This is a genomic window from Bacillus sp. AR13-1, assembly GCF_008042285.1.
In the GTDB taxonomy this organism is placed as follows: Bacteria; Bacillota; Bacilli; order Bacillales; family Bacillaceae_G; genus Bacillus_A; species Bacillus_A mycoides.
In genome coordinates, this window is the sequence record NZ_QNUA01000025.1 from 1 (window position 1) to 57,671 (window position 57,671).

The 57,671-nt window shown below is 35.7% G+C and carries 57 protein-coding genes (1 of these 57 running past the window's edge); 11 read left to right on the forward strand and 46 right to left on the reverse strand.

The genetic code is table 11. From position 1 onward, the window contains the following. Nucleotides 1–11: 11 nt before the first annotated feature. From DN408_RS18815 to DN408_RS18825, 3 genes are all read right to left on the reverse strand, one after another. Entirely contained in the window at nt 12–446 is a 435-nt protein-coding gene (locus DN408_RS18815) for a hypothetical protein (protein ID WP_002125294.1), read from the reverse strand. 4 nt (nt 447–450) lie between these two features. Next, the gene (locus DN408_RS18820) at nt 451–651 is read right to left on the reverse strand and encodes a helix-turn-helix transcriptional regulator (RefSeq protein ID WP_000301182.1); all 201 of its coding nucleotides are present in this window, start codon (nt 649–651) and stop codon (nt 451–453) included. Nucleotides 652–790: 139 nt separating this feature from the next. Beyond that, entirely contained in the window at nt 791–2,083 is a 1,293-nt protein-coding gene (locus DN408_RS18825; RefSeq protein ID WP_078178014.1) for an NCS2 family permease, read from the reverse strand. A gap of 265 nt (nt 2,084–2,348) precedes the next feature. Between DN408_RS18825 and DN408_RS18830 the strand changes: the two genes are divergently transcribed. Continuing rightward, nucleotides 2,349–3,740, forward strand: coding sequence for an amino acid permease (locus DN408_RS18830; RefSeq protein WP_002125290.1), 1,392 nt, complete (start codon nt 2,349–2,351; stop codon nt 3,738–3,740). A 181-nt stretch (nt 3,741–3,921) separates the two neighbouring features. Then, nucleotides 3,922–5,469, forward strand: coding sequence for a DNA-binding protein (locus DN408_RS18835; RefSeq protein ID WP_033731021.1), 1,548 nt, complete (start codon nt 3,922–3,924; stop codon nt 5,467–5,469). Nucleotides 5,470–5,504: 35 nt separating this feature from the next. Here DN408_RS18835 and DN408_RS18840 read toward each other — a convergent pair whose 3' ends face one another. After that, a complete protein-coding gene (locus tag DN408_RS18840; protein ID WP_078178015.1) occupies nt 5,505–7,226 on the reverse strand; it encodes a DUF2339 domain-containing protein in 1,722 nt (573 codons plus the stop codon). 134 nt (nt 7,227–7,360) lie between these two features. Continuing rightward, nucleotides 7,361–8,662, reverse strand: coding sequence for a branched-chain amino acid transport system II carrier protein BrnQ1 (brnQ1, locus tag DN408_RS18845; RefSeq protein ID WP_407707277.1), 1,302 nt, complete (start codon nt 8,660–8,662; stop codon nt 7,361–7,363). 253 nt (nt 8,663–8,915) lie between these two features. On the opposite strand from brnQ1, the gene DN408_RS18850 reads away from it, so the two are divergent. After that, nucleotides 8,916–10,301, forward strand: a complete 1,386-nt coding sequence (locus tag DN408_RS18850; protein WP_003187245.1) for a peptide MFS transporter — start codon at nt 8,916–8,918, stop codon at nt 10,299–10,301. 30 nt (nt 10,302–10,331) lie between these two features. Here the strand turns inward: DN408_RS18850 and DN408_RS18855 are convergent, their stop codons facing one another. The 5 genes from DN408_RS18855 to DN408_RS18875 all read right to left on the reverse strand — a co-directional run bounded on the left by DN408_RS18855 (nt 10,332) and on the right by DN408_RS18875 (nt 14,415). Next, on the reverse strand, nt 10,332–11,453 hold the full coding sequence (locus tag DN408_RS18855; protein WP_078178016.1) for a YHYH domain-containing protein: 1,122 nt from the start codon (nt 11,451–11,453) through the stop codon (nt 10,332–10,334). A 145-nt stretch (nt 11,454–11,598) separates the two neighbouring features. Further along, nucleotides 11,599–12,231: a class A sortase gene (locus DN408_RS18860; RefSeq protein WP_002186970.1), complete on the reverse strand. Its 633-nt coding sequence runs from the start codon at nt 12,229–12,231 to the stop codon at nt 11,599–11,601. 115 nt (nt 12,232–12,346) lie between these two features. Then, entirely contained in the window at nt 12,347–12,820 is a 474-nt protein-coding gene (locus DN408_RS18865) for a DUF2178 domain-containing protein (protein WP_002090909.1), read from the reverse strand. Then, on the reverse strand, nt 12,813–13,031 hold the full coding sequence (locus DN408_RS18870; RefSeq protein ID WP_002167109.1) for a helix-turn-helix transcriptional regulator: 219 nt from the start codon (nt 13,029–13,031) through the stop codon (nt 12,813–12,815). The genes DN408_RS18865 and DN408_RS18870 overlap by 8 nt, the downstream gene beginning before the upstream one ends. Nucleotides 13,032–13,143: 112 nt before the next feature. Beyond that, nucleotides 13,144–14,415 (reverse strand): 3D domain-containing protein, encoded by a 1,272-nt coding sequence (locus tag DN408_RS18875; RefSeq protein WP_033731016.1) that lies wholly within the window; start codon nt 14,413–14,415, stop codon nt 13,144–13,146. 483 nt (nt 14,416–14,898) lie between these two features. Here DN408_RS18875 and DN408_RS32525 point away from each other — a divergent pair, with 483 nt between their 5' ends. Together DN408_RS32525 and DN408_RS18885 are read left to right on the forward strand one after the other, a co-directional pair. After that, nucleotides 14,899–15,579 (forward strand): methyl-accepting chemotaxis protein, encoded by a 681-nt coding sequence (locus DN408_RS32525; RefSeq protein WP_438263248.1) that lies wholly within the window; start codon nt 14,899–14,901, stop codon nt 15,577–15,579. A gap of 132 nt (nt 15,580–15,711) precedes the next feature. Beyond that, nucleotides 15,712–16,524 carry an undecaprenyl-diphosphate phosphatase gene (locus DN408_RS18885; RefSeq protein WP_002010553.1) on the forward strand — a complete coding sequence of 271 codons (813 nt, stop codon included), beginning with the start codon at nt 15,712–15,714 and terminating at the stop codon, nt 16,522–16,524. A gap of 45 nt (nt 16,525–16,569) precedes the next feature. Here the strand turns inward: DN408_RS18885 and DN408_RS32105 are convergent, their stop codons facing one another. Further along, nucleotides 16,570–16,698, reverse strand: coding sequence for a hypothetical protein (locus DN408_RS32105; protein WP_002186962.1), 129 nt, complete (start codon nt 16,696–16,698; stop codon nt 16,570–16,572). Between the two features lie 18 nt (nt 16,699–16,716). After that, nucleotides 16,717–16,920: a hypothetical protein gene (locus tag DN408_RS18890; RefSeq protein ID WP_002125270.1), complete on the reverse strand. Its 204-nt coding sequence runs from the start codon at nt 16,918–16,920 to the stop codon at nt 16,717–16,719. A 171-nt stretch (nt 16,921–17,091) separates the two neighbouring features. Between DN408_RS18890 and DN408_RS18895 the strand changes: the two genes are divergently transcribed. Continuing rightward, on the forward strand, nt 17,092–18,246 hold the full coding sequence (locus DN408_RS18895) for a VanZ family protein (protein WP_002125268.1): 1,155 nt from the start codon (nt 17,092–17,094) through the stop codon (nt 18,244–18,246). A 4-nt stretch (nt 18,247–18,250) separates the two neighbouring features. Here the strand turns inward: DN408_RS18895 and DN408_RS18900 are convergent, their stop codons facing one another. The 6 genes from DN408_RS18900 to bdhA all read right to left on the reverse strand — a co-directional run bounded on the left by DN408_RS18900 (nt 18,251) and on the right by bdhA (nt 24,547). Beyond that, entirely contained in the window at nt 18,251–19,564 is a 1,314-nt protein-coding gene (locus tag DN408_RS18900; RefSeq protein ID WP_002125266.1) for a D-arabinono-1,4-lactone oxidase, read from the reverse strand. Beyond that, complete coding sequence (locus DN408_RS18905; protein ID WP_033731013.1) at nt 19,552–20,724, reverse strand: amino acid deaminase/aldolase; 1,173 nt, start codon at nt 20,722–20,724, stop codon at nt 19,552–19,554. The genes DN408_RS18900 and DN408_RS18905 overlap by 13 nt, the downstream gene beginning before the upstream one ends. 113 nt (nt 20,725–20,837) lie before the next feature. Continuing rightward, nucleotides 20,838–21,839: a sphingomyelin phosphodiesterase gene (sph, locus tag DN408_RS18910; RefSeq protein WP_078178019.1), complete on the reverse strand. Its 1,002-nt coding sequence runs from the start codon at nt 21,837–21,839 to the stop codon at nt 20,838–20,840. 76 nt (nt 21,840–21,915) lie between these two features. Beyond that, complete coding sequence (gene cerA, locus DN408_RS18915) at nt 21,916–22,767, reverse strand: phospholipase CerA (protein ID WP_002029789.1); 852 nt, start codon at nt 22,765–22,767, stop codon at nt 21,916–21,918. 264 nt (nt 22,768–23,031) lie between these two features. After that, on the reverse strand, nt 23,032–23,376 hold the full coding sequence (locus tag DN408_RS18920) for a potassium channel family protein (RefSeq protein WP_000948238.1): 345 nt from the start codon (nt 23,374–23,376) through the stop codon (nt 23,032–23,034). 118 nt (nt 23,377–23,494) lie between these two features. Beyond that, complete coding sequence (bdhA, locus tag DN408_RS18925) at nt 23,495–24,547, reverse strand: (R,R)-butanediol dehydrogenase (protein ID WP_000645834.1); 1,053 nt, start codon at nt 24,545–24,547, stop codon at nt 23,495–23,497. Between the two features lie 226 nt (nt 24,548–24,773). On the opposite strand from bdhA, the gene DN408_RS18930 reads away from it, so the two are divergent. Continuing rightward, a complete protein-coding gene (locus DN408_RS18930; protein WP_002125260.1) occupies nt 24,774–25,928 on the forward strand; it encodes an MFS transporter in 1,155 nt (384 codons plus the stop codon). Between the two features lie 18 nt (nt 25,929–25,946). Here DN408_RS18930 and DN408_RS18935 read toward each other — a convergent pair whose 3' ends face one another. The 12 genes from DN408_RS18935 to DN408_RS18990 form a co-directional block, all read right to left on the reverse strand. Continuing rightward, nucleotides 25,947–26,276: a hypothetical protein gene (locus DN408_RS18935; RefSeq protein ID WP_002125259.1), complete on the reverse strand. Its 330-nt coding sequence runs from the start codon at nt 26,274–26,276 to the stop codon at nt 25,947–25,949. Nucleotides 26,277–26,292: 16 nt separating this feature from the next. Then, nucleotides 26,293–26,634 (reverse strand): hypothetical protein, encoded by a 342-nt coding sequence (locus tag DN408_RS18940; RefSeq protein WP_078178020.1) that lies wholly within the window; start codon nt 26,632–26,634, stop codon nt 26,293–26,295. A gap of 318 nt (nt 26,635–26,952) precedes the next feature. After that, complete coding sequence (inhA2, locus tag DN408_RS18945) at nt 26,953–29,346, reverse strand: M6 family metalloprotease immune inhibitor InhA2 (protein WP_002125257.1); 2,394 nt, start codon at nt 29,344–29,346, stop codon at nt 26,953–26,955. 299 nt (nt 29,347–29,645) lie between these two features. Then, nucleotides 29,646–30,293, reverse strand: a complete 648-nt coding sequence (fsa, locus tag DN408_RS18950) for a fructose-6-phosphate aldolase (protein ID WP_000667669.1) — start codon at nt 30,291–30,293, stop codon at nt 29,646–29,648. 38 nt (nt 30,294–30,331) lie between these two features. Then, nucleotides 30,332–31,255 carry a ribose ABC transporter substrate-binding protein RbsB gene (rbsB, locus tag DN408_RS18955; RefSeq protein WP_002125255.1) on the reverse strand — a complete coding sequence of 308 codons (924 nt, stop codon included), beginning with the start codon at nt 31,253–31,255 and terminating at the stop codon, nt 30,332–30,334. 14 nt (nt 31,256–31,269) lie between these two features. Further along, complete coding sequence (locus DN408_RS18960; protein ID WP_002029798.1) at nt 31,270–32,205, reverse strand: ABC transporter permease subunit; 936 nt, start codon at nt 32,203–32,205, stop codon at nt 31,270–31,272. A 3-nt stretch (nt 32,206–32,208) separates the two neighbouring features. Further along, entirely contained in the window at nt 32,209–33,693 is a 1,485-nt protein-coding gene (rbsA, locus tag DN408_RS18965) for a ribose ABC transporter ATP-binding protein RbsA (protein ID WP_002125250.1), read from the reverse strand. Between the two features lie 18 nt (nt 33,694–33,711). After that, a complete protein-coding gene (gene rbsD / locus DN408_RS18970) occupies nt 33,712–34,107 on the reverse strand; it encodes a D-ribose pyranase (RefSeq protein ID WP_002125248.1) in 396 nt (131 codons plus the stop codon). After that, complete coding sequence (rbsK, locus tag DN408_RS18975; RefSeq protein WP_078178021.1) at nt 34,104–35,000, reverse strand: ribokinase; 897 nt, start codon at nt 34,998–35,000, stop codon at nt 34,104–34,106. The genes rbsD and rbsK overlap by 4 nt, the downstream gene beginning before the upstream one ends. Before the next feature lie 13 nt (nt 35,001–35,013). Further along, nucleotides 35,014–35,985, reverse strand: a complete 972-nt coding sequence (gene rbsR / locus DN408_RS18980) for a ribose operon transcriptional repressor RbsR (RefSeq protein ID WP_002114118.1) — start codon at nt 35,983–35,985, stop codon at nt 35,014–35,016. A 138-nt stretch (nt 35,986–36,123) separates the two neighbouring features. Then, nucleotides 36,124–37,737 (reverse strand): MDR family MFS transporter, encoded by a 1,614-nt coding sequence (locus DN408_RS18985; protein WP_002125243.1) that lies wholly within the window; start codon nt 37,735–37,737, stop codon nt 36,124–36,126. 19 nt (nt 37,738–37,756) lie between these two features. Then, on the reverse strand, nt 37,757–38,215 hold the full coding sequence (locus DN408_RS18990) for a MarR family winged helix-turn-helix transcriptional regulator (protein ID WP_002125240.1): 459 nt from the start codon (nt 38,213–38,215) through the stop codon (nt 37,757–37,759). A 271-nt stretch (nt 38,216–38,486) separates the two neighbouring features. Between DN408_RS18990 and glpT the strand changes: the two genes are divergently transcribed. Further along, nucleotides 38,487–39,836 (forward strand): glycerol-3-phosphate transporter, encoded by a 1,350-nt coding sequence (gene glpT / locus DN408_RS18995; protein WP_002125238.1) that lies wholly within the window; start codon nt 38,487–38,489, stop codon nt 39,834–39,836. Nucleotides 39,837–39,966: 130 nt separating this feature from the next. On the opposite strand, the gene DN408_RS19000 is transcribed toward glpT, so the two are convergent. The 4 genes from DN408_RS19000 to DN408_RS19015 form a co-directional block, all read right to left on the reverse strand. Next, a complete protein-coding gene (locus DN408_RS19000; protein WP_002125236.1) occupies nt 39,967–40,083 on the reverse strand; it encodes a DUF4027 family protein in 117 nt (38 codons plus the stop codon). 211 nt (nt 40,084–40,294) lie between these two features. Further along, entirely contained in the window at nt 40,295–40,717 is a 423-nt protein-coding gene (locus DN408_RS19005; RefSeq protein WP_002010593.1) for a universal stress protein, read from the reverse strand. Between the two features lie 65 nt (nt 40,718–40,782). Further along, nucleotides 40,783–42,234, reverse strand: a complete 1,452-nt coding sequence (locus DN408_RS19010; protein WP_147740291.1) for a SulP family inorganic anion transporter — start codon at nt 42,232–42,234, stop codon at nt 40,783–40,785. A gap of 156 nt (nt 42,235–42,390) precedes the next feature. Further along, nucleotides 42,391–43,638: a cell wall-binding repeat-containing protein gene (locus DN408_RS19015; protein ID WP_002125231.1), complete on the reverse strand. Its 1,248-nt coding sequence runs from the start codon at nt 43,636–43,638 to the stop codon at nt 42,391–42,393. 174 nt (nt 43,639–43,812) lie between these two features. Here DN408_RS19015 and DN408_RS19020 point away from each other — a divergent pair, with 174 nt between their 5' ends. Continuing rightward, entirely contained in the window at nt 43,813–44,490 is a 678-nt protein-coding gene (locus tag DN408_RS19020; RefSeq protein ID WP_002125228.1) for a response regulator transcription factor, read from the forward strand. 11 nt (nt 44,491–44,501) lie between these two features. Continuing rightward, nucleotides 44,502–45,872 carry a sensor histidine kinase gene (locus DN408_RS19025; RefSeq protein ID WP_050000774.1) on the forward strand — a complete coding sequence of 457 codons (1,371 nt, stop codon included), beginning with the start codon at nt 44,502–44,504 and terminating at the stop codon, nt 45,870–45,872. A gap of 38 nt (nt 45,873–45,910) precedes the next feature. Here DN408_RS19025 and DN408_RS19030 read toward each other — a convergent pair whose 3' ends face one another. After that, nucleotides 45,911–46,435, reverse strand: coding sequence for a dihydrofolate reductase family protein (locus tag DN408_RS19030; protein WP_002125224.1), 525 nt, complete (start codon nt 46,433–46,435; stop codon nt 45,911–45,913). A 107-nt stretch (nt 46,436–46,542) separates the two neighbouring features. On the opposite strand from DN408_RS19030, the gene DN408_RS19035 reads away from it, so the two are divergent. Continuing rightward, nucleotides 46,543–47,484, forward strand: a complete 942-nt coding sequence (locus tag DN408_RS19035) for a helix-turn-helix transcriptional regulator (RefSeq protein WP_002125222.1) — start codon at nt 46,543–46,545, stop codon at nt 47,482–47,484. 58 nt (nt 47,485–47,542) lie between these two features. Here DN408_RS19035 and DN408_RS19040 read toward each other — a convergent pair whose 3' ends face one another. The 11 genes from DN408_RS19040 to DN408_RS19090 all read right to left on the reverse strand — a co-directional run. Continuing rightward, entirely contained in the window at nt 47,543–47,920 is a 378-nt protein-coding gene (locus DN408_RS19040) for an OsmC family protein (RefSeq protein WP_050000773.1), read from the reverse strand. Beyond that, nucleotides 47,895–49,322 carry an amino acid permease gene (locus DN408_RS19045; RefSeq protein WP_050000772.1) on the reverse strand — a complete coding sequence of 476 codons (1,428 nt, stop codon included), beginning with the start codon at nt 49,320–49,322 and terminating at the stop codon, nt 47,895–47,897. Before DN408_RS19045 ends, DN408_RS19040 begins: the two co-directional genes overlap by 26 nt. A gap of 205 nt (nt 49,323–49,527) precedes the next feature. Further along, nucleotides 49,528–50,172, reverse strand: coding sequence for an amino acid ABC transporter permease (locus DN408_RS19050; RefSeq protein WP_078178023.1), 645 nt, complete (start codon nt 50,170–50,172; stop codon nt 49,528–49,530). Further along, nucleotides 50,173–50,829, reverse strand: a complete 657-nt coding sequence (locus DN408_RS19055) for an amino acid ABC transporter permease (protein WP_002090963.1) — start codon at nt 50,827–50,829, stop codon at nt 50,173–50,175. A gap of 87 nt (nt 50,830–50,916) precedes the next feature. Then, nucleotides 50,917–51,747, reverse strand: a complete 831-nt coding sequence (gene glnH / locus DN408_RS19060; RefSeq protein WP_002125212.1) for a glutamine ABC transporter substrate-binding protein GlnH — start codon at nt 51,745–51,747, stop codon at nt 50,917–50,919. 12 nt (nt 51,748–51,759) lie between these two features. Further along, complete coding sequence (locus tag DN408_RS19065; RefSeq protein WP_307838809.1) at nt 51,760–52,614, reverse strand: amino acid ABC transporter ATP-binding protein; 855 nt, start codon at nt 52,612–52,614, stop codon at nt 51,760–51,762. 10 nt (nt 52,615–52,624) lie between these two features. Next, on the reverse strand, nt 52,625–54,085 hold the full coding sequence (locus DN408_RS19070; RefSeq protein ID WP_002125208.1) for an alanine/glycine:cation symporter family protein: 1,461 nt from the start codon (nt 54,083–54,085) through the stop codon (nt 52,625–52,627). A gap of 159 nt (nt 54,086–54,244) precedes the next feature. Next, the gene (locus tag DN408_RS19075) at nt 54,245–55,216 is read right to left on the reverse strand and encodes a phosphotransferase enzyme family protein (protein ID WP_078178024.1); all 972 of its coding nucleotides are present in this window, start codon (nt 55,214–55,216) and stop codon (nt 54,245–54,247) included. A gap of 23 nt (nt 55,217–55,239) precedes the next feature. Next, complete coding sequence (locus DN408_RS19080; protein WP_002125203.1) at nt 55,240–55,926, reverse strand: CPBP family intramembrane glutamic endopeptidase; 687 nt, start codon at nt 55,924–55,926, stop codon at nt 55,240–55,242. A 200-nt stretch (nt 55,927–56,126) separates the two neighbouring features. Beyond that, nucleotides 56,127–56,726: a TasA family protein gene (locus tag DN408_RS19085; RefSeq protein ID WP_000023369.1), complete on the reverse strand. Its 600-nt coding sequence runs from the start codon at nt 56,724–56,726 to the stop codon at nt 56,127–56,129. 258 nt (nt 56,727–56,984) lie between these two features. After that, on the reverse strand, nt 56,985–57,671 hold the 3' portion of the coding sequence (locus tag DN408_RS19090; RefSeq protein WP_147740292.1) for a S8 family serine peptidase. Its footprint extends 3,555 nt past the window's final position; the window shows 687 of its 4,242 coding nt (coding positions 3,556–4,242); its start codon lies beyond the right edge, outside the window — the gene reads right to left on this strand; the stop codon is at nt 56,985–56,987.

A 57,671-nucleotide genomic window follows, 5' to 3' on the forward strand; every position in this document is an offset into this window, starting at 1 on the left:
GAAAGCTTTTCTTATATTTCATTTTCACTTTTTATTTTTTTCATATATATGTATATAAACAAACTAGGAATTAAAAAGCAAACAAAGATAATAAGTCCTGTTATACTAATTTCCTTTATCGAAATACCTGGTGTTACAATGATACAAATAGCTAACAGTCCAATAACAATCCCTACTGGAATTAATAATAGTTTCATGAAATAACTACGCGATACTCCACCTGTATGCTCATACACTTCCACCGAATTTTTTAAGTTTAAAAAGTTAATAACTATTATCCCGCCCATAAATACCATTAATAAATCCGAAACACTTTCATACCCTGCCCCTTGCAAGACGTAACGGTAAAAAACAATGCCTAGTATGACGACATTTTGTAAGATGAAAGCCAATCTAATATGTTTTAATCCCTCAATCATTAAACGTTCATCTTTCACGATTTTCACCCTATCACTCCTTTTCCTCCCAAAACAAATCATTCAATGTTTTATCTACCGCATAACAAATTTTCAAACATAAATCTAAAGACGGGTTGTATTTCCCCTTCTCAATTAAACTAATCGTTTGCCTTGTAACGCCTACTTTTTCTGCTAATTGTTGTTGTGTTAAATCTAACTGAACACGTGCGACTTTTATTTTACTTACAGCCATTCATGTTCCTCCTCTGCCTTTATTGTAACATATATATTCCATTAAGTAATTTATATTTTACGTAATTGATTTGTTTTTTTCACTTTATTATACACAAAAAAGGAGCCTCTCATAAGAAGCCCCCTTTCCTATCTCTATACTATAAGAATAAATGACATCCAAATAAAATTGTAAATAAATATAGTAACGGATGTACTTCCATCCCTTTCCCCTTCACAATTTTTAATACTGGATACACTAAAAATCCAATTGCAATTCCATTTGCAATACTAGACGTTAACGGAATACCAACGAAAATTAAAAATGCTGGTAATGCATCTTCAAATTCATTCCAATTAATATCACGAATGCTTTGTGCCATTAAACTACCTACAATAATTAATGAAGGAGCTGTAATAGCAGCTACACTTGATAAAGACGCGATAACAGGGCTGAAAAATGCCGTTATAATCGTTAGACCAACAACTACAATACCTGTTAATCCAGTTTTACCACCTGCAGCAATACCAGCTGACGATTCAATCGTTGCTGCTGTTGGGCTTGTTCCGAAGATAGAACCTGTCGTTCCGCCAATCGCATCTGCAATAAACGCTTTGCCAAAACGTTTCTCTGTATTATCTGTAATTAAACCAGCTTGTTTAATTAAACCGAGTAATGCACCTGTCGTATCAAATAAAAGTACAAGTAAAAATGAAAATACAACACCATATAATCCATACTGAATTACATCTGAAAAAGCATTGATTGGATTTGAAACGATAATACCCTCTGGTAAATGAGGCATCGCTACAATTTTATCCTCAAACTTCAGTTGCCCCGTAAAGAAGGCGATAATTCCTGTCACAATCATACTAATAAATAATGCACCACTCACACGTAATACCATTAATACTGCCGCTAAAATTAAACCAATTAAAGTTAAAATAACGGCTGGAGAATGAAAATCACCAATCGTAACTAAGTTAGATGAATGATCCACGATAATTCCAGATAGACGTAATCCAATAAAAGCAATAAATAGTCCAATTCCACCTGCAATTGCATGTTTTAAACTGTCAGGAATTGCGATAATTAGCTTTTGCCTAAATGAAGTGAAAGATAATAAAAGAAAAATGATACCTGTTACAAATACTGCCGAAAACGCAATGACATACGTAATCCCCTCTGCCTGTTGAACGACAGAATAAGCAAAATATGCATTCATCCCCATAGCTGGAGCAATAACAATTGGATAATTAGCTAAACACGCCATACATAGCGTCCCAATAACTGTCGCAATAATAGTTGCCGTAAACGCTTGATCAAATGGTACACCTGCATCAGATAATATTTTCGGATTGATGACAAGAATATACGCAAATGTAAAAAAAGTTGTGATGCCCGCTAAAAGCTCTTGCTTCACAGAAGTGTTATATTTTTGTAATTGAAACATGGCTATGTACCCTTCCTACACCTGAATTATTATCACACATTCTTTTCTTACTAGTATGTGAGAAAATATAATACTTAATCTTAACAATCAATAAAAAGAAGAGTCAATATATTCTCTAATAGTGAGAATTTTAAGTTTAAGTCTGACAAGTTCAGATGTAGTACAGTTCATTTTGATTATTTTTGTAGCATAACAGATATAAATGTTTTATAATTTGAAATAGTTAAATATTTAGGCAACTCATTCTACAAGGGGGATTCTTCTTATGCAGCACACAAACAAATCTGGAACTTTAAATCGAGGTTTAAAAGAACGACATATTACTTTAATGTCACTCGGTTCGGCTATTGGCGTTGGGCTATTTTTAGGATCTGCTTCTGCTATTAAACTAGCTGGTCCTTCCATCTTACTAGGTTATATGATCGCTGGACTCGTTATTTTTTTCATTATGCGAGCGCTCGGAGAAATGGCAATTGAACAACCGGTTGCCGGCTCTTTTAGTAAATATGCTAATGATTATATCGGCCCACTTGCTGGTTATATTACTGGTTGGAACTACTGGTTCTTATGGGTTGTTACTTGTATGGCTGAAATTACGGCGGCTGGAATTTACATGCAGTACTGGTTCCCAGATATCCCGCGCTGGACTTGGGCACTACTCGCTCTATTATTAATGAGCGCTTTCAACTTCTTATCAGTAAAAGTATTTGGAGAACTTGAGTTTTGGTTTGCTCTCATTAAAATTGTCACAATTATCTGTATGATAGTGATTGGCTTTGGTATTATTCTATTCGGATTTGGAAATGGCGGCGTTGCAACTGGTATTTCAAATCTTTGGGAACATGGGGGCTGGTTCCCAAATGGCTTCTCTGGATTATTGCTTTCCTTACAAATGGTATTATTCGCTTATCTAGGCGTTGAACTAATTGGTGTTACAGCTGGTGAAGCTCAAAACCCGAAGAAAACACTCGCAAAAGCTATCGATAACGTATTTTGGAGAATCCTAATCTTTTACGTCGGGGCATTATTCGTTATGATGGCAATTTATCCATGGAACGAACTTGGCGAGAAAGGAAGTCCATTCGTATTAACATTCCAACAAATCGGCATTGCAAAAGCAGCAGGTATTATTAACTTTGTTGTATTAACAGCTGCACTTTCTTCTTGTAACGGTGGTTTATTTAGTACAGGGCGTATGCTATTTACACTAGCACAACAAAAGAAAGCACCTGAACGATTTGGACGTTTAAATAAAAATGGCATTCCAAGTCAAGGTATTATAGCAACTGCGATTGTTTTACTCGTTGGCGTTATATTAAACTATCTCGTTCCTGCAAAAGTGTTTACATGGCTAACTAGTATTTCAACTTTCGGGGCAATTTGGACTTGGGGTATAATATTAGTCGCTCAAATTAAATTCCGTAAAGGATTACCAACTGAGAAAAAAGACAAGCTAACGTATAAAATGCCTTTACATCCATTAAGCTCTTACTTCTCACTTGGCTTCCTCGCACTTGTACTAGGTATTATGGCGTATTCAGAAGATACACGAATTGCATTAATCATTGGCCCAATTTGGCTTATCGGCTTAGCTATCGTGTATTACATGAAAGGGTTTCATAAGATCGATGAAACACCTAATTCAAAAATTAGTTAAACAAGCTATCCCTTCCTTATTAATTGGAAGGGATTTTTTATTGCCTATATAAATATTTCTCAACAAAATTCACGGTATTTTTACAATTTTTTAATATTTTTTACGTTTTCTGTCTTTATTTTTTCAGAAAAATAAATTACATTATTAAAGCACATATATTTATTATTAGGGGGATTCTTCTATGAAGAATAAAAAATGGATTACATTTTCTTTAGCAACAGCAATTACACTTAGTATGGGGAGTTCGTTCATACCGTCTACTTATGCCGAAAGCTCTGTAGACCCAGCTCCTGAAATTGCTGCAAAGGTTGTAAATCAAAACAATGGGAAGAAAGTATTATTTGATAATACGCACGGTCAAACTGCCGGGACAGCTGACTGGGTTATTGATGGCGGCTTTTCTGATTTCGGAAACGGCATTGCCCAAAACGGATATCATGTAAAAGAACTTCGTAAATCAACACCTATTACATACGACGACTTAAAAAATTACAACGTGTTTATCGTTCCAGAGGCAAATATTCCTTACAAAAAATCTGAACAAGACGCAATGTTACAATACGTGAAAAATGGCGGCAGTATTTTCTTCATTGCCGATCATTATAATGCAGATCGTAATAAAAACCGCTGGGACTCCTCAGAAGTGTTCAATGGATATAGACGCGGGGCATGGGATAATCCAGCAAAGGGAATGTCTAATGAAGAAACAACTTCACAAGCTATGCAAGGAGTAGAAAGCTCTGATTGGCTATCCAATAATTTCGGTATTCGCTTCCGTTACAATGCACTTGGTGATGTTTCAGCTAAAAATATTGTCTCACCTGCGCAATCATTCGGAATTACAACTGGCGTTTCATCTGTAGCAATGCATGCCGGCTCTACTCTTGCGATTACAAATCCAAAACTAGCGAAAGGCCTTGTATATCTTCCAGAAAATCCATCAAAATGGAATAACGCTGTTGATAGCGGCGTTTATAACGGTGGTGGCGTTGCAGAGGGGCCTTATGCTGCTATTTCGAAAGTTGGCCTTGGAAAAGCAGCCTTTATTGGTGATTCTTCTCCTGTTGAAGATGCTACGCCAAAATATGTTCGCGAAGATTCAGGTCAATCAAAGAAAACTTATGATGGTTATAAAGAAGAAAACGATGCTGTTCTATTAGAAAACATCGTGAATTGGTTAGCGAAGCAAGAAACATTTACAAGCTTAGATCAAGTGAGTGGTTTACAGCTTGATGCACCTACAGCTCTACAAACATTTGAACAACCAAGCTTATCAACAGAACCACAACCAGAACCTTGGAGCGCACCAAGTCAAGGTTACCAGTGGTTCAATACCAATACTTTCAAACCAGGTTCATACGGCTATAACGGCGCAGTGACAACGAGTGATTACGTAATTACTCACCCTAGCATTCTACCAAACAATGAAGTGTTCCAAATGAAGATTCAAGTAAATAACTTATTACCAAATACAACATACAATAATTATTCTTTAGGTATCTTCACAACTGGCGGAACACAGGTGGCAAAAGTTCAAAATACAAATGGCACTTGGCCGTCTTCTTTCGGATATAGCAGTACATTCTCTTTCATAACAAATAACCAAGGATCTGCTGAAAAAATTGTGAACGTACAACTTGATCCAAATACAACTGGACAGGCAACACTTCGTCTACGTCAAAACACAACAGCGAAATATAATGAAACTGTAACGATTAATAAAAAATAATGAAAAAGGCAATCCACATATGGATTGCCTTCTTCTCACTTCTCTTCTTTTGAGAAAAACATTCTTGAAATAACGATACCTATACTACCAACGATTAAGAATAACACCGCCCTAATCATCATCGACACCTCTGGTAAGTCGAGAAGGAATAACTTCCCTACTGTTACTACTAATACGACTAAGCCAGCATATAATATTTCGTTCATCTGTCTATAACGGCCAAACCAAACTGCAAATAACGCATATACCATCCATAATAACGATACAGATACGCTAATTATACTTCCATCTGTAGAAAGAACTTCACCGATTCTAGTAATTGTAATAAATACAATTACCATTAACGAGTAGAGCGCTATAGAGTACACATATTTACCAAAACTCGCTAACACTTCTTTCGCTTGTCTCATGCAATAATAGAACGTTCCTATTAAAATAATATGAGCGACAAACCCTGCTGAAATGAACTCATCAAACGGGCTAAAAATCGTCTGTACCATTCCAATCGCATAAATCGTTGCACCTACATACAACTTAATATTTTGCTTTACTTTAATAGCAGTAACCATACCGAGGAAACCTTGTAACAATAATACGATTGCTGCATTCACCAAACTATACTCGTATAAAATCGCTAAACTAAATGATCCCATTGCAAAGCCAAATATTAGATTTGAAAATACCGAATGTTTATTCTTCCTATATTCAAGTACAAACATAACAGCATGCACAAATGCACTTATAACTAATCCCCACGTTGTAAATTCAGGAATTTGAGAAATGGCTAAAATAAAGAAAACTGCATTCGCACTAAATATCGCCAATCGTGCTTCTTGTATAAACCTTCTCTCCGAAAACATATGCCAAAATAATAGTAAATGAATTGCACCGTATACAACTGTTAACTGTACTTGCACATTCTCTACTAATATTGACATAACAACAAAGAAGACAAATAGGACAATTGCCGCAACAACATAAGAAATCATATACAAGTACTTATAACGGTTTCTCAATGCATACCATAATAGACTAATTGTTAATATCGTCTCATAACTAAAGAAAATATACGTATTAGGAGTCGTACTATTTAACAAGAAAGGAACAAAAAATGCTCCCACCGCCACGAAAATAGCGAGATATTCCGATCTATATCTTTTCGCTAAATAAATCCCTAAAACAACCCATATAATGTTGCAAACAAACGCAATACTTGCAGGAATAAACTCATATAAATAATGTGCCGCAAACGTTGTTAAAACAATTCCCGTAATACTTCCTCCAGCTAATACTAACCCTAACGCTTGCCGCTCTCTTTTAATTTGTATATCTCCTACGTAATACAAACCGGCAGATAGTACTATACCAAACACAACTCGTATCGCTGGTGTTAATAAGCCAGCATCTACCCCTGCTTTAAATAACCAAATAACGCCAAGTAGCATAATACCGACAAATATGCGTGGTAACCACGTTTGACAAAACTTTATAATATTAAATGGTTCTGGTTTAAATGCAGATATATCTACTTGTTTCACCTCTGGCTCTTGCATGGACTTCCTCGTCTTAACTACATCTTCTTGTAACTTTTCATTACTTACCGCTTCAATATATTCTTTCTTTTCCTTATTAACATTTTGTTGAACTTTATCTACTTCTATTTTTCTTTGTTTCGCTTTCAATTCATAAAGTGCCTCTTGCATCGTTTCAATTGCCGTTTCGAGTGCTTCTATTTTCTTATTCAAATCCTCCTTCATATGCTCCCCCCTCATCATTCATGTAAAACCTATATATTACCAATTATCTTTATCATACTCTTAGTCTATTCATTTTCAATACTATTTTTCCAAAAAAAGAAAGGTGTTTTCCGAAATAGGAAAACACCTCTTACTTATTTATTCTTATTTATAGCAATACTAACAATTACACCGAGGCAGACACCTACAAATGCCGGAACAATCCAACCTACACCTTCTGAATAAAACGGAAGCATTTTTAGTAGTGGTGTCCATTTATTCATCAATACACTTTTGTTTAAAATATCAATCGCACTAAATACCGCTACGAGTCCAATCGTTACCGAATATACGTATACATACTTTCCAATATACTTATGGAATAACCCTAAAATAATAAGCGTTAGTGCAACTGGATAAATAAATCCAAGAATCGGTACCGATACTTTTAAAATTTGCGTTAATCCTAAATTAGCTAAAACCATACTAACAAAACTTAATATAAATGCCCAAACTTTATAAGATACTTTCGGAAATACACTTGTGAAAAATTGACTACAAGACGTAACAAGTCCGATGGAAACGCATAGACAAGCGACAGTAAAAATAAGACCTAATAAAACTAACCCACCTTGTCCAAATAATGTAATCATAACTTGTGCTAACACTTTCGCACCGTTATCAAATGTACCCAATGAACCACTAATTGAACCAACATATCCAAGAATGACATAAATAATAGATAATAAAAGCCCTGCTCCAATACCAGCAATACTCATATATTTTGCTAAACCTTTATCATCCGCTACACCTTTTGCACGCAGAGCATTTGCAATAACAATCCCAAATATTAAAGCTGCTAACGCATCCATCGTTAAATATCCATCTAAAAACCCTTGGAACATAGGAGCTTGTCCATAATTTCCTGAAGGCTCTTTCACACCGCCTACTGATGTAAACATACTTTTTATAAATATAATAGCAATCATACATAATAATAAAGGCGTTAACACCTTTCCAAACAAGCCCATTAATTTAGACGGTGATAAACTTAACCAGTAAACAATACTAAAGAAAATAGCCGTGTACAATAACAAAACTACGCTACCCGCTTCTGGGAACAACTGGCCTGGCCCCATTTCAAAAGCTAAACTTCCTGCACGTGGTATACCAAGACCTGGTCCAATAAATAAGTACACAATACACGGAAAAATAATTGCAAATGAAGAATGAACCCTGCCCGCTAACGTTTGAAAACTCCCTGCTTTCGCAATAGCGATAACACCTAATATAGGAAGCCCTGTTGCTGATATAATAAAACCTAACAATGCAATCCATACATGTTCTCCTGCTTCATATCCAAGGAAAGGTGGAAATATAAGATTTCCGGCCCCAAAGAACATAGAGAATAACATAAGACTAATAAGCAAAATTTCTTTTTTCTGTAACAATTTCATTTCTTTCTCCTTCTTCAATTTCACCTTACATGAAATCAATTCCACAAATAAAAAAATGCGGTAATCCGCTTCCTTACAAAGAAAACATAGTCCATAGTCTATCACAAAAGAAACACCCATTCTATAGCTATTTCCCTTTTCAAATTTCTTCTGAAAAATCAACCTTTATTGACTTATAATAGTTAATAAAGTAAAATATTAATCATACAATACTATTAACTTTGTTTTTTGCTTGTGTCAGGAGGAAAATATTATGGAATCAGCGATACAACTAGAAAGAGAACAACAAAGAAAAAAGAAACATCCTCCAGGTTTATACTTACTCTTCTTTACAGAAATGTGGGAAAGATTTAGTTACTATGGATTACGAGGATTATTAACATTATATTTAACAACAGCTTTAGTAAGTGGTGGTCTTGGGTTTAGTCCCGCTTGGGCACTCTCTATTTACGGATTTTATACTGGTGCTTGTTATTTCACACCATTGATCGGTGGATACTTAACGGACCGTTTTCTAGGCAAACGAAAAGCCATCACAATTGGTGGTATAACAATGGCAATCGGTAACCTTACACTATTTGCCTTGCAAAACCAAGTCGGTCTATACCTCGGATTAGCGCTTATTATTATCGGTAATGGATTCTTCAAACCGAATATCTCTACACTTGTTGGAGAATTATACGAAGAGCACGATCCAAAACGTGATAGTGCATTTACAATTTTCTATATGGGTATTAACGTCGGTTCATTTTTAGCTCCACTCGTTTGCGGGTTTTTATCAGAAAATTTATTTAAAACAACAGTGGACGGTGTTGTTCATTTCGGATTCCGTTACGGTTTCTTAGCCGCTTCAATCGGAATGATCATTGGACAAATTTTATTTACAACACTATCAAATCGCTTCCTTGGTGATATCGGTAAAAAACCAACTCGCGATTTGCAAACGGATGCTGGACAACAAACAATAGGAAATACACCGTTAACAAAAAAAGAAAAACAACGTACAACAGTTATCGTCATTTTAACATGCTTTGTTGTCTTCTTCTGGGCTGGATTTGAACAAGCTGGTAGTTCGTTAACATTATATACAAACAAATTTGTAGACCGCTCTGTGTTCGGATGGGAAGTTCCAACATCTTGGTTCCAATCGGTCAATCCGTTATTTATTATTTTACTTGCACCAGCTATTTCAGCATTATGGGCGAAACTGGCAACTAGAAAAAATGGTGACATGAAAATCCCAACAAAAATGGGACTTGGTATGATCTTACTCGGTATCGGTTATATTGTTCTTGTTATCGCTACATTAAAAACAGGCAGTGACGAACATAACATTACAGAAAAAGCAAACTTACTATTTATCGTCTTTACGTATCTTTTCCATACGTTAGGTGAGCTATTCTTATCACCTGTCGGGCTATCAATGGTTAGTGCTCTCGCTCCAGTAAAACTAGCCTCTTTATTAATGGGCGTATGGTTAGCAAGCTCAGGTATTGCTAATATTTTAGGCGGACAGCTTGCAAGCTTCACAACTTCACTTGGATATGCTGAAGTATTCACAGTTATTGGCGCTGTGGCGATCGTTTTAGGTTGTGTTTTATTATCAATTTCTAAGAAATTAGTGAAATGGATGGATTAAAAAAAGATGAGGAAAATTCCTCATCTTTTTTTACGCTTTCTTTCCCTTTTCTATTGCTTGTTCATACAAGCCTTTATGTTCTTTATATTCACTTGGCACGAAACTCTTATAGAAGAACGAAAGCCAGCTGTCTCCTTTTTTATATCCTTCTTCTCGAATTTCCGCTGCCTTTTTATTTGATTTAAATCCTTCAGTAAACCATTTCTTTAATGTTTCATTCTTTTCATACTTAGCAGGAACTTTTAAGTCGTAGTTTTCAAATGCATATGTATATCCAGCTTTTTCCGCTGCCTTTTTAGCAGACTTATATCCCTTTTCATACGCGGTTTCATATACTTTCACATATGTATCCTTTTCAGTATTTCCAGGTTTCTTTTCAGCTAATTCTTTACCAGCCTTTTCACCGAGTTCTGCTTGTTCTTTTTCAATTTTTGCTGTTCTCTCTTTATTCCCTACTTGGAAACCTTCTGCAAAGTTCCCCTTAAACTCAGGAGTAATTTGACTATCGTCCATTGCTTCTTGTGTTAACCCTTGCTCTTTACCTTTTTCAAAATGTGCTTTTTTCTGTTCTTCTAAAGACCATGCCGCAGCATACGCAGTTGTAAATGCTTGTTTATATGCGTCTGACTTTCCAGCTACATGTCCTTCTGCATTATTCTTTCCTGCTTTAAAATCTGTCTCTCCACTTTTTTGACCTTCAGCTTGTCCCTTTTCAGCCTCAGCTTTACGCTGCGCTTCCTCTGCCTTACGTGCTTCTTCTGCTTTACGTTGTTCTTCTGCAGCACGCTGTCTCTCTTCCTCTACTTTGCGCTGTTCTTCTGCAGCACGTTGTCTCTCTTCTTCTGCTTTACGTTGTTCTTCTGCAGCTCTTTGTTTCTCTGCCTCAGCCTTACGCTGTGCTTCTGCTTGTTTCTCTGCTTCTACAGCACCATTATTATTTTGGCTAGGAGCTGGACTCGTTGTACCACTATTAGAAGCTGGTTTATTGTGATAATGATATTCCCCGTACTGCAATCCCCATTTTTCACAATTTGTACGACACGTATGTCCACCATTAGCATCTGTACGTCCTGGATGTGCATAAGCAGAAATTGGCGCTACCAATAACGCTACACTTGTTGTTAAAAGAAGTTTTTTTACTTGCTGTTTCACTTTTGTTCCTCCCAAAATCTAGAATCATTACTTTATTATATAAAAATAGAAAAATATTTAAATACCAACTGAAATATTCTTTTATTTCTCAACATTGGATAAAAAAAGAAGGTTCACTCTTTAAAGAGTGAACCTTCTTTTTTCTTTATTTCTTAGCCTTTGTTCCTACTAAATCACCCGTAATAACAAAACGCTTAGAATTATCCTTAACAGATACACATGTAATAAGTGTTATCTCATCTTTCCCATGATCCTCTACAACTTCCCATTTATCAGGAGTCACTTCAGATACACCGGTAACAGTATACTCATACTCATTTGCATTGTCATACAAATAAATTTTATCGTTCTTCTTTAAAGTTGATACATCACTAAATAAAACACCTTTTTTTGACATATTATGCCCTGCAAGTGCATAATTCCCTTGTCCCATTACTTGATTTTCTCTTACAGTTGCCGCACCTGATAATAAATTCTTTTCAGTCGACGCTTTTAAAACAGGAAGTTCTAATGAGATGCTCGGAATTGAAATACGACCGATTACTTGTTTTTTATCTAACGATGCACTCGCTACTTCTGCCAAGTCTGGTTGATTAATTTTTGAAGCATCTACAAATTCTGTATCATGCTTTTCATATTCCATCTTTTGAACAGCTTGTACATTCGCTGTCTGCTTCTTCTCTGCATTATATCCATCATAAAATGGCTTTCCGATTAATACACCACCTACAACAAATAGAAGGATTGCTACTATACTATAAATTCTTTGCTTATTCATATACAATTCCTTTCCGTTACAAAATCTTACTCTATATAAAATGATAAGATAATATTGCTGTATGTACAAGTGTAAGCTGAAAAGAAACCTTCTTGCTTATGCAAGAAGGTTTCTTTTAAACTAACTTATTTCTGTATAGGGATACGTGAAAGACCGTCATTTGAATAAAGAAAATAGAGAATATAATATACAGTGGGTACCCAGGAAGATAGTCATTAATAATAGGCGAAAAAGTTAAAAACCCGACTGCACAAGGTAACACATACCATAACGAAACAAAAGTTGTTCGACAGGCTTTATCCGTAATCGCTTTTTCACGTTCATCTTCTAGTGGAAATAATAATGGATACATCCAAAAAGATAAATTCTTGTATTTTTTCTTTTGAATTCTATAAAAAATTGTAACTATAATAGCTCCAATAAATAATAAAATGAATGGTGCTCCATTAAACCATACTTCAAATGGGAACTTCTCGTTTTTAATTATATCTGCTAACTCTGTAATAACACTATAAAATTCAACAAATGTCCAGCAGGCTAGCGCAGTATAAAGCACGTTTACGATATAAGAAACCCCAATTCTATTCATCCTCTTCCCCCTCCTTATTTAAAACAAATACATCTTCCATCTTTAACTCGAATACATCACAAATCGTCAATGCTAGTAATAATGAAGGAACGTAATCCCCTTTTTCAATTGCTGCAATTGTTTGTCTCGTCACTCCGACTTTTTCCGCTAATACACTTTGTGTAAAATTAAAACGAGCTCTTAATTCCTTCACTCTATTTAAAATGGTCAAATTTACCACCTCTCACTATTATTGTATGATATCCTTAACAAAATGTAAACTCAACTTAACATTATTTTTATAAAAAAATCCAACTTTACGTTTTGTAAAGTTGGATTACGTTTTAGTTTAAAATTGTAACTTTAACATTTTTTCTGCCCCAATTACTAGACGAAGCTTTATCCGGCATTAAAACATCGATTTTGTGACCTTTAATCGCGCCACCAGTATCTGCTGCAATTGCAATTCCATAGCCTTCAACATTTACAGTAGATCCTAATGGAATAACAGATGGATCCACCGCAATTAATTTCATTCCTGGGTTTGCAGTTAAGTTATAAGGCTTATCACCCGGTCCCCATGCAGAATATACTTGTTGACCTGCTGCATAACCATTTTCAGATGGATCTGCTGTATAAGCTGTTGCGTGTACATACATTTCTTTTCCGCCAGCAGTTACTTTAGGCTGTTCAGGCTCTACTTTCGAACTATTATTAGCAACTGGTTCAGCTGGTTTATTAGCTTTTTCTTGCTTTTGCTTTTCAGCAACTTCCGCTTGCGCTTTCGCTAAAGCTTCTTGCTCAGCCTTTGCAGCTGCTTCCGCTTTTGCACGCTCTTCCGCTGCAATTCTTGCTGCTTCTTGTTCACGAGCGATTGTTTCTTGTACTGCCTTCATATTTGATTCAATTTTAGCCTTTTCTTCTGCTGCTAAATTAAGTTGGCTTGCAACCTGATTATATTTAGCTTGAACTGTTTGTAAGTTATCTTGACGTTTTTTCAAGTTATCTTGCAAATCAGCTTGTGCTTTTGCTAATTTTTGTTTATCTACTACTAAAGATGCTTCTTTTTCATCAATCTCTTTTTTATCTTCTTCAATTTGACGAAGATCTTGTTCTTGTAGACGTAAAATTTCTTTATCTGCTTCTAGAATAGTCGTAACTGCGTTCATACGTTGTATGAAATCTGCAAAGTTTTTTGATTCTACAACAACTTCTACTACTAAACTCGTATTTGAGCTATTTTGAACAGAAACCATACGTTTTTTCATAATATCCTTACGAGCAAGGACTTTATCTTCTAAAACGACAATTTCGTTCTTTTTTTGTTCAATCTGCTTATGTGTTTCATCGATTTTACGTTGAATAGCAGCTTGATCCTCTTTATTTTTTGCAATTGTATTATTTAAATTATGTAGTTCATTTTCGATACCTTGAATTTCTTTACTAACAGCTTGCTTCTCTTGCTCTTTCTTCTGCATATCTGCATCGTTTTGCTGCAATTGCTGTTGCATGTTGTTAAGTTTCTCGTCGTTTGACTCTGCTTTTACAGCGACTGTACTAGAAAGAACGATAATTCCTGCTAATACTAGACTACTGATTCGCTTAAAATAGTTCATAATCCGACTCCCTTCTTATACAGTTATACATGATTTATTTTACAGTTTGTTTACAGAACCATTAAATACAGTTTATTTTTCATGACAAAAAAAGAGAATTGTGAACAAAATGTAATAGATTCTTAAATATTTAACAATTCCTATATTTAAAAATTATAAAAGATGCTAAAATCCAAATATAGAGAAAATATAACTTCTAAAGGCGGTTGAGATAAATACATGTTTACTCAAAAGAAAGCACTCCAACATAAAATTGATCAATTAGAAAATCGTATACAAGAGCTAGAAACAGAATTAAAACAAAAAGATATTGAAAGCCAAGAGACTATTTCTTCTATCCACGACCGTGTACAAAGCGTTGTTCAAGAGCATCAACTTGTAAATAACCAGCACCATACACTCCAAAATTTAATTCAACATTTAAACTCATGTTTTGAAAATGTTTCAACACGTACGACACATTCCAATGAATTAAATAGTGAAATGTTACAAAAAGAACAAAGCTTAATTCAGTCTATTGAAGAAATTATCGATTGCTCTAATGAAGGAAAAGAATCTGTTCACCGTTTACTTATTGTAATTAATAAATTAGGTGAACAATCTCAGCGCACGTCTAATAGTATGAATCATTTAAGTGAACGCTCAAAAGAAATCGAGCAAATCGTAGAAGTAATTCAAAACATTGCTGCGCAAACAAATTTATTAGCGTTAAATGCAAGTATTGAAGCTGCACGTGCTGGAGAGCATGGAAAAGGATTCGCTGTTGTTGCCAATGAAGTAAGAAAACTAGCAGAAAGCACAGCGGAGAGTACAAAAAACATTGGCAATTTAACGAAAAAAATCCAAGAGGAAATTGAAAAAGCGTACGAAAATACAAAAGATAATTTACATTTAGTTGATGAAGGTGTAGAAATGAGCGCCGATACTAACGCTAGAATTGAAAATATTTTAATAATGATTCAAACATTACAAAGTGGCGCTACAAATGTTATTAAAGCTATCGAAAACCAAAAATCTTGTAATGATGATATATTACGAGAATTTGCAAATACACAGCAAATGTTCCAAAAATTAAATACTACTATTATGAATCATATTCATGATGCTGAAAAAGTCGATGTTCAATTATCAAAAAGTCTTCAAGAAACAGTAGCTTCTCATTAATAATAAAAATCCCTTATACCGGTATAAGGGATTTTTATTATATTTCGAATATTTATTTCTTCTCAATATTCATCCTCTCTTTTGCTATAATGGAAAAGTTGTTTCTTTCGACTAATAAACAAGGAGGTTATTATGGAACAATTTTACTACATTTTAAAATATTTAATTCTTGGTCTGTTCCAAGGGCTAACAGAGCCAATTCCGATTTCTTCAAGCGGTCACCTCGTTTTAGCACAGCATTTGCTAGGACTAAAAATAGAAGGGTTTAGCTTTGAGCTACTTGTTAATTCAGCTTCATTATTAGCTGTATTACTTATTTATAGAAATGATTTAATTCGTCTAACAAAGAATGGTCTATCTTATATATTCACAAGAGCAGAAGATGCAAAATCAGATTTCTTCTTTATTATTTACCTTGTTATTGCAACCATTCCAGCAGGTGTAATTGGAGTTTTATTTAAAGATTATATCGACCACTATTTAAAAGGTGTTAAAATGGTTGGGATTTCCCTTCTTATTACTGCTATCGGCCTTTGGATTATTCGAAACTTGCGTGGACGTAAAAATGATGGTGACCTTTCTATGAAAGATGCAATCATTATTGGTCTAGCACAAGCTTGCGCACTAATTCCTGGTATAAGCAGATCAGGTGCTACAATCGTGGCAGCAATGTTACTTGGTATGAAGCAAGAAACAGCTCTTCGCTTCTCATTCTTACTATACATTCCTGTTAGCTTAGGTGGTTTATTGTTAAGTATTACAGACATTGCAAACGATCCAAATTTAGATACATTATTTGTACCTTATATTGTTGCTTTCATCGCAACATTTGTCATGACATATATTTCATTAAAATGGTTTATGAACATTATGGCAAAAGGAAATTTAAAATACTTCTCTTTCTACTGTATTATCGTAGGTGTGCTAACTATCATTTTCTTATAAAATGAAACTTTAATCAGTGGGGGTTTTGTTCATCCCTCCTGATTATTAGCCCTCACCAATCGGGCTTTTACCGGCAGCAGGGCTCCCACCTAACTTCTTTGCTCCACCTGAATTTTGAGGTGGGAGTTTTACTGCCCACAAATAGCGGGATAAAAAACCACTTACTGCCCTCATACAGTAAGTGGTTTTTCCTTATGCATAAACTTTCTTTTCCTGACAATACAAGCGAATAGCATGTGAATTTTTTTGAAATAAATCATGTGTTAAGCGAATAATAATAAAATTTCGTTTTGTATTATCATCATGAACAAAAATCTGTTCCCCCTCTTGAAAACGCCATGTGCTTTCAAAAGTTGTAATATGATCCCCGCTTACCGAAAAAAGCTCATATTGCATATCTAGTACCCTCTCTCAACTTATATAATCACAATATCCTTATATTAGATTTAGTATAACTTAATTCCGATAAAATTTGTAATTCTTTCTATTTCGAAATATTTTAACTTTGTTTTAAACTCCTTTTAGCGCTATAATGATAAACGAATTTTCATTGAAAGGAGCTTCATTTTGACTGCATATTTATTTCCAGTAAAAACAGCATTTATTTTATTTCCTATTTTAGCAATGTTTCTCTTAATTCCTTTTTTAATATTTAATTATCGAAAATACGGTTATTTAAATAAATGGCGCTCATTTATTTTATACTCATTATTACTCTACTTATTAAATGCCTATTTTCTTGTTATTTTGCCATTACCACAAACGTATGATACTTGTAGCCTACAACCGGCTAATACACAGCACATGCAACTCTCACCATTTTATTTCATACAAGAGATTGGTAATCATACATCAGCAATTTTAACGAAACCAGCTACTTATTTCTACTTATTAAAAGAATCTGCATTTTTACAAGTTGCATTTAACGTTCTATTAACCGTTCCATTTGGTATTTACTTACGTTATTATTTCCGACGTAGTTTCTTACAGACTATTTGTATTTCTTTTTGTCTTTCACTATTTTTCGAGCTAACACAAGTGACTGGACTATATGGTATTTATAATTGTGCATATCGCTTATTTGATATCGATGATTTGTTTTTAAATACACTAGGTGGCGTAATTGGTTTTATCATTGCACCAATATTTACGTACTTCCTTCCGAAAGCAAACGAGTTAGATAGTCGTATTGATTTGGAAACGAAACCAGTCGGATTCGTTCGTCGCCTTATCGCGATGCAAATTGATTGGATTTTCTTATCTATCGTTGTACCTGTCATTAAAAACAAAGGAAATTCTTTCTTCATTTCTAATATCCAATCTTACACAAATGTATACGAACTCCTTTTCATTACATGTTCAATCTTAATTTACTTTATTATCATCCCATATTTTACAAATGGAAGAACAATAGGGAAAGCGTTGCTTCGTATTTACATTAAAGGACAAGCAGAGCGTATTACACTAAAAGAATTATTCATTCGTTACGGTATATTCTATTTCATTTTAGGTGGAATCAATTACATTCTTTCTAGTAGCTCTATTTTAAATCATACAGAGCCTTTAGTATTACTAGTTATACTGTTATTCCAATTTGTAATTAACGGGCTATTTATTATTCATGTTTTATTACATGTATTTAGCAGTGATAAATTACTATTTTACGAGCGTATTAGTCATACAAGAAATGCAATTACACTTAAAAAAGCTGACAAATACTAATTTGTCAGCTTTTTTTCATAATCGTAAATAACTTTTCTGTATAAGGGCTTAAAAATATTCCTGTTTCATCTAGTGACTTCCTCACTTTTAGAAACGAATGCAATTCTGGATATATATTTTGCAATTTTTCGTACGTTAACGTATGCATTTTCCCCCAATGTGGGCGCCCTTCATACTTTAAAAAAATTTTCTCCACTTCACCAAAATAAGCGGCATACTTCATACCTTTATACATATGAACAGCTATATACGCTGAATCTCTTCCATATGCTGGACTGAGCCATATATCATCACCTCTCACGTAGCGGCATTCAATCGGGAAGTGCACCTTATACTTTTTCTTTTCAATAAGATTTGAAATTTCTTCTACAACAGCCCTCATATACTTTGAAGGGACACTGTACTCCATTTCATAAAATGGAACTGTACGTGATGTAGCGAACACTTCATAGCTTGGTCCAATTATTTTCGTGTTCGGTACAGCCTTAGCTGATAATCGGCTTACTCCTTTACTTATAGAAGGAAACCATTTACACCCTTTAGATAATAAAGAGAACATCCTATTTTCAAGTAACTCCACCTTTAGTTTATGCCATTTCAAATCACTTTCTTTACTCGTTGTTTCGTTTGTAAATTTCACTTGTACTTCATCTGAATAAGGAAAAACGAAAAATTCAAAATGACGATTCTTCTTATATTCTTCTAGTTTGTTCATTACAGTAGACAATGATTGTTTTTCACTTTCATAAACAAGCGAATACGCTGGGATAACCTTCAATTTTATCTTTACAATGATACCTAGCATTCCAAGCGACAACTGAAATGCTTTCCAATATTCGGCGTTCTCGGTTTCTGAACAAACTATACTCTCACCTGTTGATAAAACTGCCGTGATCTCTATAACTTGTGTTGATAAACTCCCAAATGTAACACCCGTCCCATGAGTTCCCGTACTAATCGCTCCTGCAATAGATTGTGAATCAATATCTCCTAAATTTTCTTGCGCATAACCTTTTTCCTGAAGTAACTTCCCTAAATCATGTAGCTTTGTTCCCGCCCATACTTCGGCAACCTTCTTCTCTGCATCAATATTTGCAATGCCCTTCAATTCATCTAAAGAAACTAAAATTTCTTCCGTTTGCACAAGAGGTGTAAAAGAATGCCCTGAACCGACAACACGAATTTTCTTTCCTTTTTTTCGTGCAAGCCCCACAACTTCTACTACATCTTGTATACTTTTTGGATACATCGTATAATGCGGTGTTCCTTCTACATTCCCTGTCCAATTTCTCCATTTTTGTCCCTTTATAGAAAGCATTGTCCATCCCCCCGATATGTTGAATACTCTCCAACGATTTCCCCTTGTTTAATGCGATACAAAACAGGAAAACGCTCACATAACTCTCCAGCTTTACTATGACGAAACAAGATAGAATCTCCTATCGCTACTCGTTCCTCACCGTCATAAAAAATTGGCGTTTGCACTTCACCAGCACCTTCTAAAGCTAATAGTTTTGCACCACCCGGTCGCCAAACCTCAGGCTCTTTATCTTTACCAACTGCACCTGAGGCAATATATCCGCCACCTAGGCAAGTATAAATAAAAGGAGCCGGTTTGCGTACAACTGGTAAAGCAAATCCGGCAGCTGGCTGAAATTTTACTTCTTTATAATAGTCAAACAGTTTAGGAGAGTAAAAGGCGGATCCTACAGTAATCTCTGAAACTGAGTTATCTTGCTCAGTTGTTTTTATACTTCCTGTTCCTCCCCCATTTACAAATCTTAGTTCAATACCAAGGTTTTGTATTTCTTTTACGATACGTTCTCTTCTTTCTTTAACCTCTAACACTGATTTCTTCTTTAAATACGAAACAGCTTTACTTTTCATCCATTGATTCGGTATATGATCCCCCACCCCGGCAATTTGAGCTTCATATCCCATTACACCATCTAGTATTAAATATGATGAGCCCTTCACCTTTTCTACTATTTTCAAAGCGCTCTGCACATCTTTTACCGGGGATCTTTTTACACCAAAATGAAATTTCAAAAAATGACTACTCATATCAATATCCAAACAAACGCGAAAACACCCTTTAGACTTCTCAGCAATTTTTTCTAAATAAGTAATATGGTCTTCACAATCCACCATACAAGTTATAATGTGCCCTTGCTTTGTCAGCAAACTAATTTCATGTAAAGCTCTTTCATCATAAACAGGATATCCGAGCAATAAATCATTAAATCCTTGTTCAATTAAAAACAAAGCTTCTCTAGGAGAAAAACACATAATACCTTGAAAGCGATTATTTGCAGCCAAAATCTTTTTCATAATTGGAACAGAGCGTAATGATTTACTCGCTATACGAATCTTCTTATCTCCACTTAACTCTATAATCGATTGAATGTTCCTCTCTAAAGCCACTTCATCTAAAAATGCACACGGTAATGGAACTTCCTTAAAAATTCCTCTATCCACAGTTTTCTCTCCTCTTCTATATATGTCTTATACATATTGGAAAGAAAGAATGATTTTCCTGTTTTCAAATAAAAAAAGTTTCTTCTTTACGAAGAAACTTTTTCAAGGCTACTCTACTTCATAGAAATAGTCGCCTCTACTGGATAATGATCCGAGTAATCATTATATGTATATTCTTTGAGCCATGACGTAACAGTCCATTGTGGCGATTTCGACTGTAACACCTTATTCTCTATATACGATGGATTAGCATGGTCCTTACTTGTAATAATATAATCTAAATACTCGGCAGGGCTATCGGGGAAGTTATATTTCGCAATACTGTTTGTCGTCGCATCCCAAGTTGCAGTATGTCCAGTATAAGATGGAATAGAAGCGTGCAATGTTTTGAACATGGATGCGTACTCTGAGTCACTATTATTCTCAGCATTTATTTTATTCACATTCATATCACCACCAATTAACACATACTCGTTATTTGGTATATTTTTATTTTTAATAAACTCTTGAATTTCTTGTAGCTGTTTTGTACGTACAGATGCTGGCGAAGTTTGTCCACACATATTATCTTCAGCTTGTAAATGTGTCCCAATTACATGAACGAAACGATCATTTTTCTTAACTTTTGTGTATACAAATCCTTTATTTGATAAGTTATCTGGCCCACATCCTTTTTCAAATACATATTGAATCTTTTCAATGATTGGCCATTTACTTACAATAGCTACACCGCCATCTTCAGGGGTCGAAGATGAATAGTTACCTAATGTTTTATCCCATTCGTTTCCGTTACTACGACCTAATACTGCCGTTTGATTTGGATATTCTTTCTTCAAATTTCCTAATAAGCGATTTGAAGCGTTATTATCAAATACTTCATTTAATATAACAACATCTTGATTTTTCATATAATCCGCTGCCCCAATTAAATCAGCACGCTCATTTTGTCCCCAGTTCGGATATAAGTTCGTTGATAGCATGTACACATTATGCGTCATCACTTTTAATGTATTATTTTGATTTATAGACATTTCTGCTTGAGCTGAAGATCCACTATATAAAGCTCCTAAACCAATGCCAAAGCTAAGTACAACTTTTAGCAATTTACCTTTCACGTTTCATACCTCCATGTACTGTGTAGTGATAAAAAGGCCAAATACTCTATTCTGAGATTTGACCTTTTTCAAATATTTAACGATTTCCGTACGTATCAAACCAAAGCTGGATGTATCCAGCAGTAACACGTTGTGCATCCATTAATCGCGTACCTGTCATTGGTGTAACTTCAGCGCGCCATTTATCTGCATATTCTTGTGATACAGCTGCTTTCACGAACCAATCTTTCGTATTATCATTTACAATGCCAGAGTAATCTTGTTTCGCAGCTACTGCCGCTCCATGAATCCAATCTTCTGGATTTGTACCTTTCCAGTTCCAATATCCATTTCCATCCGTTACTTTATAATTATCTTTTATCGTATCTACAAAGTTTTCATATTTAGAATGGAACCCTTGTGGATACGAAAGATTTGTAAAGTTTGCCGCATGCATCGGTTGATTTACATCCCCTAAGTAATGAAGAGATAACCCCAAATAGAAGAATGCTTGTTTCATATCTTTATTTTTGTATGACTCACCTGCTAATTTGAAATATTTAGCTCCAGTTTCCTTTGCCTGCTTTGCAAATGGAATATAAGTTTTTCCATTGTCAGGGTCATAGAAGTGTGAAGCAAATGTGCTATTATCATAATAAGGATTTTCATAGTCAGCAGCATAAATACCGTTCTCTAACTCCGTACGCCATTCATTTAATAGTGCAACTTGATCTTGTTTTACAAGTGTTGTATTACGAGACATAATATCCATTGCACGGTTTACAATCCATAAATGAGAGTTTACGCCTTCTTTATGCTTATCTTCAGCAGACCAGCGGTGAACTATGTTTATTCTACTTCCCCCATCATTTTCATGAGCAAATGCAACACTTTGTAACGGAGCTACTAATGTAATAGCTGCTGCTAAAGCAAGAACTTTCTTTTTCATCTGAAATCCTCCATTTTATAATTGAATTATTTTTCATATTTTGTTAGGATCCTACGATGTCTTCCGGTTAACCTATGACTAGAATATCCCACCTTTCACAAAATTTCTATCAATAAATTAAAATATGCAAATGTTCATATCATTATAACTTTATACATAGTGAATATAATGAATGAATACACTTACATTGTAATAAAATATTGTTAAGCTACTGCAAATACTTGTCTAAACTAATGTAAAAAAAGAGTAAAGCGATTAACCGCTTTACTCTTTTTTTCTTTTCGATAATATACTTGGCAGTTGCACATTAACTGCCAATTTATGAATAAATCCAAACACTAATCCAATCCCGATAAATATGTATAAAATCGTAAATACCTTTCCGAAATCAGTTTGCGGACTAAAGTTCCCATCACCGACAGTCGTCAACGTAACCACACTAAAATATAGAGCGTCAAGAGGACGTAATCCTTCAACTGTACTATAAAAAATCGTACCAGATGTTAATGTTAAAAATGTTAATACGAATAATACTTGAAATTCTTTATCTTTCCACGCTCGTAAACAAGCTTTTAGCATCCGTTTCAATGTCAACATAAATGAAAGCATTAGACTTCCCCTTCCAAACAAAATACCTGTAGTTAAAGGAAAGTCTATCACCTTTCTGTATAGAAAAAAAGTAGCCCTCTTCTATTTCTAGAAAAGGGCTACTTTTTACTATTCTCTATTATTTAGGTGAAACAAGAATTTTCACTTGTGTTTTATCTTTTACAAGTGCTTCAAATCCTTCTTCAACAACTTGATCTACTGTGATTTTTTTCGTAATTAATTTCTCTGCTTGAATTTGGCCAGAGCTAATTAATTTAATAACAGCTGGGAAGATATGACGGTATCCAAGAATACCGATAACTTCTTTTTCTTTTAGTACAAGATTGTTTGGCGTAATTGTCGCATCTTTTTCCCACACACTAACAATTACAGTTTGTCCTTCAAAGCTTGTACTTTCAATCGCTTGACGAAGTACTACTTCGACACCTGTTACTTCAAAGCTCACATTTACACCTAAACCATTTGTTAAGTTACGAATTTCTGCTAGTACATCTTGAGTAGCTGGATTTAATACATAATCCGCACCTGCTAATTTTGCTAACTCTTGACGTTCTTTAGAAAGTTCTACTGCAATAACAGGAGTTGCTCCTGCTGCTTTAGCTGCTTGAATGACAAGAAGTCCAATTGGACCACAACCAAATACTGCTACAGCTTCCCCTTCTTTTAATTTACTTTGACGTACTGCATGAACTGCTACCGCTGCTGGTTCTACAAGTGCACCTTGTTCATACGTCATTTCATCAGGAATATGGTGGACCATATCTTCTGGTACTACTGTATATTCAGAGAAACCGCCGCCTTCTCCGCCAAGACCGTGGAAAACAAGTTGTTCACAAACATTGTAATGTCCATGTTTACAAGCTTCACATTTACCACAAGAATAAATTGGTTCTACAACGACGCGATCTCCCACTTTATGAGAAGTAACGCCTTCACCGATTTCAACTACCTCACCACTAAACTCATGACCTAAAATAACCGGTGCTTTTACGTGTGTTAATGGGTGCTCTTCTGTTGGAATAAAAATAGGTCCTGCTAAATATTCATGCAAGTCTGTTCCGCAGATACCACACCATTTCACTTTGATCTTAACTGCTCCTGGTCTTACAGTTGGTTCTGGTACTTCTTCTACTCGTACATCGCGTTGATTATGCCAAAGTAATGCTTTCATTTTATACATCCCTCTCTACGTATATACTTAACCTGGTGAAGTTTACCAATCTATTATAATACTTCTATCCATATATTTCAAAAAAACAATCTCAATTCCACTAAATTTTAACAAATAACGTTCAATATTTTGTCACTTTGTACTTTTTTCCACATCTGTTAATGCTAATTTCATTGCGGTTGAAATTAGCATTATGCCATAATAGCATAGGAGAGGTGAATATCGCTTGAAATATTTTATTTACTTTATTGTTATCGTAGCGTTTCTAGATACATTTTCACAATTACCTATTATGAGTACGTTCGCTCAAAGTCTTGGAGGATCTCCTCTTATTATTGGGCTAGTTGTCGGTATGTACTCATTCGCTAATATGATCGGTAATATTATTGCTGGCGCTGCTGTCGATAAATTTGGTGCAAAAAAAATACTTTATATAAGCATGGGACTTACGAGTTTCATAGTCTTGTTATACACCGTTGTTCAAAGTGGTGAACAACTATTAGTTGTGCGCTTTATGCACGGCTTTAGTGACGGATTTTTAATTCCTGCTGCCTTTACGTTTTTATCAAAACAAACAAATTCAGCAAGACAAGGTAAGGCAATGGCTCTATCTGGTGCTGCTGTTGGAACAGCGGCAATTGTAGGACCGGCTTTCAGTGGAATTATGAAAGCAACTGCTGGTATAGAGTGGGTGTTCATCACCATTTCTATTTTAATGGTCCTTGGTACAATCGTATCTCTATTCTTCTTACCAAATAACGTATCAAGAAAAGATACCTCAAGAACACAAATGATGAACAAAGAAGATATGATTGAACTATTGAAATCAGAACCGTTATTGCAAGCATATATTGGTGCTTTCACACTAATGTTCTCACAAGGAATTGTCACTTATATGCTACCAGTGAAAGTTGAGGCATTAGCGCTTAAAGCATCTACAACAGGCATGATGTTAAGTGTATTCGGAATTACCGCTATCCTCTTCTTCTTGCTACCAACAAACCGTATTTACGATCGATTTAATCGTTCAAAACTCATGCTAATTGGGATTGCAGTAATGGCATTCGCGTTATCTTTACTTGGATTATTCGCAACAAAAGGTATGCTCTTTATCGTTATGATGATTTATGGCATTGGATTCGCTATCCTTTTCCCATCGATAAATGCATTACTTGTTGAAAATACGACAGATGATAAGCGCGGAAAAGCATTCGGATTGTTTTATGCTTTCTTCTCATTAGGAGTTGTTGCTGGCTCCTTTACAGTCGGAGCAATCGGGGCATCGCCTAGCGTCAGCTTCGTTATCGGAACTGCATTCTTGTTAACATTTGCTGGAATGATTTTTGTAAGAAGCAAAGTAAAAAAGACAATGATGGGTTAATTCCATCATTGTCTTTTTTTAAAATGCATATTGATATAATCCGTAATATAATGGCAGCGTTGGGATAATACCAATTAATTTGAATATAAAAGGTAGCGGGTCATCCTTCTCTTCATATAAACGTAAAACAAAAACGGCACTCAAAGTCCAAATAACACTAAACAGGAAGATGCATTTCCAAACGAGTGGGGTTACTATCTCTACATCAAAGACAAAACCAAATAGCCCAATCCACGTGATTATAGTCACCACAAAATCAAACTTTTGAATTAGTGTTTGAAACATGCCTCTTACTAGCGAAGTTATAGTTAATATCGCTATAATTACTAAATAAACTTTCCACAACATAATGATAAGCTCCTATTCAACTTTTGACTTTCAACAAGCCGTATTTAATAAACAATATGGCATTATATTTTTCATAAAGATAATACAACGGATAACAAAATAAGAAGAAACTAAGTACAGTTGGTACATCATCTATAATAAAAAAATATTTTACTAGTAATTCCTTAATACTCTCTCCAATCATAATAAACAGTGGAATTATACAAATTGCCGCTAATATTAAACATGGTGTGATCCTCATTTCTTTTAATTTCACCTTACAGTGTGGACACCTGAATGAAAAAGGATGCGGGAGATCAATAATATGTTGTGCATTAATATTCCCTTCACACTGTGGACATTCAATTATTTCTTTCATTTAGTTCACTCCTTTCTATCCATAAAAAAGAGCCCTATCGAATAGAGCTCTTTGATTGCCGAATATATCACTTTTGTGTATAGCCAAATAACAATGTAAATAAATTAAACTGTAAAGGCAATACTACATTTCTTCTTCTACAAAGAAAGTGTATAAATACCGACGATACTTCGACAATTTCCTCGGAAATATTTCCTTTCCCCACATAATTTGATACACTACATATGAACAGACAATTGTATTACATAAGCTAAAATAATAACTTAATGTACAAATTAAAAAGCACACTCTTCATATGAAGAATGTGCTTTTATGTTATTAACGTTTAATCCAAACAGCGCCTGCCGATTTATCCTCTGCCTGTCCAACAACTTGGAATTTAAGTCCAAGGTTTGGAACTTTTCTTCCCGCGTCTGCAATTTGTTTGTTACTATATACTTTTGAATCATCAAAAGTTGTAACACCTTGTAATCCAGAATAGTTAAACTGTCCACGTGTTAATGAATTTGCACTCCATGCGGGTGTTTGATCAAATGAAAAGGCAGCGTCTGCAATTTGCATGCCTGTATTACCATACGCTGGTTTCCCGTTTAAATTCCCAACAAACGCTTCTGGATGAGAGTCTACAACACCAAGGAAGCCTTCACCTGGATGTACCCCAACCCAGTTATCTTTGAAACTATCATCTGCATACCAAACGACAAGACCAGTATTATACACCGGACCTTTTCCTGCTTTTAATCCATTATCTGATCCAGCATAGTTTCTCCACTCTAAATAATAATAATGTTGTTTCTTCTCTGTCCCATCAGAAACAACGAATCCATTTAACTGCATTTTAGATGTTCCTTCTGCATCATCAGAAAATACTACTTGTCCATCAACTGTTACATTTACATTATCCATCGCGAAACCTTTATATGTTAAAGCTGGATCTGTAATATAGTCGAATTGTAGTTTCACTTTCTTCCCTTTAAATTGACTTAAATCGTATGATTTATCAATCCATTTTCCATCTGTCGTGTCTTTATCTCCTTGTACTACTTTTTCTCCAACTCTATCAATTAACGTCTTCGTTCCATCTTCTGTTACAGCATGTACTTCGATGAAATCACACTCTGCTTCTAACTCATAATTTGCTTTATAATCGAATTTTGCATTTGTTCCTTTTGTTAAATCAAAGAATGGTGTTTCTAACGTTGTATGCATATCATCTCCTCTTGTACTATAATATGCATGCTTTCCAAACTCCGGTTTAATTGTTTCAACACTTTTACCTGGTAAGTTAACACGTACAACGCCTGGACGATTGGATTTCGTAACACTTTGATCAATATATGTAGGAACTCCTACACCACGCTTAATTTTATCGTAATCTACTTCTAAAATTTTTGCCCAGTTACCACCCATATTTTTTTGTAAGAAATCTTTATTTTGTGGTGAGAAACTAGTTGGCTCTGTTCCTGCGATTTTTCCTGTCCAGCTACCTCCACTCATTAATGACCACGCTTCAACAGGTGAACCAGTTCCAGTATATTTCGTGTCATATTCATCCGGTAAACCAAGGTCATGTCCAAATTCATGCGCAAATACACCTACTGCTCCATCTTCTGGTTCAATTGTGTAATCATGCGCTGCTACTTTTCCACCAAAGTAATCTACATTTGATTTTGTACCTTCAATCGCTACTGGATCTATTGCTAATTTTGAACGATGTGACCAAATTGCATCATCACCTAATTTACCGCCACCAGCTTCTTGACCAACACCAGCATGGATTACCATTAAATGATCAATTACACCATCAGGTTCATTTGGATTTCCATCACCATTTGTATCATATCTATCAAATTGATCAAATTGAGATAAATCTAACCCTTTCTCAGCAGCTGCATGTAAAGCTTCTTTCACTAAATCACGTGCGCCTTTTGGTCCTTTATTATCGTGACCACTACTACCATCAGCACCGTAGTCAGACGCTTTCCCTGGCACAGTTAGCCATTCGGTTACATATCCATCCGTCGTATAACTACCGCCAGACTGCTCTTCATAATATTGTTTAAACGTTTTTACTTTCGAACCATCAAATAGCTTGTACGGCTCATTACCAAATAACATTTTTTGATAATGCTCTCTACTAAAGTCTTTCGAATACATATACCCTGGCGTTTGATCAATATTATTATGTTTATAATCACTAAATTCAACGAGTAATACTAATACTTTATCATTTCGAACCGGTCCATTATATGGCGCTTGCTTTGCTTTAGAAGTTGGAACTTGCCCATTCAATTGATTTTTATTTGGTTCCGGTTTTTGCTCAGGGCTAACATTTTTTTCAGGTTTCTTTACTTTCTCCTTTTCTTCCATTTTTTTCTCTTTTACTTTTTTCACAAAATCAGATGCCTCTTTAGCAGTATCCGCTGGAAGAATTTCTTTATTTGCCTGATCCCCTTGTTTCTTTTCAATATATTTCTCTACAGCCTTTTTCGTCTCTTCTTTAGAAGATGCTGGATTAATTGTTCCTCTTTCCTTCAGTGCTTCCGCTAAACGATCTTCTTGAATTAAATTGTAATCAATTGGTGTTGTAGACACACTTTCTTTTGCTGGCGTTTCTGCGTATGCTAACGGAGCACTCATTACAGCTGAGCATCCGATGATTGTCGCGATCGTTAACGATGACAACACTTTAAATGGCGCTTTTTTTCTCATTTTACTCATCCCCTTGTATCAATCTTAAACTTCAGATAAAAATACGTAATCTATCCTCCCTTGTATAATAAAAGACATGATTCTATAAGCAATAAGCTTTCTGTTATAGAATCATGTCCTCCAGTTTTCTGGTCAGACCCTCTATCTTTTTATGTCGAAATGTGAAAAATAAAGAGTGATTTGTATATATTAAATAGCTTATATTAAAAATTTAAAAGACAATATGCACAATTGCATGAAAATTCTTTCAAACAAAAAAAAGAACCCAAGTTAATTAAACTTGGGTTCTCCATTTCGTATTATTTCTCTTGTGTTTTTTCCCAATCAGCTAAGAATTTCTCAATTCCTTGATCTGTTAATGGGTGCTTCACTAATGAAGCGATTACGTTTGCTGGGATTGTTGCAATATGTGAACCGTTTAATGCTGCTTCTGTTACATGAACACTGTGACGGACAGATGCTGCAATGATTTCTGTTTCAATGCCGTGAATTGCAAAGATTTCTGCGATTTGGCGAATTAAGTCCATACCGTTATGACCGATATCATCTAGGCGACCTAAGAACGGTGAAACGTATGTCGCACCAGCGCGAGCTGCAAGTAATGCCTGCACCGCTGAGAATACTAATGTAACGTTCGTACGAATTCCTAAATCTGAGAATGCTTTTACTGCTTTTAAGCCTTCTGTTGTCATTGGAACTTTTACAACAACGTTTGGAGCGATTTTTGCTAACTCTTTTCCTTCTTCAATCATTTTATCAGCTTCTAAGCTAATTACTTCTGCGCTTACAGGTCCTTCAATAAAGCTGCAAATTTCACGAATACGCTCATGGAAATCTACGCCTTCTTTTGCTACAAGTGATGGATTTGTCGTTACTCCAGCTACTACACCTAATGCATTTGCCTCTTTAATTTCGTTAATGTTTGCTGTATCAATAAAAAATTTCATTTGTTATTCTTCCTTCCTAATTTTCATTTTATATTTATTTATTTTTTCTTAATAAGCTCTAATTCAATCGGAATAAATTTGTCCACTTTTTTACCTTGTGTTATCTCTTTCGCTGTTTCCATCGCCTTCTCTCCGATTAATTCTGGTTTTTGAGCGACTGTTGCTGCCATACGCCCATCTTTAACCGCTTTTACAGCATCATCTGTTGCATCAAATCCAACAACAACCACATCTGTTTTACCAGCAGATTTCAATGCCTCAATTGCGCCTAATGCCATTTCATCGTTATGAGCAAACACTGCTTTTATATCGCTATTTGCTTGCAAAATATTTTCCATAACGGATAATCCTTTTGCACGATCGAAATCAGCTGCTTGTTTTGCTACTACTTTTAAAGACTTATCAGCTACGTTATGGAATCCTTTCCCACGCTCACGAGCAGCAGACGATCCAGGGATTCCTTCTAACTCAGCAACATTTGTTCCTTCACCAACTAACTCCCGAATGTAATCACTAGCCATTTGACCACCTTCTATATTGTTGGAAGCAATATGAGAAACAACTTTACCTGAATTCGCAACCCGGTCTACTGTAATAACAGGAACATTGGCTGCATTAGCTGCACTTACCGCTGAAGCAACAGCATCTGAATCGGTTGGATTAATAACAATTACATCGACACCTTTTTGAATTAAATCTTCAACATCATTTGTTTGCTTCGCCGCATCATTTTGTGCATCAACAGCAATTAATTCAATGCCGCTATCTTTTGCCTTCTTTTCTGCACCTTTTTTCAACGTGACGAAAAATGGATTATTTAAAGTTGAAACAGAAAATCCAACTTTAATAGTTTTATTTCGACCTTTATCGCTAGAATCCTTTGCCCATTCTGGTGGTTCCATTGAACAACCAGCAGTAACTACCATGATGCATGCAACGAGTATCAGTAACCATTTTTTCATGAATTGTCCCTCCATTACGCTTCTTTTCGACGATCAATTAGTACAGCTAGTAAGATTACAAGTCCTTTTACAACTTGTTGGAAGAAAGAAGATACACCTAATAAATTTAAACCGTTATTTAGTACACCAATAATAAGCACACCGATGAATGTACCAACAATCCATCCTCTTCCACCTGAAAGACTCGTTCCTCCTAACACAACTGCAGCAATTGCATCCAATTCGTAAGAAGTACCAGCAGTCGGCTGTGCAGAATCTAACCTTGATGTTAAGACAATACCTGCAAGCGCTGCCAAAATTCCGGAAAGACCGTAAATCATTACTTTAATTCTCGTAACATTAATACCTGATAAAGCTGCCGCTTCTTCATTTCCACCAATCGCAAACGTACGGCGACCAAACGTTGTTTTCTTTAAAATAAAGTACAATACTGCAAAAGCAATCATCATTGTAACGGCTGGCACAGGAATACCAAGGAAATAACCACGGCCAAACATTTGGAACATTAAATGATCACCAAGACCAGTGATCGGACGTCCGTCCATATAAACAAGCGTCAACCCGCGAAAAATAGTCATTGTTGCTAAAGTTGCAATAAACGGAGCTACTTTTCCCTTCGCAATAATGATACCGTTTACAATCCCCATTGCAAGACCTGCTAATAATCCAACTACCATTGCAAGGAACGGATCCATGCCACTTGCCATCATTCCGGCAACAAGTGCACTTGATAATGCTAAAATAGAACCTACCGATAAGTCAATACCCCCTGTTAAAATAACGAAGGTCATTCCAAATGCAATGAGTGCATTAATCGATACTTGGCGCAGTATATTAAATAAATTTGGAATTTCAATAAATGCTGGATTTAAAGCTGTAATTACTACGATAATTAATACTAATCCAATTAAAGAACCAAGTTGTTGTAATACATTCCCCTTCTTAGCCATATCTTACTCTCCCCCTGTAGCTAGTGCCATAATAGACTCTTGCGATGCCTGATCTTTCTCTAAAATACCACCGATTTTCCCTTCATGAATGACGAGAACTCGATCACTCATTCCTAAAACTTCTGGAAGCTCAGACGATACCATAATAACGGCATCTCCTTGCTCGGTAAGCTTATTCATAATAGAGTAAATTTCTTTTTTAGCCCCAACATCTACACCTCTCGTTGGTTCATCTAAAATGAGTAACTGCGGATGAATACCTAACCATTTTGCAATTACAATCTTTTGCTGATTTCCACCAGAAAGAGATTTGACAGCTTGCTCTCCGTTTGCTGCTTTCACATTAAGAAGCTTCATCATATCCTCTGTAAATTGCCGTTCTAAACCTTTATTAACCACGCTTCCCTTTGAAAGACTTTCTAAATTTGGTAAAGCTAAATTTTCACGAATCGAAAAATCTAACACAAGCCCTTCAGATTTTCTATCCTCTGTAATAAAGGCAATTCGTTGTCTAATCGCATCAATTGGACTATCAATTTTTACTTCTTGTCCATTCATGAAAATTTTTCCTGAATCGAGCGGTTCATATCCAAATATTGCTTTCATAATATCCGTGCGACCAGCTCCCATCAAGCCCGCAACACCAAGGATTTCACCTTTTCTAACTTGAAACGAAACATTTTCAAATTTTCCTTTTTTCGTTCCGTTTCGCATTTCAAAAATCACTTCGCCAATTTGACTATTTCGTTCTGGATAACGTTCACCAATACTGCGGCCCACCATCATGCTAACTACTTCATCAAATGACGTTTCTGGAATTAATCTTTTCCCTACATATTCTCCATCACGCAAAATCGTAATAGCATCACATATTGAAAAAATTTCTTCCATCCGGTGTGAAATATAAACGAATGAAACGCCCTCTTTACGCAATTTATTAATAACAATAAACAGAGTTTCAATTTCGCGATCTGTTAATGCTGCTGTAGGTTCATCCATAATAATAACGCTCGCCTTTGTCATTAATGCTTTAGCAATTTCAATAATTTGCTGTTGTCCAACTGATAATTCACCTGCTAGCATAGCACCTCTCACATGTAGACCAAGATCTGCTAATTGTTGCTGGGCAATCGCATTCATTTGACGCGTACGTAAAATGCCCGTTTTCCCATACATTAACTCTTTTCCAAGAAACATATTTTCAGCTACCGTTAAATTCGGTAATATGTTCAACTCTTGATGGATAAATGCAATACCATACTCTTCAGCTTCTTTCGCACTTTTAAAAGTTCGTTCTTTCCCATCAATCATGACTGTTCCACTGTCTTTTTTATATACACCTGTTAAAATCTTCATGAGCGTCGATTTCCCCGCTCCATTTTCCCCCATCAATGCATGGACTTCTCCTGTTTCAATCATAAACTGTGCGTTTTTTAGAACAGGATTACCACTGAACGCTTTTGAAATGTTCTTCATTTCAATATGCATTCTCATCACATCCCTTTATTAAAAAATCACGCCTGCATGTAAAATAACATTCGCATAAGGCGTTGCTTCTCCTGTACGAATAATCGCCTTCGCTCTCTTTGTATGCTCTTTAAATTCCTTATGAGACACATATTCAAATGCTGGCTCTATTAATCGCATCTCAACTTCTTTATTTACCTCTGCATTATTTATAATAACTTCTTCTGCTAACATCACTTTTTCAATTGCCATATCATCAGCAACTACTTGTAATACGTCTAAAAAGCTAGGCTTTCCGATTTCAACTGCTAAATCAATTCGTTTTACTCCATCAGGAATAGGTAACCCGCAATCAGCAATTACAATCGTATCTGTATGTCCAAGTGAAGCAAGGACTGCCGCAATTTCGCTATTTAATACACCGTGCTTTTTCATCCGACAATCACCTGCACTTCACGTACTCTATCTCTCGTTGGCATACCGCCCTGTGCCCCAAGTTTCGTTACAGAAAGACCACCAGCAATATTTGCAAAACGAATTGCCTTTTGAAGTGTTGCTCCTTCAGAAAGCGCAACTGCTAACGCACCGTTAAATGTATCACCTGCTCCAGTCGTATCTACTACGTCTACAGCAATACTTGGAACTTGAACAACTTCCGTTCCGTTATGGAAACGAACACCATTAGACCCTTCCGTCATCAATAGCTTATTTGGATATTTCGCAAGTAACTCTTCAATTGGTGATGTGAAATCATTTAATACGATGCGACATTCATGTTCATTCGGCGTAATATAAGTCGCTTTTTCTAAAATATCTTCTGATAAAAATTGTGCTGGAGCCGGATTCAACATAACTGGAATTTTATGCTCCTCACAAATAGACAGAACGTATTTTACTGTTTCAAGCGGAGTCTCTAGTTGAAGAACAACCATATCAGCTTTTACAAGAAGGTCTTTTGAACGATCTACAATCGACTCATTTACAAGAGCATTTGCTCCTTGTACGACAACAATACTGTTATCCTCTTCTGCTAAAACGATATGAGCGATTCCTGTCGTCCTATCTGTAACCGGTACCACATAGTCGATAAAAATGCGTTCGTTCTCCAAATTTTTTCTAACTACTGTTCCGTAATCATCATTTCCTACTGCACCAATCATCGCTACATTTGCTCCTAATCTAGCTGCAGCAACTGCTTGGTTGGCCCCTTTTCCTCCTGGTATCGTATGAAACGCTTCACCAATTACTGTTTCTCCTGCTTTCGGCCGTATTTTTGAAACAGCCACTAAGTCCATTGAAATGCTACCTACTACTGCAATATTTGGCATCTGTCTCATCTCCTTACTTCGTTGTATTTCGTTCTATAATTTCAATCGGTAAACGATAGTGTTTCTCTTCTAATGGATTTCCTTCCATCTGCTCTAACAACAATTCTGTTGCAATTTTCCCCATTTCATAAATTGGCTGTGCAACAGTCGTAATAGATGGATACATCATTTCAGTTAAAGAAATTCCATCGAATCCAATAATTTGTAAATCGTCTGGAATAGAAATTCCCTTTTGAAGTGCAGCCTTTACAACGCCGATTGCAATTAAATCATTCCCAGCAACAATTCCATCAATATGCGGATATTCTTCTAATAATTCCACCGCTACCCGTTCACTATTAGCTGGATCGAATGTACTCTCTGCAATCATATAAGAAAGATTATTTTGCGTAATAACGTCTACAAAACCTTCAAAACGTTCATTAGCTGTGCTCACATCACGCGGTCCACGAATATGTGCAATATGTTTACACCCTTTGTCTATTAATAACTTTGTCGCCGCCTGGCTCCCTGCATAGTTATCTGCATATACAGTAGGAATCCGCTCATTAAACATACGGTCAATCGCAACAACTGGAATAGACAAATTCATGTAATTAACACTATTTTGTGGATTCGTTGCTACAATAAATCCGTCCACATTATTTTGTCTAAGCACATCAATGTATTGCTTCTCTTTTTCTAAATTTTCATCAGAGTTACAAAGTACAACTGTGTAACCTTGCTTATGTGCTACATCTTCTACAGCACGTGCAACTTCCGGAAAGAATGGATTCACGATATTTGGAACAACTAAGCCAATTAAACGAGACTTTTTATTATATAAAGAACGCGCTACTGTACTAGGCTTATAATCTAGCATTTCAATTGCTCGCTCTACTTTCTTTAATGTATCCTCATGGACATATCCATTTTTATTTAACACTCTGGAAACGGTCGCAACAGATACCCCTGCTAATTTTGCAACGTCTTTAATCGTACTCATTCTCTTTTCTCCTCATTTCATGTAACCGTTTACAGAAAATAATATAACGCATTTATAAAAATACGTCAATCATTTCTAACTAAAAAGCTTTTAAGGTTATACTCAAAAAAAGCATCGCCATAAGGCGATGCTTTTTTATTACGAATATGATACAGTTTTTTCCTTTTCTTCTACAGCAGGCTCTTCAGCATCTTTTTTACGATCAGACAGTTTAATTTTCTGTAAGAAAATCGTAAAGATAGCACCTACTACGATAAATACCAATCCTGTTAAGAATACAGTATGAAGTGAGTCCACTAAAGAGCTTTTCAAAATTGGTACGATGCTATTAGAAAATGCTTCTGGCATTTGTTTTAATGCCTCTGGACTAAATAGCATAGAATATAAACTTTGTGGATCTGTATGAATCATATCTTTAAATTTTGTTACCATTTGTCCCGCTTCTTTTGGGAATGTGTCTAATACAGGTACTAATTTATTTGTTAACGTTGTGCCTGAAGTATTATTCATAATTGATCCTAAAATTGTAATCCCAAACGTTCCACCGATTTGACGGAAGAATTGACTTGATGATGTTACAACGCCAAGATCTTTTTTCGGGAAGCTTTCTTGTAATGCTAATGTTAATATCGGCATAACAAGACCCATTCCTAAACCGATAACCATCATATAAGAAGTAGCGGTAAGCTTAGTTGTGTGCATATCCATCGTTGTTAATAACCAGAAACCACTAGCCATAATAAGCATCCCTGTAATAATTTGTGGTTTCACACCAATTTTTAATACAAGCTGACCACCAATAATACTCATAACGATCATTGTAATCATCATCGGTGTCATAATCGTTCCTGATTCAGCAGCACTTACGCCTACAATTCCTTGCATAAAGAACGGTACGAACATAATTGCTCCAAACATTCCGATACTCATAAAGAAACCGATCGCATTCAGTAGTGTAAATGTGCGGTTTTTAAAGAAGTGCATCGGTAAAATTGGTTCTTCAGCCTTCGTTTCAACGATAATAAAGCTAACAATACCAATGGCAGCTAGTGCAAATAACCCGATAATTTGCCAAGAACCCCATGCATAATCTTTTCCGCCAAACGTTAACGCAAGTAATAAACTTACAACACCGAGAATCATCGTGAAGATTCCAGCGATATCAATTTTAATTGGTCCTGTTTGTTTATGTGCTTTTAATCCCATTGCAATGAAGATTGTCGCTAAAATACCAACTGGTAAGTTAATATAGAATACCCATCTCCAGTTCACTGCGTCTACAATCCAACCACCAACTTGTGGTCCAATTACAGAGGCAAGACCGTATAGAGCTCCAAAAATACCTTGCCATTTAGCACGTTCTTTTCCCGTGAACATATCTCCGATAATAATCATAGCCATTGGCATCATAATACCGCCACCAAGACCTTGAATACCACGGAAAATAATTAATTCTGTCATACCGTTTGCCATACCACATAACGCTGAACCAACCATAAAGATAATTAATCCTGCTATATATACGTTACGACGCCCAAGTAAATCCGCTAATTTACCTGCAATCGGTACAACCGTTGTTGATGTTAACATGTAAGCTGTTGTTAACCATGTCATTAAACTTAATCCACCTAGTTCACCGACGATACGCGGCATTGCTGTACCAACGATTGTTCCGTCCAATGCAGCAAATAGCATTGCGATTACTAAACCGATTAACAACAACTTTCTATTCTGATTTTCTTGTTGCTCCATGTAATCTCCTCAATTCCTCTTAGTTTTTCTCTTTTTTCTCTGGTTTCCCGCAAATAATTGTTTCTAGCTTTTCAAAGAGGCGCAACAAATCTTCCCTCTCTTGTAATTCTAAGTGTGAGAAGTACTTTGCAATATGCTCATTACGAGCCGCCATCGCTTCTTCTACTGTAGCTTTCCCCTTCTTCGTTAGCTCAATGACAACAACGCGGCGATCATTATCGTCGTGATAGCGCTCTACTAACCCATGATCAATTAAACGATCAGTCATTACTGTAATCGCGCTCGGTTTCACGTACATTTTCTCCGCCAATTGTGTCGCTCTTGAAGCTCCGTAATGATCTAAAATCTTTAAAATATAAAACTGCGGTGGTGTAAGTCCTGATGCTTGCATTTGTTCTAATAGCTCTGTTTGCATTTTCTTTCCTATAGCGAATGTAAGAGCTTGAATCTTATCAATATGAGTCATATCATTTGGCATGTTATCCACCTCTTATTTAAGCAATAAAATATTTAACGTATTTAAATATTAATCCCACAAACAAAATACGTCAACAACTTTCTTTATAAAAACGTTTACATTCTTGTCACAAAGTTGTATAATTTTCGTCGAAGTTAATATTGACAGTCACGGAGAATCGGAGTATATGGCTATGAATCATAAAGAAGGGAACTTTTTTATATTTCATAGCCTTTTTGTATTCTCTCTGTCTTAAAACGCTTCCAATTAATTAGGGGAGGATTTTCATTTTATGTTTTTCACACAATTATTTAAACCTGCGCCCCACGCAGAACGCTTACCAGCTGATCGCACTGATAGCGAATACCGCAAATTGCGTTTGCAAGTATTCTTAGGCATCTTCATCGGTTATGCGGGTTACTACTTTGTTCGAAAAAACTTTTCACTCGCAATGCCATACTTAATCGAACAAGGCTTTAGTAAAGGGGAACTTGGGGTTATCCTTTCAGCAGTATCTATCGCTTACGGATTAAGTAAATTTCTTATGGGTATCGTATCCGATCGTTGTAATCCTCGCTACTTTTTAGCAGCTGGGCTATTTTTATCCGGTATCATTAATATTATTTTCGGCTCATTTTCTTTCATTACAACGAGCATTATACTTATGTTTGTACTTCAGTTTTTAAATGGATGGGTACAAGGTATGGGATGGCCTCCTTGTGGTCGTACGATGGTTCACTGGTTCTCCATTAGTGAACGTGGTACAAAAATGTCTATTTGGAACGTCGCTCATAATGTCGGCGGCGCGCTTATGCCTTCTCTCGTTACATTAGGCTTATATTTCTTTGCAAATGACTGGAAAAGTATATTTTACTTCCCAGGTATTCTTTCAATTTTGGTGGGGATTTATGTATTAATTACGATGAGAGATACACCTCAATCTTGCGGATTACCTTCTATTGAAGAACATACTGGGGAATATCCATCAGATGAAAAAGTAGCGGACCGTGAACGCGAACTTTCGGTAAAGGAAATTTTATTTACATACATATTAAACAATAAGTTTTTATGGTACATCGCTATCGCTAATGTCTTTGTTTATTTCGTTCGTTACGGCGTTGTAGACTGGGCTCCTACTTATTTAGTAGAAGAAAAAAGCTTTACTCACAGTAGCTCACGTACAGCTTATGCTCTATACGAATGGGCTGGTATTCCAGGTACACTTCTTTGCGGATGGATGAGTGATAAACTATTTAAAGGGCGCCGCGCACCTGCTGGCATTCTATTTATGGTCGGTGTATTCATTGCCGTTCTTGTTTACTGGCTAAATCCTGCTGGGCATCCAATCATTGATAGTATCGCACTTGTTTCCATTGGATTTTTAATTTACGGACCTGTTATGCTAATTGGTCTTCACGCGCTTGACTTAGCACCCAAAAAAGCTGCTGGAACTGCCGCTGGGTTAACTGGGTTCTTCGGTTACCTAGGGGGGGCTACTTTTGCTAGCGCAGCTATGGGCTTTATTGTAGATGGATTCGGATGGGACGGCGGATTCATTTTGCTCCTTGCTTCTTGTGTGCTTGCAATGTTCTTCCTTGCTCTTACTTTAAATACAGGATCTGCTAAATCAAAAGAAGTTTAAACAAAATATAATGTGTAGAAAAATAAACATAAAAATAGCTCTCAGCATTTACTTACATGCTAAGAGCTATTTTTTATTTATCGTTCTTCTCTTGCTATTTATATTAATCATTTCCCTTCTATTCATACGATTAAAACATTTGCTGAAACATCTTTATTAAAACAGCTAACATAACAGATCCAGCAAATCCACCTAAACAAATTAAACTTACCCCTTGGCTATAAGACAAATTTTGAAATGATTTCATACCTTCCATCCTCCCTATATCCCCTTTGATATTCTTATTGTATCAATGGGAAAAATTTCATAACATCGATTTCGCTGACAGCTAACTTACAAATTTGTAAGTTAACATTTTTTTAAACTTATATATATTCTGTCCACATTCTCCCTCTTAATACATCAAAAAAGACCTCGAATTATATCAAGGTCCTGCTTACACTACAGAATATCTCACTTTATTTTATAATCATAACCGGGCATTTCACACGCTTTGCTATTTTATGACTTACACTACCAAGCACCATCTCTTGCAGTGTATTTAGCCCTCTACTCCCAGCAATAATAAGATCTATATCTCCTGTATTTACATATTGAACAATCGTATCTCCTGGATCGCCATGTAGAATCGTAATTTTGTAGGAAATGTTCTCTTTCTTTAATAAACCCTCAATCTCTTTTAATTTATCTTTTCGACTAGCTGATATTGTTTCTAAATCCGTTTGTCCTTGTATAATATCTGACTTTGCCGTTCTATTATCTACTACGTACACAACTTCAACATGTGTTTCTTCGTTAAATTTCGCAATATATGTTGCATGCTCGGCTGCTCGAAGTGCATGTTCAGAACCATCGCATGCTAATAAAATTTGTTTGTACATATGCTGAATCCCCTTTTCGTTATCCTACCCGTATTATATAATAAAGCCCCCTAAAAAGGAGGCTTCTAACTAGCAATTCTCTTATTATAAGTAGCTAAATTCGCAACGAGCTTCGAGCTACGTTCATTTAACCCTGTGATCCTTACTTTCACACCGTTCTGTTCATACTTCATTATAACTTTATCAATTGCCGCTACTGCTGAATCATCCCATACGTGTGCGTTAGTAAAGTTCATCTCAATTTCTTTCACATCTTCATTGTATGAAAAAGCATTTATATACTCTGCCGTAGATGCGAAGAATAGTTGGCCGTGAATTTCGTATATTTTCTTATTTTCAATATACAAATGTTTCACGTGAATCTTTGCCATATTGAATGCAAATAAAACTGCACTAATTATCGTTCCGATAATTACACCTAATCCTAAATTATGTGTAATTAGGACAATCACAACTGTTACGATCATAACAAATGCGTTTCCTTTTGGTACTTTATGAATCGTCGCTACAGAGTTCCAATCAAACGTCCCAATCGAAACCATAATCATAACTGCAACTAAAGCTGCCATCGGAATATGAACAACGTAATCACCTAAAACAAATAGCAATACGATTAAAAAACCACCGGCTACAAACGTCGATAATCTCCCGCGACCACCTGATTTAATGTTAATAACAGATTGTCCAATCATTGCACATCCTGCCATTCCTCCGAAGAAACCAGCAACAACGTTCGCAATCCCTTGTCCACGTGCCTCTTTATGCTTATTACTTTCCGTATGTGTCATATCGTCTAAAACCGACGCCGTTAATAATGACTCTAGTAAACCTATAACCGCTAGCATAACTGAATACGGTAAAATAATTGCTAATGTCTCAAGTGTAAATGGAACATCAGGAATACTAAAGAACGGTAATTCTTTCGGTAAGCTTCCCATATCCCCTACTGTTTTTAACTGTAATCCGCTCATAAGTGCAATGCTTGTCACAATAATAATTGAAATAAGTGTAGACGGAACAGCCGTCTTAATACGTGGAAATAAATATATAATTGCAAGTCCTAATGCGACAAGTGCATACATTTGCCAAGTTGCATTTTTAAAATGCGGAAATTGCGCTGTAAAAACTAAAATTCCAAGTGAATTTAAAAAACCACTCATAACGGATTTAGGAACAAACTTCATAAATGAGCTCAGCTTGAACACTCCAAAAATAATTTGAACAATACCTGTTACTATTGTCACAGCAAATAAATATTGCAAACCGTGATCCTTCACAAGAGTGACCATTAATAATGCCATCGCACCCGTTGCCGCCGAGATCATCCCTGGTCTTCCGCCGACAAACGAAATTGTAACCGCAATACAAAAGGCCGCGTACAATCCAACCGTCGGATCTACACCTGCAATAACAGAAAAAGCTATCGCTTCAGGAATTAATGCTAAAGCAACAACAACCCCTGATAGCACGTCCCCTCTTATATTTGAGAACCATTCATTTTTTATAGTTTGAAACAAAGTAACACTCCTCCACTCTTTTATCATTTGATTTTCTCCATAAGAAAATCAAGGCCGACTGCACGAAGGCTATTATATAACGAGCAAAGGATGTTGTACTATGTAAAAGTTTCCTAAAGAAAAGACGCTACCTTAGCAGCGTCTTTTCTCATTTCATTAATGTCCACCGTGACCTTGACCACTTTCCTGAACAATTTCTAACCTCTCATCCAATATACCTTGTGTTTCAAATGAAACATCACTACTACTTCCTAATAGGAAACCATGGTTATATGGTCCAAGTGTTGGATCATCTTTAAACTTCGGCTGAATAGTAGCAAGGAAGTCATAAACTGGTTGTGAAGCTTTTCCTTCCTCAAGCAAAACAACAGGGGCATGTTTACCCATATGTGAAAACGGTGCTCCCGCAATTGCTAAGTCTGGTGTTTTGCTTGAAACAAATGACAAACCGTGACCTGGTTTTGTGAATCCCCAGCCAAATTTCGTTTTTTCATCTTTAAATTTCGCAAATGCAACCGAATTTTCTGTTGGAGTCTCCCCACTAATACGCGTTACTTTCCCATATTTACTTAACTCTTTTTCTACTTCTTTCGAAACGATTTTTTCTGGTCCTAACACATATATATTCGCTTTATCTTTTCTCGTCTTTAATGCCTCTATTGTCGCTTCTGGCACTTTATTTTTTTCAGTATATAGAAGAGGTTCTGGCATATGAGAAATCCAATTTACAGCTGGTGTTGTATATAAACGTCCTTCTTCTTCAGACGAACCGATAATAACGCTATTTGGATAATTTCCTGTTATATCGGCATATTCTTTATCAACATCTTTAGCAAATTTAGCTGGGTCCGTTTCTTTTATTTGCTTTACTTTATATTCTTTTAATTGCTCTAGGCTAGATGCCCCTATATCCCCCATCACCATAATTTGCGTTCCATCTTTCGTTCCGAGCGGATTTAATCGTTTTATTTCTTTTAACGTCATTTCGGGTACCTTTTCTTTTTCTATAAATAAAATCGGTCCGTTATTCGGGTGATGAATAAGATCCGCACTTGCAATACCTAATTGCCACTCGTTCACTGGCACTAAAATAATAGCGCCTGGCTGATTCTCTTTATGCGTTGCTGGCCATATCGTTTGCGAAGTTAATACTGCCATTTGCAGAGGATCATTTGTATTTAATCTCGTTACATTTTTTAAACTTGTCGTTAATAAATCATTCGATGCACCTTGATTCATTTTTTTCGGTGCAGTTACCTCCTGATTCATTTTCATTTCCTTTTGCTCTGTTTTCTTCTCTTCTGTAGATTCATGATTTTTATGATCTGTACTCGTTTGTCCGCATGCCGCAAGACCGACTGCTGCAATTATTGTTATCCCCAAAATTCGGATCATCTTTTTCACTATATCGCCTCCGTATTATTCGTTTTCGAGCCAATATTATTACCTAAAATGGAATTTCAACTTTACAATAACAAGCAATTCTGAAGAAATTATGCAGATGCATTATAATCTGCACCATTTCTTCATGATTTTGACTTACAATTTAAGTAATAACTACAAATGCGGAGGTACTCTATGATCGATATACTACTCGTAGATGATGAACCGAGAATGCTTGAATTATTAACGCTTTATCTTACTCCAATCGGATATAACTGCGTATGTGCAGTATCCGGAGAAGAAGCTATTTCACATCTAGAAAATCGAAACTTCAAATTTATTTTACTCGATATTATGATGCCAAAGATGGATGGGTGGGAAACTTGCAAAAGAATTCGATCATTTAGTAACGTTCCTATCATTATGGTAACTGCTCGTGATCAAACGGTAGATGTCGTTCAAGGGTTAAAACTTGGAGCAGATGATTACGTGACGAAACCATTCCACGAAGAGGAGCTCTTCGCAAGAATTGAAGCTGTTTTACGCCGAACCAATCAACATGCACAAATCCAATATCACGGCATTTTATGGGATGAGGCCAAGCATTTCATTTCTGTCCATAATGAAGAACTTCTTCTCACCCCAATCGAATTCTCTTTACTCGGATTATTTTTACGTCATGTGAACTACGTATTAAGCCGTGATCAGCTCATTGAACGAATTTGGGGATTAAATACAAATACAGAAGATAGAACAGTCGATTCACATATTCGTAATTTACGTGATAAATTACGAAAAGTAAATTTCCCCATTGATCACCATTTAAAAACTGTTTACGGAGTAGGATATCGATGGATTGATATTGAAAACTAAGGAGCAAAACGATGAAGCGAATTTCTATTCAACTCGGATTTTATTTTCTAATTGTTACACTTTTAATCGAAAGTGTTCTATTTGTCTTGCTCTATTATAGCCTTGTAAACAATAGAGTGAATGAAGAAATGACTGCTTTATTAAAGCGTGGAAATAGTCACCGAGATGTCCTTGAAAAATATTTTGACAGGCAAACAATCTCCCATGTTGCTTTAATGGAATCCGAAGCTGAAACAACTGTTATTATTACAAATGCAAATAAGGAAATACTAGCTAAATCCAATGAAATAAATACTACTATAAAAAAACATATTGAAGGAATGCAAACACGAACAGATCATGATGGAGCAATTATAGAGAATCATTGGAAAACATCTAATTATATATGTACAGTTAGCCCAATTGTAGTGGCAGGAAAAACGGAAGGCTATGTATATATGTTTCTCGGGACGGAATCAATCGAAGAAATGGTTAACGGGCTCACACGGCAATTCATTATCGCTGGAGTCATTACTTTCCTATTAACAGCCATCACCATTTTTCTATTATCACGTTTGTTAACAAAACCATTGTTACACATGAAACAAGCGACTGAAAAAATGAGTAAGGGCGATTTATCCGTTTCATTAACAACTACTCGAAATGACGAAATTGGTGAACTAGCACAATCTATCCAAACTCTCGCAAATGATTTACATTATATGAAAACGGAGCGAAGTGAATTTCTAGCAAGTGTTGCTCACGAATTACGAACACCATTAACGTACGTAAGAGGTTATGCTGACATTGCATCAAAAGAAAACACACCCCCAGAGCAACGTTTACGATACTTATCCATTATAAAAGACGAGTCTGATTATATTACAAGCTTAGTCCAAGATTTATTTTCACTCGCTCAAATGGAAAAGCATAACTTTTTCATTCAAGTACAGGAAGTGCATTTACACATCTTCCTTACTCGCATCACTGAAAAAATAAATGTGATGTACGGAGAAAAACAAATTAAAGTTGTTTTCACATGTCCTTCCTCACTCTTAGTAAAGCTAGATGAGCAACGCTTTGAACAAGTTATGGCTAACATTTTAAATAACGCGTATAGACATTCAAAAGAACATTCTCATATAAATATTTCTGTTACAGAAGAACATAAACGTATTTCCATTACAATTGAAGATGAAGGCGAAGGTATTCCGCCTGAAGACCTCCCTCACATTTTCGATCGCTTTTACCGTGTTGATAAAGCGCGCTCTAGAGCTACAGGAGGCACTGGTTTAGGGCTCTCCATCGTAAAAGAAATCGTAGAACTACACGGCGGGAATATTACTGTCACAAGTGAAATTGATCACGGATCTTGCTTTACAATTTCATTGCCATCTATATAGAAACACGACTATCATCAATAGTCGTGTTTTCTTATCCTTTAGGACTTTACTTTATAATATAAATTTACGAATTGGCCAAAACGTTTCGTATCCGTTAAAGTTAAATTAATTTCTGGATTCTTTTCTTTAAATAACGGAACTCCAGAACCTAATATGTGAGGTGTAATCGTAACAACATATTCATCAATTAAATTATTCTTAAAGAACTCTCTCAGTAGACTCCCTCCACCGACCATCCATATTTTAGATCCTTCCTGCTCTTTCAACCTTTTTGTAAACTCTAATACATCTTCATTTACAAACTCTACATGTTCGTTTGAACCTTTTTCTGAATTAGAAAAAACATAACATTTTTTATCTAGGTACGGGAATGTTTCCGTATGCTCTATCACATAATCGTACGTTCTCTTTCCCATAATTATCGTATCAATTGTTTCGTACATTTCTGTATAACCGTTGTCTCCCTCACCTTCTGTTTCCATTAACCACTCTAAATCATCATCTTCTTTCGCGATAAATCCATCTAAGCTCGCTGCAATAAATAAAACAATTTCACGTGACATATCTTTTCCTCCTTACAGCTTCTATTGATAAAATCATCTTATAAGCACTATACTAACCATAAAACATGACAACTTATGTCATGTTAAAAAAGAAAAAGGTGATATCCTTGTCAAAAGCAAAACGTTTACTAGACATTCTTATATTTGCTTCTACGAAAAAAACATTTACAGCTCAAGAAATAGCTGATGAATTTAATATTTCCGTTCGTACGGTCCATAGATATATTTTAGATTTAAGTGATATGGGATTACCCATTTACGCTGAACAAGGTCGTAACGGAGGATATAAAGTATTAACAAGCAGCATGCTTCCCCCCATTTTATTTACCGAAGAAGAAGCGGTCTCCATCTTTTTTGCTTTTCAGTCTTTAAGCTACTACAGAGACTTGCCTTTTAACACAGGAATCAATTCCGTTACGCATAAACTGTATAGCTCCCTACAACATGATGCGAAAGCGAAAGTTGATAAAATACGATCTTATATCTCTTTTTGGAATCCGAAGAGAACAATTGATACACCTCTTTTAAACGAAGTATTAACCGCGGCTATTGAAAATAAAAATTTACACTTTCAATACGAATCTAAATCAGGGATTAAAACAAAACATGTTCATCCTATCGGTGTATATGCTCACGATGGTTTATGGTATTTGCCATCCTATGAATTTAGTAGAAAAAAAGTATTACTTTATCGTGTTGATCGCATTCTTTCTATATTATCAACGGAAGAAAATGAAGATACATTCATGAATTTAGAAGAGTGGTTTGCCTCTAACTCTAACGTAGTACACAGTCCTACTCAGTTACATGTTTTACTGACAACAGAAGGCGTACGTCAATGTAAAAGCGTTCCTTACCTTGAAGAGTTCGTTGTAGTAACGGAAGACGGGACAGGACATATACATTCAACAATTGATAAAGGAGAAATCCATTTTATTACGCCTTTATTTTATAGACTTGGAAAAGATGCAAAAGTTTTAGAACCGAAAGAATTAATAGATGGTTTACGCATACGTGCGAAAGAAGTTTTACATATGTATGAAGACTAAAAAATCCCTCTTTTAAAAACATAAAAACGTGAGCGCCCTATTCTCACGTTTTTATGTTTCACTTTACTAATTCAATTGTTTCTGTAACTTTTATACTATCCTTTACAGATTGAACAATTGTGCAATTTTTCACTGCAAGTTGCAGCGCCTTGTCTAATTGTTCTTCTGTAATGTTTTGCGCTTTAATTTTATAGTGCAAATGAACACTTTCAACTGGTTTTGATAAAGCTTCACTTCTACCAATTTCAGTTTCAATTGTAAACGTATCGTATGTAATACGTTTCTTTTCTAAAATTGTTTGGAAGACAATTGCACTACATCCTGCGATAGAAGACACGAGTAATTGTAACGGTGAATATCCGTTTTCTTTTCCAATCGCTAATTGACCATACGATAAATCCGCCTGTATATCATCGTGTTTGATTGTTAGTTTCATTTGGTGTCTCCATCTCCACTTTCATCGGTTTCTGCCGTTTCTTATTTATATAATAATATATGTAGCAGAAAATGATAAATGGAATACCACAATATAACGCCATTCGTTGTTCTGGAATAAACGCTAAACTAATAACAACGATGCTATTTGTAATTAAAGCTAAAATTGGAACAAGCGGGTATAGTGGTGTTCTATACTTTAAGTCGTCTAATTTTCCTCCGCCTTTTAAATACTGACTTCTAAAGCGAAGTTGTGATAAAGCAATAATGATCCAACTTGAAACAGCCGATAAACCAGCTATAGATAATAAATACATATATACTGTATCTTCTGCAAGGAAACTTGTTAATAAAGATAACGCCGCTACAGCAATCGTTACGACTAACGCTGTAATCGGAATACCACGTTTATTTACTTTCTTGAAAGAAGTTGGTGCCATTCCTTCATTTGCAAGTGACCATAGTATACGCGTTGCTGCATATAACCCTGAGTTCGCTACAGATAGAAGAGCTGTAATAATAACGAAGTTCATAATATCAGCTGCATATGGAATACCGATTTTATCAAATACAACTACGAATGGGCTTTCAATTATCCCTGCTTCTTTCCAAGAAATTAACCCTACTAAAATTGTCATTGTTAAAATGAAGAATAACATAATGCGCCATACTGTATTACGAATCGCACGTGGAATTGTTTTTTCAGGATTCTGACTCTCTCCTGCTGCAATCCCGATTAACTCTGTTCCTTGGAAGGAAAAGTTAACTGTAATCATCGTAAGAAGCACTGCAGCTAGTCCATTTGGGAATAGCCCACCATCACTTACAAAGTTAGAGAAAAGAGGCGCTGCTTCTTTTCCATCGTATGGTAAGAATCCTAGTAATGCGCTACCACCAAGTAAAATGAATGCAATAATTGTAACTACTTTAATACTAGAGAACCAAAACTCTAATTCAGCATAACTCTTCGCTGATATTGCATTTGAAGCATATAAAATAACTCCGAATACGAGACACCATACCCAAACATCAACATTCGGAAACCATCTTTTCATCATTAAACCGATCGATGTTAATTCTAATCCTACTGTTACTGCCCATCCAATCCAGTATAGCCAACCGATCATAAATCCAGTTCCTGGTCCAATAAACTTCGTCGCATACTTTTGGAAAGATCCTGAAACTGGCATTGCTACCGTTAGCTCTCCAAGACAAAGCATTGTTAAATACATAATAAATCCGCCCACTAAATATGAAAGGATGGCTCCCCCTGGTCCAGCCTGATTAATGGTGTAACCTGAACCTAGAAAAAAACCAGTTCCGATTACACCACCTAGTGCGATCATAAATAAATGTCTACTCTTCATCGTACGATGTAATTGCTCATTCGTTGTTTGCTGCATCTTAATCCTCCCCCTACAAGTACCCCTATCTCTTTTTAAAATTTTCTGATAATAAAAATATACACGAAAGCGATTACAATTTCTATATAAAATTAAAACTTTTCTGATAAAACAATATAAAAATTCAAATATTAAGAGCTCACAATACTAATTTGAGGAAAAAAAGGATTTATAAGGAAAAAACTCTTACATTTTTTTGTAAGAGTTAACGTATTTCTAATCTTCTAGATAAAATTGATAAACCGTAGTTTACAACAAAATACATACAGGCTGCTAGTATAAATGTCGGAATCATATAATTTACATTCTGCCCGCTAATAATTTGAGCATTATGCATAAGCTCTGGCAATGATATAACAACCGCTAATGACGTATCTTTTAACAATGAAATAAATTGACTAACAAGCAGGGGGACCATTCTTCTTAATGCTTGCGGCAAAATAATATGCCAAAGCGCTTGCACATACGTTAATCCAGAAGACCTTGCAGCCTCAATCTGCCCTTTTTCGATAGATAATAGACCGCTTCGAACAATTTCAGATATCATTGCCGCTTCAAATATTGTTAAAGCAACAATTGCAGCTGTTATAATTTCTAACTTCAATCCCGCTTCCGGAAGTGCAAAATACGTAAAAAATATAATTAAAAGTAGCGGTAAATTTCGAATGACTTCCACGATAAAGCCTAATATTTGTGAGACGACAGGTATTTTCGTATAGCGCAATATTCCTATTACACTACCAATAATAAAGCTAAGTACAATTGCTATGAGCGCTACCTCTAACGTTATGAGTAATCCTTTTAATAAAAAGAGGATATGATCACCTGTTATCGCTCCTTTAAAATCCATTTATACCGCCTCCTTTGCTAAGCGTTTTTCTAAATAACGCACTAGCATACTTAGCGGAATTGTTAATACTAAATAAAACATCCCGACAAATATATATACATCAAACGTAACGAACGTCTTCGTTGAAATTAAGTCTCCTTGATACATTAAATCCGTTCCAGCAATAATTCCGAGTATTGAAGAGTTTTTTACTAAATTGAGAAATTGATTTCCTAGAGGAGGAATGACGATTTTCATCGCTTGAGGTAAGACGACATGATACATCGCTTGCGTATAAGTTAATCCTGAAGAACGTGCTGCTTCCATTTGACCTTTCGCGACTGATAAAATACCAGCACGAATTACTTCCGCAATAAAAGCCGCTGTATAAACTGTAAGCGCAACTGTCCCTGCTACAAAACCGTTGAAAGTAATTCCTATTACAGGCAAAGCAAAATAGAAAATGAATGCAATTAATACGAGTGGAATATTTCTAACAAACTCTACATAGGCAGAGCCAATCCAATTCAAAATACGAATAGGTGAAATTCGCATCACTGCCATAACAATTCCTAAAACAAAACTTCCTATTAGTGCAACTACACTAGACATAACCGTATATTTAAATCCTTCTAAATACATATCAATGTTATTCGTTAATATAGAAAAATCAGGCACATATTCTCCCCTCTTTCTTTACAAGAAGAGGATGAGTACTCTCATCCTCTCACTCTTACTATTTATCACGAGAAATAAAGTTTCATTTTACTTCTCTTGTTTTTGACCAATCCATTTTTCATACAATTTATCGTATTCTCCATTCGCTTTCATATCTTTTAATAAACTATTAATCTCTTTCGTTAAATCGTCTGCACCTTTTTGTACTGCAATTCCATACGGTTCATCCGTGAAAATTTTCCCTACAACTTCATAATTAGAATCTTGTTTTGCCATTCCGTAAAGAATCGCATTATCTGTAGTTAAAACATCGCCTTTACCTGCTTTTAACGCTGTAAATGCCTCACTATAATTCTCAAACTCTAATACTGTTGCTTCTGGTGATTTTTGGCGAATGTTATTTGTAGATGTTGATCCTTTTACAGCTAATACTTTAACGCCTTGTTTTATATCATCAATGCTCTTAATATTGCTTCCTTTTTTCACAAGTAACGATTGTCCTGCTTTAAAATATACATCTGAGAAATCTACTTCTTTTTTGCGTTCTTCCGTAATTGTCATTGTCGCAATAATTGCATCAATATCACCATTTTTCAGCATCGGAATACGTGTTTTAGACGTTACTTCTTTCAACTCTAGTTTCTTTTCATCACCAAGAATTTTTTTCGCAAGTGCCTTCGCGATATCAATATCGAATCCTTCTACTTGCCCTGTTGAAGGGTTTTTCAATCCAAATAAATTCGTATCATTCTTCACTCCAACTACTAACTTCCCTCGCTTCTTAATTTGCTCAACAGCTCCGCCTTGCTTCGTATTCGTTTCTTTCGCCTCGTCTTTTTTCCCCCCGCACCCAGCAACAATAAACACGAATAAACATGAGAATACGATTAGGGTAAACAACTTTTTCATCTTAAGCATGAAATTCCTCCTTTAATGATTTAATACCCGGCTTAAAAATAGACGTGCTCTTTCTTGTTCAGGATTTGCAAAAAATTGTGATGGTGTTGTATCTTCGATAATTTGACCGTCATCCATAAATAAAATTCTATCTGCTACCTCACGTGCAAATCCCATCTCATGTGTGACGACGACCATCGTCATTCCTTCTTTAGCCAGCGCTTTCATAACATCAAGCACCTCTCCGATCATCTCTGGATCAAGAGCGGACGTAGGCTCATCAAATAGCATAATTTTCGGTTGCATCGCGAGCCCTCTAGCAATAGCTACCCTTTGCTGTTGACCTCCGGATAATTGATGAGGATATACACCTGCCTTCTCCGGGATTCCTACTTTCTCTAAATAAACCATCGCTGTTTTTTCTGCTTCTTCTTTTGAAGTTTTATTTACTTTAATTGGTGCTAGTGTAATATTTTGCAGAACTGTTTTATGTGGGTATAAGTAAAAATGCTGGAAGACCATACCAATATTTCGACGTAATTCATTCATATCTGTTTTTTTATTGTGTACATCTGTATTTTGTACGATTAACTCTCCATCAGTAATCGCCTCTAACTGATTTATACACCGAAGCAATGTACTTTTTCCTGATCCTGAAGGACCAACAACTACTACCACTTCACCTTTTTTCACTTGCACATTAATATTTTTCAAAACTTGGAAGTTACCATAATATTTATTTACATTACGAAACTCTATCACCATACTCCCCCCTCTCCTAAACAAAGCATGTACATTCTTTTTATATTCAAAAATAGGCAAAAAAATAACTTTCATCTTCATTTTGTCCATAAAAAAGAGCAAAGGGATTTCCCTTTGCTCCTTCATTTCTATTCTCTTAAGATACTTCTTCTTTCTTGTCTTTCCCGTATTCATGCTCCCAGAAATCAGCATTTTTAATTCCTAATTTCTGCGGATCGAATACTGGATCTTTTCCTTCTTTTTTCTGCTTTTCATAATCCTTTAATGCAATCAATGCCGGCTTTTGTAATAATAGAATCGCAATAATGTTAACCCATGCCATAATTCCTACACCAATATCTCCTAAAGCCCACGCTGTTGCTGCTGTTTTTACACAACCGTAGAATACAACTCCTAAGAATACAAACTTTAGTACGATAGACATCCAAGGGCGGTCTTTATCACGATTTAAGTAAGCGATATTCGTTTCTGCGATGTAGTAATAAGCCATAATTGTTGTAAATGCGAAGAATAGTAGAGAGATTGCCACGAAACCGTTTCCAAATCCAGGGAAAACAGATTCTACCGCAGCCTGTGTATAACCAGGACCTGGTTGTGCACCATTTAATTTATTGACGATAAAGTTTTTTCCGCTTGCATCAAATACGTTATACATGCCTGTAATAATCATCATAAATGCTGTTGCTGAACAAACAAATAATGTATCAATGTAAACGGAAAATGCTTGTACTAACCCTTGTTTAGCTGGATGCGATACTTCAGCTGCTGCTGCTGCATGGGCCCCAGTTCCTTGCCCTGCTTCGTTTGAATAAATACCACGTTTTACACCCCAAGAAATTGCTAAACCGATAATCCCGCCAAAAGCCGCTTCTAATGCAAATGCACTTTTTAAAATTAACATGAAAGCGTCTGGTAATTTTTCAATATTCATAGCTACAATTACACAGGCTACTAAAATATAGCCAAGCGCCATAAACGGTACTACAACTTGCGCTACGTTAACAATTCGCTTAACTCCACCAAATATAATAAGTGCTAATGCCGCTACTAATACCGCTCCTGATACAGAAGTATTAATACCAAAAGCTGTTTCTAGACTTACAGCAATACTATTCGCCTGAACACCCGGTAACAGCATCCCCGTCGCAAGAATTGTCGCTGCAACGAATACTAAAGCATACCATTTAACACCTAGTCCTTTTTCAATGTAATAAGCAGGACCACCGCGGAATTGCCCTTGATGCTTCGTCTTATATATTTGTGCAAGCGTCGATTCTACATATGCAGAACCAGCTCCTAGAAAGGCTACCGCCCACATCCAAAATACAGCCCCTGGACCACCAAAGGCAACAGCCGTTGCAACACCTGCAATATTTCCTGTTCCAACGCGCCCTGATAATGAAAGTGCTAAAGCTTGGAATGAAGAAACACCCGCATCCGATTTTTCCCCTTGAAATGTAAGTTTCACCATTTCTCCTACATGTCTTACTTGTAAAAACCTTGTTCGAATGGAAAAATATAGACCTACTCCTAAACATAAATAGACAAGTGCTGGACTCCAAACAATATTATTTATCCAACTTACGATAGCTTCCAACTTTCCCCCTCCTTCTTTATAAAGAATATTCAGAATATATATAAAATTATAAGTGTATACCGAATCTATAACAATATTATTTTAATAAAGTAAACATATTTTTGTATAAAAAAACAAAGTATATATTTATTTTATATACTTTGTTCCCTTATCTCTGTATTATGTATTCACTATTGCCTCTTGCTTTATAATTCTTTCATACAACTCATCTGATAACTTTTGAAAATCCTCTGGCATATCTTTCCCCTTAAATTTCTTTTGAATCGTACCGTATAGGCCTATATCACGTAACCGTAAAAATAACGGTAACGATTCATACCAACTATCCGCCAGCCTGTGCTCATATTCGTACCCCTTTCTTAACACTTGTAACTGTTTACGAGCAAATTCCGTCTTTTTCTCCAATGTCCACGGTGTAAAAAGAACAGAGTAATAAAGAACCATTGCCAAATCATGAATGAAGTAATTATAGGCAGCGTCATCAAAATCAAAGATTGTTAGCCCTTTTCCATCATAATGAAAATTACCTGGATGAATATCGCCATGCATAAGGCCAAACGTTTCTCTTTCGATTGGAAGAGCCTTTATTTCATCCATTAATACAGTAGCAATCCCTTTCACCTTCTCATCTTCTAATCCATTAACAATGCTACTTTCATCCTCTTCCCACGTATCACGGTAGTCTGTTTTAGGATAATCCATTGTAAGGCGGTGCAGTTGTCCAATCGCTTTTCCCCACGCTTCAAAGTAAGTATCTCCCCAATAAGGCGACCCTTCTCCTTTTACTTGCTCACCTTGTGCATATGTAAATAAAGACGTGAAAAAGAAAGTGCCATCTTCCGCTCCAATTTCTTCTACAAGGTTTTGAGATATTGAATTACGAGGTCCCGCCACTTTTGCCCCATGCTCTGCAACATACCGTAAAAAATCTAGTTCGGCCTCTACCTCTTTTTTAGACCGATGAGAAGAATGGGTTAAGCGTAATACGTAATCTTCATTATTTTTATCCTTCGCCTTAAAAATATAATTTTCAAAATCACCAAGTGGCTTTTCTTCCACCGTTACATGATATGCCTTTGCTGCTCTTGCTAAAATTTCATTCGTAAAAACACGTTCTACCGCTATTTCCATTTGTATCCCTCCTATATATCTTCTTAATTCGACATAAATGTAAGAAGTACTGCTATGAAATTAAATAGTGCGTGTGCAATCATAGCCGATAAAATAGAATTTGTTTTTTCATATAACCACGCGAATACTACACCGCTTAAAAAATTCACCGGTAATGTGTTATATGTTGGAATATGAACAACGGTAAATATTATTGAACTTATAAGCACACCGCCCCATATGCCATATCTATCACGAAAAAACGTATAAAAAACACCTCGATATAAAATTTCTTCATAGATTGGTGATATAACTGCTGCTCCAATTACCGCGATACAGAACGCATATATTGATTTATCATTTTGGATCGTCTCCGTTTTACTATTTTCGAAAGAAATCCCCAGTTTCTCCATTATCATTAATACTCCAACACTCACTACAATCAAAGAAATAACCGCTACAAATGTCCACAATAAATCTTTCCATGAAAGCTTCCGAATTCCAATATCTTTCCACGACAGTTTATATCTTTTTATGCAAAAAAGATAAACTAAAAATGTAAATATCACTGCCATTATAAGTCCCATTAATACTCCAGCATATAATGAGTTCCCTATTATTTTTAAAGCATAATCATAAAAAAGAGATTCAACCATTACTGGTACAATCAGAAATACAAAAACAAATAAATATAAAATTTCTTTCCATCCCCACATACATTTTAAAGTCATCTACACCATCCCCCTATATCCTATTTTCTTTAGTATAAAAGATTACGTAACGTAACTTTCAAGCTACTTTTTTTCAAATAATCTAAGCATAATTTTCTCACAAAATAAAAAAAGGTTGATTCACTCAATCAACCTTTACACTATTAAAAATTCTATTCCTCAATTCTTCATCAATTCATTCTCATATATAATATTTATCTTTATTTCTCTTCACCTTTTGTCTGCATTGAGTTGAAGGTCCAATTTAACTTCAATGAATCCCCTTGAAATACATTTTGCTCTTCATCGTTATCTACAAATGTGAACATTACGTAGAAAGTATCATCATCACCAGGAGCAAGTCCATTTCCTTCTCGGTCTACAACACCTTTTTGTACAAGATCAGGAATACTTCCGTTTTGCGTAGCTACCTTTAATTCAGATAATGTAGTAGACCAAATTGGAACCTCATTTTTATCCAAATTCCACAAGAAATCAACACGGATATGATCACCAAAATCAGCATTTCCATTATCTCCTTTAGCATCGATTACACTGTAATCTGTCAGAAGTTTCACATCTCCTATTGCTAAGGTTCCTTTGTTTACTAATTGAAAACCACGCTCCATTTCATCACCTGGTTTAATATTGTCGACATTAATAACAACTTCAGGATTAACACTCAAATCTAAAGTACCGGCTGCAAACGTGTTTTGTGATACTTCCTTATCACTAAAATACGCATATGTTCCCCCACTAATTAAAGATAAGCCAAGCGCTGCAGTTACAACACCCATACCAAGTTTTTTCTTAATACTCATTTCACAAGTCCCCCTATTTTTAAAGTTTAAACTACAAACCTTATTTCCAGCTCACAAACAATAATAATTAAGCAACTACCTTGTCCCACAACGAAAGCGAACTAACTTTAAGCTAGTTACTTCATGTACCCAAACGACTATTACTTTTAAAATAACCGGTAATGTTACCGTAAATCATTACCGGTTATTTGTTAGCCAATCTCATTTAATTTTATATTCATTGTCTTATTGCTTTATTTACTCTAGAAGTTTGCCCACTTATTTTTTTGGCTCTAATCCAATGGAACGTAAGATTTTATCTAACGTCACTGGCCCTACATTTTCTTTCGGTTTCTGATTTTCTTTGGCATCTGGACCCTTTTTCAAGAAATTCTTCTCAATAAAACGAATATCTGTTTCATTTACAACACCATCTTGATTGACATCTCCATCTTTTACAGCCACTTTTCCTTTTTCATATGAAAGAGCTGCTATTCTAGCATCTTGAATATCTACCATTTTATCGCCGTTTACATCACCTGCAAGGCTGTCATCCATATCAGCTCTAAAGTTTTGTCCCACTAATTCTCCATCCTGCATTTTCCCTATTTTTGTAGTTAATTTACTATTTAAATGACCTGGCATTTCTACGAAAATGTTATATTCTGTATCACTTACTGGAACACTATGAATTTCAAATTGCCCATTATCATCAACCGTTCCTGTATATTTCTTTCCATCCTTACCAACTGCATACACTTTTGCTCCTAGTTTTGTGTAGTCATTCTTACCTAAATACCCCTCTTCAGTTAAGAAAGCTTCTGGTCCAATATATCCTGTAACCATTGCATGTTTCGAAATAATAGAAAAGGATTTATCTTTAAACACAGGAATCTCAACGCCTTCTGATGCACCTGTTTTTGTATAAGAGAATTTATCTACTCCAAATGCTGTTAAATTATTAAA

Coding starts and splice junctions, on each gene's coding strand:
- DN408_RS18820 (WP_000301182.1), bottom strand. CDS start 651: ATGGCTGTAAGTAAAATAAAAGTCGCACGTGTTCAGTTAGATTTAACA.
- DN408_RS18825 (WP_078178014.1), bottom strand. CDS start 2,083: ATGTTTCAATTACAAAAATATAACACTTCTGTGAAGCAAGAGCTTTTA.
- DN408_RS18830 (WP_002125290.1), top strand. CDS start 2,349: ATGCAGCACACAAACAAATCTGGAACTTTAAATCGAGGTTTAAAAGAA.
- DN408_RS18835 (WP_033731021.1), top strand. CDS start 3,922: ATGAAGAATAAAAAATGGATTACATTTTCTTTAGCAACAGCAATTACA.
- DN408_RS18840 (WP_078178015.1), bottom strand. CDS start 7,226: ATGAAGGAGGATTTGAATAAGAAAATAGAAGCACTCGAAACGGCAATT.
- brnQ1 (WP_407707277.1), bottom strand. CDS start 8,662: ATGAAATTGTTACAGAAAAAAGAAATTTTGCTTATTAGTCTTATGTTA.
- DN408_RS18850 (WP_003187245.1), top strand. CDS start 8,916: ATGGAATCAGCGATACAACTAGAAAGAGAACAACAAAGAAAAAAGAAA.
- DN408_RS18860 (WP_002186970.1), bottom strand. CDS start 12,231: ATGAATAAGCAAAGAATTTATAGTATAGTAGCAATCCTTCTATTTGTT.
- DN408_RS18865 (WP_002090909.1), bottom strand. CDS start 12,820: ATGAATAGAATTGGGGTTTCTTATATCGTAAACGTGCTTTATACTGCG.
- DN408_RS18875 (WP_033731016.1), bottom strand. CDS start 14,415: ATGAACTATTTTAAGCGAATCAGTAGTCTAGTATTAGCAGGAATTATC.
- DN408_RS32525 (WP_438263248.1), top strand. CDS start 14,899: ATGTTACAAAAAGAACAAAGCTTAATTCAGTCTATTGAAGAAATTATC.
- DN408_RS18885 (WP_002010553.1), top strand. CDS start 15,712: ATGGAACAATTTTACTACATTTTAAAATATTTAATTCTTGGTCTGTTC.
- DN408_RS32105 (WP_002186962.1), bottom strand. CDS start 16,698: ATGAGGGCAGTAAGTGGTTTTTTATCCCGCTATTTGTGGGCAGTAAAA.
- DN408_RS18890 (WP_002125270.1), bottom strand. CDS start 16,920: ATGCAATATGAGCTTTTTTCGGTAAGCGGGGATCATATTACAACTTTT.
- DN408_RS18900 (WP_002125266.1), bottom strand. CDS start 19,564: ATGCTTTCTATAAAGGGACAAAAATGGAGAAATTGGACAGGGAATGTA.
- cerA (WP_002029789.1), bottom strand. CDS start 22,767: ATGAAAAAGAAAGTTCTTGCTTTAGCAGCAGCTATTACATTAGTAGCT.
- DN408_RS18920 (WP_000948238.1), bottom strand. CDS start 23,376: ATGCTTTCATTTATGTTGACATTGAAACGGATGCTAAAAGCTTGTTTA.
- bdhA (WP_000645834.1), bottom strand. CDS start 24,547: ATGAAAGCATTACTTTGGCATAATCAACGCGATGTACGAGTAGAAGAA.
- DN408_RS18935 (WP_002125259.1), bottom strand. CDS start 26,276: ATGTTGTGGAAAGTTTATTTAGTAATTATAGCGATATTAACTATAACT.
- DN408_RS18940 (WP_078178020.1), bottom strand. CDS start 26,634: ATGAAAGAAATAATTGAATGTCCACAGTGTGAAGGGAATATTAATGCA.
- inhA2 (WP_002125257.1), bottom strand. CDS start 29,346: ATGAGAAAAAAAGCGCCATTTAAAGTGTTGTCATCGTTAACGATCGCG.
- fsa (WP_000667669.1), bottom strand. CDS start 30,293: ATGAAATTTTTTATTGATACAGCAAACATTAACGAAATTAAAGAGGCA.
- rbsB (WP_002125255.1), bottom strand. CDS start 31,255: ATGAAAAAATGGTTACTGATACTCGTTGCATGCATCATGGTAGTTACT.
- DN408_RS18960 (WP_002029798.1), bottom strand. CDS start 32,205: ATGGCTAAGAAGGGGAATGTATTACAACAACTTGGTTCTTTAATTGGA.
- rbsA (WP_002125250.1), bottom strand. CDS start 33,693: ATGCATATTGAAATGAAGAACATTTCAAAAGCGTTCAGTGGTAATCCT.
- rbsD (WP_002125248.1), bottom strand. CDS start 34,107: ATGAAAAAGCACGGTGTATTAAATAGCGAAATTGCGGCAGTCCTTGCT.
- rbsK (WP_078178021.1), bottom strand. CDS start 35,000: ATGCCAAATATTGCAGTAGTAGGTAGCATTTCAATGGACTTAGTGGCT.
- rbsR (WP_002114118.1), bottom strand. CDS start 35,985: ATGAGTACGATTAAAGACGTTGCAAAATTAGCAGGGGTATCTGTTGCG.
- DN408_RS18985 (WP_002125243.1), bottom strand. CDS start 37,737: ATGGAGCAACAAGAAAATCAGAATAGAAAGTTGTTGTTAATCGGTTTA.
- DN408_RS18990 (WP_002125240.1), bottom strand. CDS start 38,215: ATGCCAAATGATATGACTCATATTGATAAGATTCAAGCTCTTACATTC.
- glpT (WP_002125238.1), top strand. CDS start 38,487: ATGTTTTTCACACAATTATTTAAACCTGCGCCCCACGCAGAACGCTTA.
- DN408_RS19000 (WP_002125236.1), bottom strand. CDS start 40,083: ATGAAATCATTTCAAAATTTGTCTTATAGCCAAGGGGTAAGTTTAATT.
- DN408_RS19005 (WP_002010593.1), bottom strand. CDS start 40,717: ATGTACAAACAAATTTTATTAGCATGCGATGGTTCTGAACATGCACTT.
- DN408_RS19020 (WP_002125228.1), top strand. CDS start 43,813: ATGATCGATATACTACTCGTAGATGATGAACCGAGAATGCTTGAATTA.
- DN408_RS19025 (WP_050000774.1), top strand. CDS start 44,502: ATGAAGCGAATTTCTATTCAACTCGGATTTTATTTTCTAATTGTTACA.
- DN408_RS19030 (WP_002125224.1), bottom strand. CDS start 46,435: ATGTCACGTGAAATTGTTTTATTTATTGCAGCGAGCTTAGATGGATTT.
- DN408_RS19040 (WP_050000773.1), bottom strand. CDS start 47,920: ATGAAACTAACAATCAAACACGATGATATACAGGCGGATTTATCGTAT.
- DN408_RS19045 (WP_050000772.1), bottom strand. CDS start 49,322: ATGCAGCAAACAACGAATGAGCAATTACATCGTACGATGAAGAGTAGA.
- DN408_RS19050 (WP_078178023.1), bottom strand. CDS start 50,172: ATGGATTTTAAAGGAGCGATAACAGGTGATCATATCCTCTTTTTATTA.
- glnH (WP_002125212.1), bottom strand. CDS start 51,747: ATGCTTAAGATGAAAAAGTTGTTTACCCTAATCGTATTCTCATGTTTA.
- DN408_RS19065 (WP_307838809.1), bottom strand. CDS start 52,614: ATGAAGGAGCAAAGGGAAATCCCTTTGCTCTTTTTTATGGACAAAATG.
- DN408_RS19075 (WP_078178024.1), bottom strand. CDS start 55,216: ATGGAAATAGCGGTAGAACGTGTTTTTACGAATGAAATTTTAGCAAGA.
- DN408_RS19080 (WP_002125203.1), bottom strand. CDS start 55,926: ATGACTTTAAAATGTATGTGGGGATGGAAAGAAATTTTATATTTATTT.
- DN408_RS19085 (WP_000023369.1), bottom strand. CDS start 56,726: ATGAGTATTAAGAAAAAACTTGGTATGGGTGTTGTAACTGCAGCGCTT.